The 55887-nt window shown below is 69.1% G+C and carries 54 protein-coding genes (1 of these 54 running past the window's edge); 33 read left to right on the forward strand and 21 right to left on the reverse strand.

Features of this window, described 5'->3' with window-relative positions:
• Positions 1–33: 33 nt before the first annotated feature.
• Complete coding sequence (locus tag ACYVOK_RS25730) at positions 34–1089, reverse strand: M23 family metallopeptidase (RefSeq protein ID WP_460665166.1); 1056 nt, start codon at positions 1087–1089, stop codon at positions 34–36.
• Between the two features lie 152 nt (positions 1090–1241).
• Between ACYVOK_RS25730 and rpsB the strand changes: the two genes are divergently transcribed.
• The 6 genes from rpsB (at position 1242) to ACYVOK_RS25760 (ending at position 6179) form a co-directional block, all read left to right on the forward strand.
• Positions 1242–2153, forward strand: coding sequence for a 30S ribosomal protein S2 (rpsB, locus tag ACYVOK_RS25735; protein WP_460665102.1), 912 nt, complete (start codon positions 1242–1244; stop codon positions 2151–2153).
• Positions 2154–2354: 201 nt separating this feature from the next.
• Entirely contained in the window at positions 2355–3173 is an 819-nt protein-coding gene (gene tsf / locus ACYVOK_RS25740; protein ID WP_460665103.1) for a translation elongation factor Ts, read from the forward strand.
• 47 nt (positions 3174–3220) lie between these two features.
• A complete protein-coding gene (gene pyrH / locus ACYVOK_RS25745) occupies positions 3221–3982 on the forward strand; it encodes a UMP kinase (protein WP_460665104.1) in 762 nt (253 codons plus the stop codon).
• A gap of 202 nt (positions 3983–4184) precedes the next feature.
• On the forward strand, positions 4185–4739 hold the full coding sequence (gene frr, locus ACYVOK_RS25750) for a ribosome recycling factor (protein ID WP_460665167.1): 555 nt from the start codon (positions 4185–4187) through the stop codon (positions 4737–4739).
• The gene (locus ACYVOK_RS25755; RefSeq protein ID WP_460665105.1) at positions 4739–5581 is read left to right on the forward strand and encodes a phosphatidate cytidylyltransferase; all 843 of its coding nucleotides are present in this window, start codon (positions 4739–4741) and stop codon (positions 5579–5581) included. The genes frr and ACYVOK_RS25755 overlap by 1 nt, the downstream gene beginning before the upstream one ends.
• 10 nt (positions 5582–5591) lie before the next feature.
• The gene (locus tag ACYVOK_RS25760) at positions 5592–6179 is read left to right on the forward strand and encodes a GNAT family N-acetyltransferase (protein ID WP_460665106.1); all 588 of its coding nucleotides are present in this window, start codon (positions 5592–5594) and stop codon (positions 6177–6179) included.
• On the opposite strand, the gene ACYVOK_RS25765 is transcribed toward ACYVOK_RS25760, so the two are convergent.
• Both ACYVOK_RS25765 and ACYVOK_RS25770 read right to left on the reverse strand, forming a co-directional pair.
• Positions 6172–7179, reverse strand: coding sequence for an LLM class flavin-dependent oxidoreductase (locus ACYVOK_RS25765; protein WP_460665107.1), 1008 nt, complete (start codon positions 7177–7179; stop codon positions 6172–6174). The two genes, ACYVOK_RS25760 and ACYVOK_RS25765, sit on opposite strands and share 8 nt — an antisense overlap.
• A gap of 28 nt (positions 7180–7207) precedes the next feature.
• The gene (locus ACYVOK_RS25770; protein WP_460665108.1) at positions 7208–7789 is read right to left on the reverse strand and encodes a TetR/AcrR family transcriptional regulator; all 582 of its coding nucleotides are present in this window, start codon (positions 7787–7789) and stop codon (positions 7208–7210) included.
• Positions 7790–7867: 78 nt separating this feature from the next.
• Between ACYVOK_RS25770 and ACYVOK_RS25775 the strand changes: the two genes are divergently transcribed.
• The 3 genes from ACYVOK_RS25775 to ACYVOK_RS25785 all read left to right on the forward strand — a co-directional run bounded on the left by ACYVOK_RS25775 (position 7868) and on the right by ACYVOK_RS25785 (position 10559).
• Complete coding sequence (locus ACYVOK_RS25775; protein ID WP_460665109.1) at positions 7868–8854, forward strand: saccharopine dehydrogenase; 987 nt, start codon at positions 7868–7870, stop codon at positions 8852–8854.
• A 78-nt stretch (positions 8855–8932) separates the two neighbouring features.
• Positions 8933–10054: a dual-specificity RNA methyltransferase RlmN gene (gene rlmN / locus ACYVOK_RS25780; protein WP_460665110.1), complete on the forward strand. Its 1122-nt coding sequence runs from the start codon at positions 8933–8935 to the stop codon at positions 10052–10054.
• A gap of 4 nt (positions 10055–10058) precedes the next feature.
• Positions 10059–10559, forward strand: a complete 501-nt coding sequence (locus ACYVOK_RS25785; RefSeq protein ID WP_460665111.1) for a DivIVA domain-containing protein — start codon at positions 10059–10061, stop codon at positions 10557–10559.
• A gap of 7 nt (positions 10560–10566) precedes the next feature.
• Here the strand turns inward: ACYVOK_RS25785 and ACYVOK_RS25790 are convergent, their stop codons facing one another.
• Positions 10567–11661, reverse strand: a complete 1095-nt coding sequence (locus ACYVOK_RS25790; protein WP_460665112.1) for an LOG family protein — start codon at positions 11659–11661, stop codon at positions 10567–10569.
• 109 nt (positions 11662–11770) lie between these two features.
• Here ACYVOK_RS25790 and ACYVOK_RS25795 point away from each other — a divergent pair, with 109 nt between their 5' ends.
• Positions 11771–13060 carry an aspartate aminotransferase family protein gene (locus ACYVOK_RS25795; RefSeq protein WP_460665113.1) on the forward strand — a complete coding sequence of 430 codons (1290 nt, stop codon included), beginning with the start codon at positions 11771–11773 and terminating at the stop codon, positions 13058–13060.
• A 42-nt stretch (positions 13061–13102) separates the two neighbouring features.
• Here ACYVOK_RS25795 and ACYVOK_RS25800 read toward each other — a convergent pair whose 3' ends face one another.
• The 5 genes from ACYVOK_RS25800 to ACYVOK_RS25820 form a co-directional block, all read right to left on the reverse strand.
• The gene (locus ACYVOK_RS25800) at positions 13103–13972 is read right to left on the reverse strand and encodes an amino acid ABC transporter permease (RefSeq protein WP_460665114.1); all 870 of its coding nucleotides are present in this window, start codon (positions 13970–13972) and stop codon (positions 13103–13105) included.
• Positions 13972–14619 carry an amino acid ABC transporter permease gene (locus ACYVOK_RS25805; RefSeq protein ID WP_460665115.1) on the reverse strand — a complete coding sequence of 216 codons (648 nt, stop codon included), beginning with the start codon at positions 14617–14619 and terminating at the stop codon, positions 13972–13974. Before ACYVOK_RS25805 ends, ACYVOK_RS25800 begins: the two co-directional genes overlap by 1 nt.
• Positions 14620–14724: 105 nt before the next feature.
• On the reverse strand, positions 14725–15651 hold the full coding sequence (locus ACYVOK_RS25810; RefSeq protein WP_460665116.1) for a glutamate ABC transporter substrate-binding protein: 927 nt from the start codon (positions 15649–15651) through the stop codon (positions 14725–14727).
• Between the two features lie 46 nt (positions 15652–15697).
• Positions 15698–16426, reverse strand: coding sequence for an amino acid ABC transporter ATP-binding protein (locus ACYVOK_RS25815; RefSeq protein WP_460665168.1), 729 nt, complete (start codon positions 16424–16426; stop codon positions 15698–15700).
• Between the two features lie 153 nt (positions 16427–16579).
• Positions 16580–18094 (reverse strand): amidohydrolase family protein, encoded by a 1515-nt coding sequence (locus ACYVOK_RS25820; RefSeq protein WP_460665117.1) that lies wholly within the window; start codon positions 18092–18094, stop codon positions 16580–16582.
• A 101-nt stretch (positions 18095–18195) separates the two neighbouring features.
• Here ACYVOK_RS25820 and miaB point away from each other — a divergent pair, with 101 nt between their 5' ends.
• Positions 18196–19674 carry a tRNA (N6-isopentenyl adenosine(37)-C2)-methylthiotransferase MiaB gene (gene miaB / locus ACYVOK_RS25825; protein WP_460665118.1) on the forward strand — a complete coding sequence of 493 codons (1479 nt, stop codon included), beginning with the start codon at positions 18196–18198 and terminating at the stop codon, positions 19672–19674.
• A gap of 7 nt (positions 19675–19681) precedes the next feature.
• Positions 19682–20455: a phosphotransferase gene (locus tag ACYVOK_RS25830; protein ID WP_460665119.1), complete on the forward strand. Its 774-nt coding sequence runs from the start codon at positions 19682–19684 to the stop codon at positions 20453–20455.
• A 13-nt stretch (positions 20456–20468) separates the two neighbouring features.
• On the opposite strand, the gene ACYVOK_RS25835 is transcribed toward ACYVOK_RS25830, so the two are convergent.
• The 3 genes from ACYVOK_RS25835 to ACYVOK_RS25845 form a co-directional block, all read right to left on the reverse strand.
• Positions 20469–20918: an NUDIX hydrolase gene (locus ACYVOK_RS25835; RefSeq protein ID WP_460665120.1), complete on the reverse strand. Its 450-nt coding sequence runs from the start codon at positions 20916–20918 to the stop codon at positions 20469–20471.
• A 446-nt stretch (positions 20919–21364) separates the two neighbouring features.
• Positions 21365–21607 carry an antitoxin gene (locus tag ACYVOK_RS25840; protein WP_460665121.1) on the reverse strand — a complete coding sequence of 81 codons (243 nt, stop codon included), beginning with the start codon at positions 21605–21607 and terminating at the stop codon, positions 21365–21367.
• Positions 21608–21707: 100 nt separating this feature from the next.
• Complete coding sequence (locus ACYVOK_RS25845; protein WP_460665122.1) at positions 21708–21929, reverse strand: hypothetical protein; 222 nt, start codon at positions 21927–21929, stop codon at positions 21708–21710.
• A 134-nt stretch (positions 21930–22063) separates the two neighbouring features.
• Between ACYVOK_RS25845 and miaA the strand changes: the two genes are divergently transcribed.
• The 4 genes from miaA (at position 22064) to ggt (ending at position 26163) form a co-directional block, all read left to right on the forward strand.
• Entirely contained in the window at positions 22064–23053 is a 990-nt protein-coding gene (gene miaA, locus ACYVOK_RS25850; protein ID WP_460665123.1) for a tRNA (adenosine(37)-N6)-dimethylallyltransferase MiaA, read from the forward strand.
• A complete protein-coding gene (locus ACYVOK_RS25855; RefSeq protein ID WP_460665124.1) occupies positions 23040–23558 on the forward strand; it encodes a SigE family RNA polymerase sigma factor in 519 nt (172 codons plus the stop codon). Before miaA ends, ACYVOK_RS25855 begins: the two co-directional genes overlap by 14 nt.
• On the forward strand, positions 23559–24254 hold the full coding sequence (locus tag ACYVOK_RS25860) for a hypothetical protein (protein WP_460665125.1): 696 nt from the start codon (positions 23559–23561) through the stop codon (positions 24252–24254). It abuts the gene before it with no gap.
• Between the two features lie 67 nt (positions 24255–24321).
• Positions 24322–26163 (forward strand): gamma-glutamyltransferase, encoded by a 1842-nt coding sequence (gene ggt / locus ACYVOK_RS25865; RefSeq protein ID WP_460665126.1) that lies wholly within the window; start codon positions 24322–24324, stop codon positions 26161–26163.
• 3 nt (positions 26164–26166) lie between these two features.
• On the opposite strand, the gene ACYVOK_RS25870 is transcribed toward ggt, so the two are convergent.
• Positions 26167–27261, reverse strand: coding sequence for a M20/M25/M40 family metallo-hydrolase (locus ACYVOK_RS25870; protein ID WP_460665127.1), 1095 nt, complete (start codon positions 27259–27261; stop codon positions 26167–26169).
• 106 nt (positions 27262–27367) lie between these two features.
• Here ACYVOK_RS25870 and ACYVOK_RS25875 point away from each other — a divergent pair, with 106 nt between their 5' ends.
• The 4 genes from ACYVOK_RS25875 to ACYVOK_RS25890 are packed head-to-tail and all read left to right on the forward strand — an operon-like array spanning position 27368 to position 31414.
• Positions 27368–28093, forward strand: coding sequence for a GNAT family N-acetyltransferase (locus tag ACYVOK_RS25875; protein WP_460665128.1), 726 nt, complete (start codon positions 27368–27370; stop codon positions 28091–28093).
• Positions 28080–28736, forward strand: coding sequence for a MurR/RpiR family transcriptional regulator (locus ACYVOK_RS25880; protein WP_460665129.1), 657 nt, complete (start codon positions 28080–28082; stop codon positions 28734–28736). Before ACYVOK_RS25875 ends, ACYVOK_RS25880 begins: the two co-directional genes overlap by 14 nt.
• Positions 28726–29847 (forward strand): o-succinylbenzoate synthase, encoded by a 1122-nt coding sequence (gene menC, locus ACYVOK_RS25885; RefSeq protein WP_460665130.1) that lies wholly within the window; start codon positions 28726–28728, stop codon positions 29845–29847. Before ACYVOK_RS25880 ends, menC begins: the two co-directional genes overlap by 11 nt.
• A 4-nt stretch (positions 29848–29851) precedes the next feature.
• Positions 29852–31414, forward strand: coding sequence for an N-acyl-D-amino-acid deacylase family protein (locus ACYVOK_RS25890; protein ID WP_460665131.1), 1563 nt, complete (start codon positions 29852–29854; stop codon positions 31412–31414).
• Here the strand turns inward: ACYVOK_RS25890 and ACYVOK_RS25895 are convergent.
• On the reverse strand, positions 31401–31667 hold the full coding sequence (locus ACYVOK_RS25895; RefSeq protein WP_460665132.1) for a hypothetical protein: 267 nt from the start codon (positions 31665–31667) through the stop codon (positions 31401–31403). The genes ACYVOK_RS25890 and ACYVOK_RS25895 overlap by 14 nt on opposite strands.
• Before the next feature lie 24 nt (positions 31668–31691).
• Between ACYVOK_RS25895 and dapF the strand changes: the two genes are divergently transcribed.
• Positions 31692–32534 (forward strand): diaminopimelate epimerase, encoded by an 843-nt coding sequence (gene dapF, locus ACYVOK_RS25900; RefSeq protein ID WP_460665133.1) that lies wholly within the window; start codon positions 31692–31694, stop codon positions 32532–32534.
• 84 nt (positions 32535–32618) lie between these two features.
• A complete protein-coding gene (hflX, locus tag ACYVOK_RS25905; protein ID WP_460665134.1) occupies positions 32619–34145 on the forward strand; it encodes a GTPase HflX in 1527 nt (508 codons plus the stop codon).
• 63 nt (positions 34146–34208) lie between these two features.
• Here the strand turns inward: hflX and ACYVOK_RS25910 are convergent, their stop codons facing one another.
• Positions 34209–36572 carry an immune inhibitor A domain-containing protein gene (locus ACYVOK_RS25910; RefSeq protein ID WP_460665135.1) on the reverse strand — a complete coding sequence of 788 codons (2364 nt, stop codon included), beginning with the start codon at positions 36570–36572 and terminating at the stop codon, positions 34209–34211.
• A gap of 208 nt (positions 36573–36780) precedes the next feature.
• Between ACYVOK_RS25910 and macS the strand changes: the two genes are divergently transcribed.
• Together macS and ACYVOK_RS25920 are read left to right on the forward strand one after the other, a co-directional pair.
• Positions 36781–37905: a MacS family sensor histidine kinase gene (gene macS / locus ACYVOK_RS25915; RefSeq protein ID WP_460665136.1), complete on the forward strand. Its 1125-nt coding sequence runs from the start codon at positions 36781–36783 to the stop codon at positions 37903–37905.
• The gene (locus tag ACYVOK_RS25920) at positions 37902–38549 is read left to right on the forward strand and encodes a response regulator (protein ID WP_460665137.1); all 648 of its coding nucleotides are present in this window, start codon (positions 37902–37904) and stop codon (positions 38547–38549) included. Before macS ends, ACYVOK_RS25920 begins: the two co-directional genes overlap by 4 nt.
• 24 nt (positions 38550–38573) lie before the next feature.
• On the opposite strand, the gene ACYVOK_RS25925 is transcribed toward ACYVOK_RS25920, so the two are convergent.
• Positions 38574–39758 (reverse strand): S8 family peptidase, encoded by a 1185-nt coding sequence (locus ACYVOK_RS25925; RefSeq protein WP_460665138.1) that lies wholly within the window; start codon positions 39756–39758, stop codon positions 38574–38576.
• Positions 39759–40032: 274 nt separating this feature from the next.
• Here ACYVOK_RS25925 and secD point away from each other — a divergent pair, with 274 nt between their 5' ends.
• The 3 genes from secD (at position 40033) to ligD (ending at position 45365) form a co-directional block, all read left to right on the forward strand.
• Positions 40033–42336 carry a protein translocase subunit SecD gene (secD, locus tag ACYVOK_RS25930; protein ID WP_460665139.1) on the forward strand — a complete coding sequence of 768 codons (2304 nt, stop codon included), beginning with the start codon at positions 40033–40035 and terminating at the stop codon, positions 42334–42336.
• 63 nt (positions 42337–42399) lie between these two features.
• Positions 42400–44397 carry an ATP-dependent DNA helicase gene (locus ACYVOK_RS25935; protein WP_460665140.1) on the forward strand — a complete coding sequence of 666 codons (1998 nt, stop codon included), beginning with the start codon at positions 42400–42402 and terminating at the stop codon, positions 44395–44397.
• Positions 44394–45365: a non-homologous end-joining DNA ligase gene (ligD, locus tag ACYVOK_RS25940; RefSeq protein WP_460665141.1), complete on the forward strand. Its 972-nt coding sequence runs from the start codon at positions 44394–44396 to the stop codon at positions 45363–45365. Before ACYVOK_RS25935 ends, ligD begins: the two co-directional genes overlap by 4 nt.
• Before the next feature lie 243 nt (positions 45366–45608).
• Here ligD and ACYVOK_RS25945 read toward each other — a convergent pair whose 3' ends face one another.
• Positions 45609–46118, reverse strand: a complete 510-nt coding sequence (locus ACYVOK_RS25945; RefSeq protein WP_460665142.1) for a glutathione peroxidase — start codon at positions 46116–46118, stop codon at positions 45609–45611.
• A gap of 48 nt (positions 46119–46166) precedes the next feature.
• The gene (gene lexA / locus ACYVOK_RS25950) at positions 46167–46967 is read right to left on the reverse strand and encodes a transcriptional repressor LexA (protein WP_460665143.1); all 801 of its coding nucleotides are present in this window, start codon (positions 46965–46967) and stop codon (positions 46167–46169) included.
• A gap of 399 nt (positions 46968–47366) precedes the next feature.
• On the opposite strand from lexA, the gene ACYVOK_RS25955 reads away from it, so the two are divergent.
• On the forward strand, positions 47367–47903 hold the full coding sequence (locus ACYVOK_RS25955; protein ID WP_460665144.1) for a LysM peptidoglycan-binding domain-containing protein: 537 nt from the start codon (positions 47367–47369) through the stop codon (positions 47901–47903).
• Positions 47904–47912: 9 nt separating this feature from the next.
• Here the strand turns inward: ACYVOK_RS25955 and ubiG are convergent, their stop codons facing one another.
• Together ubiG and ACYVOK_RS25965 are read right to left on the reverse strand one after the other, a co-directional pair.
• A complete protein-coding gene (gene ubiG / locus ACYVOK_RS25960) occupies positions 47913–48689 on the reverse strand; it encodes a bifunctional 2-polyprenyl-6-hydroxyphenol methylase/3-demethylubiquinol 3-O-methyltransferase UbiG (RefSeq protein WP_460665145.1) in 777 nt (258 codons plus the stop codon).
• Between the two features lie 31 nt (positions 48690–48720).
• Positions 48721–49323 carry a GNAT family N-acetyltransferase gene (locus ACYVOK_RS25965; RefSeq protein WP_460665146.1) on the reverse strand — a complete coding sequence of 201 codons (603 nt, stop codon included), beginning with the start codon at positions 49321–49323 and terminating at the stop codon, positions 48721–48723.
• A 47-nt stretch (positions 49324–49370) separates the two neighbouring features.
• On the opposite strand from ACYVOK_RS25965, the gene ACYVOK_RS25970 reads away from it, so the two are divergent.
• Positions 49371–49964, forward strand: a complete 594-nt coding sequence (locus ACYVOK_RS25970; RefSeq protein ID WP_460665147.1) for a TetR/AcrR family transcriptional regulator — start codon at positions 49371–49373, stop codon at positions 49962–49964.
• Here ACYVOK_RS25970 and ACYVOK_RS25975 read toward each other — a convergent pair.
• Positions 49957–50907, reverse strand: coding sequence for a nucleoside hydrolase (locus ACYVOK_RS25975; protein ID WP_460665148.1), 951 nt, complete (start codon positions 50905–50907; stop codon positions 49957–49959). The two genes, ACYVOK_RS25970 and ACYVOK_RS25975, sit on opposite strands and share 8 nt — an antisense overlap.
• Positions 50908–51005: 98 nt before the next feature.
• On the opposite strand from ACYVOK_RS25975, the gene ACYVOK_RS25980 reads away from it, so the two are divergent.
• The 4 genes from ACYVOK_RS25980 to ACYVOK_RS25995 all read left to right on the forward strand — a co-directional run.
• Positions 51006–52865 carry a glycerophosphodiester phosphodiesterase gene (locus ACYVOK_RS25980; RefSeq protein ID WP_460665149.1) on the forward strand — a complete coding sequence of 620 codons (1860 nt, stop codon included), beginning with the start codon at positions 51006–51008 and terminating at the stop codon, positions 52863–52865.
• Between the two features lie 74 nt (positions 52866–52939).
• Positions 52940–53836, forward strand: coding sequence for a dihydrodipicolinate synthase family protein (locus tag ACYVOK_RS25985; protein WP_460665150.1), 897 nt, complete (start codon positions 52940–52942; stop codon positions 53834–53836).
• 327 nt (positions 53837–54163) lie between these two features.
• Positions 54164–54658, forward strand: coding sequence for a transcriptional regulator NrdR (gene nrdR, locus ACYVOK_RS25990; RefSeq protein WP_460665151.1), 495 nt, complete (start codon positions 54164–54166; stop codon positions 54656–54658).
• Positions 54659–54765: 107 nt separating this feature from the next.
• Positions 54766–55887, forward strand: partial view of a vitamin B12-dependent ribonucleotide reductase gene (locus tag ACYVOK_RS25995; protein ID WP_460665152.1) — the start only. It continues 1752 nt past the right edge of the window; only the first 1122 of its 2874 coding nucleotides appear in the window; its start codon is at positions 54766–54768; the stop codon falls past the right edge of the window.

Genomic DNA, 55887 nt, shown 5'->3' on the forward strand with positions numbered 1-55887 from the left:
GAGTGGCGCCGTCGGCGAGGACGAGACGCGGCTCTAGCCCTGCGCCGGATGTGCCAGCGTCCGCAGGCGCCGCGTCGGATGCCGCCGCTCTCGACGTACGGCCGGAGGTCGCGTCGGCGGGCGCCGGCTCCGCGCCGGGTCGGACTGCGCCGGATTGGTCGGCCCTGGGTGGGTCAGTGCCGGGCATGCCTGTGCCGAGCTTGCCTGTGCCGGGCGAGTGAGTGCCGGGGCTGCCTGTGTCGTGCTGGTCTGTGGCGAGTGGGTCAGTGCCGGCGCTGCCTCTGCTGGGCTGGCTTGTGATGGGTGTGTCAGCGCCGGGGCTGCCTGTGTCGTGCTGGTCTGTGATGAGTGGGTCGGCGCCGGGGCTGCCTGGGCTGGGCTGGCTTGTGGTGGGTGGGGCCGTGACGGGCTGCTGTGGGAGGGGTGGTGCTGGGTGTGGGGGTGTGGGTCGGGGGCTGCCTGGGGTGGGGTTAGGGGGAGTAGGCGGATTGGGGGGTTGGGTAGGAGGGTTAGAGGGTTGAGGTATTGGGTGCCTTGGAGGAGGCCCCAGTGGAGGCAGGTGGCGGGGGCGCAGTGGGAGCCGGCGGCTGAGAGGTGGCCGATGACGGTTCCCGGGGTGACTGGGGTGCCGACGGGGAGGGCCGGGACGACTGGCTCGTAGGTGGTACGGCGGGGGCCGGTGGTCAGTACGACGACGCCGCGGCCCGCGAGTTGGCCGGCGTACGTGATCGTGCCGGAGGTTGCCGCGAGAACAGGCTGACCCGGCGAGCCGGCAAGGTCGACACCCCGGTGTCCCGGGAGCCACGGCTTGGCGGGCAACTCGAAGCCGCGGACGACGGCGGGTCGTGGTGTCAGTGGCCAGACGGCAGGCTCCGGCGCCGCCGCGGCTGGGGCAGCGGTGTTGAGGGCCAGGACGGCGAACAGAAATCGAGTCAGCTTCATACCTGGAACATGCACGCGATGCGGTCGCTCACGGACCGTGAGTTCGAGGGCTGTGGACGGGTGGTGGCCGGTTCGCTTCGGGGTGGGGTGGTCCCGTACACTTCCGGTGGCGTCCCATGCGAGTGGGACGACTTCGCACGCCCGCATACCTGTGCGTTCCCCTCGGTCCCGGTCCACGCCGGGATGGGTGCGCACACCGGGCGTCAGGCGCGGCGGGCCAACCGGTCCGGCGCGAAACAACCGAGACAGCGCCGCTCGGACCGGGGAGCCCGGCCACGGCGCGACAGGAGGAACACCTCATGGCCGTCGTGACCATGAAGCAGCTGCTCGAGAGCGGCGTGCACTTCGGGCACCAGACCCGGCGCTGGAACCCGAAGATGAAGCGCTACATCCTCACCGAGCGCAACGGCATCTACATCATCGACCTGCAGCAGTCGCTGTCGTACATCGACCGCGCCTACGAGTTCGTCCGGAGCACCGTCGCCTCCGGCGGGACGATCCTGTTCGTCGGCACCAAGAAGCAGGCTCAGGAAGCGATCGCCGAGCAGGCGACCCGGGTCGGCATGCCGTACGTGAACCAGCGCTGGCTGGGCGGCATGCTCACCAACTTCCAGACCGTGAACAAGCGGCTCCAGCGGCTCAAGGAGCTCGAGCTCATCGACTTCGACGACGTGGCCGGCTCCGGCGTCACCAAGAAGGAGCTGCTGCAGAAGCGGCGCGAGCACGACAAGCTGCTGAAGACCCTCGGCGGTATCCGCGACATGGCCCGGGTTCCGTCGGCCGTGTGGATCGTGGACACCAAGAAGGAGCACCTCGCCGTCGACGAGGCGCGGAAGCTGAAGCTGCCGATCATCGGCATCCTGGACACCAACTGCGACCCGGACGAGGTCGACTTCCCGATCCCGGGCAACGACGACGCGATCCGCTCGGTCGGCCTGCTGACCCGCGTGGTCGCCGACGCCGTCGCCGACGGCCTGATGGCCCGCTCGGGTCAGGGCGCCGCCGCGGCCGGTGAGGAGCTGGGCGCCGAGGAGCCGCTGGCCGCCTGGGAGCGTGAGCTGCTGGAGAGCCAGAGCGCGGCCGCCGCGACGGACGCCGTCGCCGAGCAGCCGCCGGTGGCCGAGTCCGGTGCGGCCGCCGAGACGATCGCGAAGGCCGACGACACCCCGGTGGTGCCGGCCGAGGGCCCGAAGAAGGAAGAGCAGGGCTGATCAGGCCCCGCGCCGCCCGGCCGGATCAGGCCGGGCGGCGCACCCGGACCGTACGGCGCGCCGCGGCGAGCCGGCCGGGATGGGTACCGGGCAGTGATCGGTACCCCGGCGAACCGGCCGGACCAGACCACGGCGCGGACGGGCCGGACCGTCCGCCGCATCCCAACCCGCTGACGCACCGAGTAGACGAGAGAACGAGGAATGGCGAACTACACCGCCGCTGACGTGAAGAAGCTCCGCGACGCCACCGGCGCGGGCATGATGGACGCGAAGAAGGCGCTCGAGGCGACCGACGGCGACTTCGACAAGGCGATCGAGGAGCTGCGCATCAAGGGTGCGGCCAAGGCCGCCAAGCGCGGCGCCGAGCGCTCCGCCACCAACGGCCTGGTGGCCGCGGCGGAGAACGCGCTGGTCCAGCTGAACTGCGAGACCGACTTCGTCGCCAAGAACGAGCAGTTCCAGCAGCTGGCCGCCGACATCGTCGCGCACGCCGCGGCGAGCAAGGTGGGCGACGTCGAGGGCCTGCTGAACGAGAAGCTGGCCGACGGCAAGAGCGTCGCCGAGAACATCGAGGCGCTGGCCGCGGTCATCGGCGAGAAGCTGGAGCTCGGCAGGGTGGCCGTGTTCGACGGCAAGGTCGCGGCGTACATGCACAAGCGTGCCGCGGACCTGCCGCCGCAGGTCGGCGTGCTGGTCGAGTTCGAGGGCGACAACGTCGAGGCCGCCCGCGGCGCCGCCATGCAGGCCGCCGCGATGCGCCCGCTCTACACCACTCGCGACGAGGTCCCGGCCGAGACGGTCGAGAACGAGAAGCGGATCGCCGAGGCGACCGCCCGCGAGGAGGGCAAGCCGGAGCAGGCTCTGCCGAAGATCGTCGAGGGCCGGGTGAACGGCTTCTTCAAGGACGTCGTGCTGCTCGAGCAGCCGTCGGTCCAGGAGAGCAAGAAGACCGTGAAGGCTGTGCTCGACGAGGCCGGCGTGACCGTGAAGCGGTTCGCCCGCTTCGAGGTCGGCGCCTGATCCGACGAAGGACCGAGCACACAGCGACGATCGAGGAGGCCGGAATCGTGACGGAAACCCTGGGTACCGAGACGAGTCCGGCCTCTTCGCCGTTCGCCCCGGCCTATCACCGGGTGCTGCTCAAGCTGTCGGGTGAGGTGTTCGGCGGCGGCAAGCTCGGCGTCGACCCCGACGTGGTGAACTCGATCGCCCAGCAGATCGCCGAGGTGGTCAAGGCCGGCGTCCAGGTCGCCGTGGTGGTGGGCGGCGGCAACTTCTTCCGCGGCGCCGAGTTGCAGCAGCGCGGGATGGAGCGCAACCGGGCCGACTACATGGGCATGCTGGGCACGGTGATGAACTGCCTGGCGCTGCAGGACTTCCTCGAGAAGATCGGCATCGAGACCCGGGTGCAGACCGCGATCACGATGGGCCAGGTCGCGGAGCCGTACATCCCGCGCAAGGCCGAGCGGCACCTGGAGAAGGGCCGAGTGGTCATCTTCGGCGCCGGCTCCGGGATGCCGTACTTCTCCACCGACACGGTCGCCGCCCAGCGCGCGCTGGAGATCGGCGCCGAGGCGCTGCTGATGGGCAAGCAGGGCGTGGACGGTGTCTACGACTCCGACCCGAAGAAGAACCCGGACGCGGTGAAGTTCGACCAGCTCTCGTACGACGACTTCCTGGCCCGCGGCCTGCGGGTGGCCGACGCCACCGCGATCAGCCTGGCCCGGGACAACGCGCTGCCGATCGTCATCTTCGGCCTCGAGGAGGGCAACATCGCCCGGGTCGTGCACGGCGACAAGATCGGCACCGTGGTCTCCCAGGGCCAGTAACCCCGGGTACGACCTACCCCGCGGGAGCCGGACCGGGCGCCGTACCCGAGGACCGGCATCGGCACGGCCGCAGACAAGCACTAGGATCGTTCGACACGGGCGGTCACGTCCGTGGTCTGGTAGACCTGCGTTCGCAGGGTTGCTGTTGGTTGGTTAGGCAGGCCGCGCCGAAGGCGGCCCTGAGGAAGCGAGGAATGTCGTGATCGACGAAGCTCTCCGCGAAGCCGAGCAGAAGATGGCGAAGGCCGTGGAGGTCGCGAAGGACGACTTCGCCGCGATCCGCACCGGCCGGGCCCACCCGCAGATGTTCGCGGGCATCCTGGCCGACTACTACGGTAGCCCGACGCCGCTGCAGCAGCTGGCCGGCTTCCAGGTGCCGGAACCCCGCACGGTGCTGATCTCGCCGTACGACAAGGGCGCGATGGCGGCGATCGAGAAGGCGATCCGCGACTCCGACCTGGGTGTGAACCCGGGCAACGACGGCTCGGTGATCCGCGTGGTGATGCCGCAGCTGACCGAGGAGCGGCGCCGCGAGTACATCAAGGTCGCCAAGGGCAAGGCCGAGGAGGCGCGGGTCTCGGTCCGCAACATCCGCCGGCACGCCATGGACCAGGTGCACAAGACCGTCAAGGACGGTGCAGCGGGTGAAGACGAGGGCAAGAGTGCTGAGAAGCGGCTCGACGGGTTGACGAAGAAGTACGTCGACTCGATCGACGAACTGCTCAAGCACAAGGAAGCCGAACTGCTCGAGGTGTGATGGGCGTCGAGAGCACGCCCGCGCCGAGTCCCAGCCCGAGCCGCGCCGGCCGCGATCTGCCGGCGGCGATCGGGGTGGGTGTCGGCCTCGGCGTGCTGATCCTCGGGTCGCTGTTCTGGCAGAAGGTCCTGTTCAGCTTCCTGGTGCTGGCCGTCGTCCTGGTGGCCGTCGACGAGATGATCAAGGCGCTGCGCACCGGCGGCGCGGTCATCCCGCGGGTGCCGCTGTTCGCCGGTACGACGGCGATGCTGATGGCGGCGTACTTCGGCGGACCGATGGCGCTGCTGGTGGCGCTGGGGATCACGGTGCTGGCGACGATCTTCTGGCGGATGCCGGGTGGCTCGGTCGGGTTCGTCCGCGACGCGAGCGCCGGGGTGTTCCTGATCGGGTACGTCCCGCTGCTGGCCGGGTTCGCGATCCTGCTGGTGCAGCCGGAGGCCGACGGTCCGCAGCGGGTGGTGACGTTCTTCCTGGTCGTGGTGGCCAGCGACGTCGGCGGCTACGCGGCCGGTGTGCTGTTCGGCAAGCACCCGATGGCGCCGGCGATCAGCCCGAAGAAGTCGTGGGAGGGCTTCGCCGGTTCGACCCTCGCCTGCATCGGTGCCGGGATCGGCGCGGTCGTCTGGCTGCTCGACGGGCAGTGGTGGACCGGTGCGATCGTCGGCGCGGTCGCCGTCTGTACCGCGACCCTGGGCGATCTCGGTGAGTCGATGATCAAGCGCGATCTCGGCATCAAGGACATGTCCAACCTGCTGCCGGGTCACGGCGGTGTGATGGACCGGTTGGACTCCTTGCTGGCAACGGCGCCGGCGGTCTGGTTGCTGTTGCACCTACTCGTCTGATGGGGATTCGATGACCTTTGCTCCTGACGGCCGGCCGCTGGTCGGCAACGTCGTACGCCTGGACCGGCTCGTTGCCGCCGACATCGAGCCGTTGTACGACGCGATCGCGAACGAGCAGGTGTACGCCGCCGGCTTCGGCGGTGGGGTCGCCGGGATGCCGGCCGATGCCGCCGAGATGGCCGAGCAGTGGCTCAAGTCTGCGGCGCAGCGGGTCGCGTACGTCGTACGGCTCGTCGCCGACGGCACTGTGGTCGGTACGACGAGCCTCGGGGACGTCGATCTTCCGAACGAGTCGGTGCACCTCGGCTGGACCGGGTACGCACCGGCCGTGTGGGGTACTGCGGTCAACCCCGAGTGCAAGCTCCTGTTGTTGCGGCACGCGTTCGAGGACTGCGGCTTCGGCAGGGTGAAGATCCAGACCGGCTCGGCGAACACGCGGTCCCAGGCGGCGATCGCCAAGCTGGGTGCCACGCGGGAAGGCGTACTGCGCCGGCACAAGCGCATGGGGGACGGGTCGTTCCGCGACACCGTGGTGTTCTCGATCCTGGCCGACGAGTGGCCGGACGTCCGCAAGCGACTCGAGGACCGGCTCAGCTGACCGTACTGCGGGTGCCCGCCAGTTCGGCCAGCGCGGCGTACGTGCTGATCAGGGCGGACCGGTCGTAGGTGCTTGTCGTGAGCAACACTTCGTCTGCGGCAGTACGACGTACGAGACCGCCGAGTGCGGCGTCGACCTCCTCCGGAGTGCCGTAGATCTGGCCGCGGAGGGCCTGCTCGAAGAACCCCCGCTCCTTGTCGGTCATCTCCCGCGGAGGCTCGGGCTCCAGGGGCGGGAAGACGCCACGCGTGCGGGAGTACGCGGTGGACCAAGCTTCGGGCAGCAGTAGCTCTCGAGCCTCCTCCGTGCTCGCGGCAACTGCTGCAGATGTTGCCAGTACGACGTAGGGCCTCGGAGCCCACGTGGACGGCCGGAACTCGTTGCGGTACCGGTCGAGGAGTTGTAGCAGGTCGGACTCGGCTCTCACGCCGGCAATGACCAGGGGGAGGCCTAGGGACGCCGCGAGGAGTGCGCCCTCTCCTACGGCCAGGATGAAGGGTGGAACTCGCAGACCCTCGCCGGGACGGGCGTGGACCTGTGGGTGGTTTCGCTGCGTTCCGTCGAAGTAGCCGAGCAACTCCCGGACCTGTTCCGCGAAGTCCTCTGCCGCGTCCTTCTCGACACCGAGTGCGCGGCGGATGCCGTTCGTGAAGCCCACCGAGCGGCCGAGTCCCATGTCGATGCGTCCCGGAAACAGTGACTCCAGCACACCGAACTGCTCAGCCACGACGAGCGGGCGGTGGTTCGGCAGCATCACGCCGCCCGTGCCGACGCGGATCCTGCTGGTGCGGGCCGCCACAGCCGCAGCGAGCACGGTCGGAGCTGAGCCGACGACTCCGGGGACGCTGTGGTGCTCGGACACCCAGAAACGCTTGTAACCGAGCTCTTCCACCTGCCGCGCCAGTTCGACCGTCTGCCGCAGAGTTTCGGCCTCCGACTCACCGACCCGGGTCCGCGACCTGTCGAGCACGGACAACGGAACACCGGACAGCGCTGACATACCGAGTCCAACCGCCGTACTCAGAGCCTCATTCCCGGGCCAGGTTGCCCACGATCAGGTCGGTCAGTGCGGTGACCGCGTCGGCGACGGTCGCCCGCCGAAGGTTCAGCTCGGCGGCGATCGCTTCGGCGGCACCGAGCAGACCGATGCAGCGCAGTTGAAGGGCTTCGGCCGAGAGACGGGAGTACGGCGCGAGCGCGTCAGCCATCAGCTTCGTGTAGCTGTCGAGCAGTTCGTGCTGCATCGCCTCGGCGTCCGGATTGCCTTTCAGCGCGGCGGAAATCGCAGCGAACTCGGGCATGTCGGTAACGCAGGCGAAGTACGCGGTGCTCATGACACCGGCGATCGCGTCGGCGGTCGGCTCGGCAACTTCCAGCGCCTCGGTCAGCGCAGTCCGGTGCCGCTCGTCGAGTTGCCGGTAGACCTCGAGCAGCAGGCCGGTGCGGGTGCCGAAGTGGTCGTAGACGATCGGCCGACTCACCCCGGCGGCTTCCGCGAGGGTGACCAGGGTCAGACCGTCGGTGCCGCGGGCGCGCACGATGCCGACGGCGGCGTCGAGCAACTGCTCCCGTCTGGCCTGCTTCGACAGGCGCGTCGGTGATGGCGACATGGGCCTCCTTGCGTTGTCCGCCCAGTCTAGGCTACAAAATGTAGGCTACAAAATGTAGCTAGACCGAAAGGGAGCACAGTGAAACCTGTACTGATCATGGGTGGTTCGGGCCAGGCCGGATCCGGAGCCGCGAGAGTCCTGCGCCGCTGGCATCCGGACCTGCCGCTGACGATCGCGGGCCGCGATCTCGGCCGCGCCGAACGGGTGGCAGGCGAACTCGGCGCCGCCACAGCGGTGACCGTCGATCTGAGCCGCGCAGACCTCGGCCTCCCGGCCGACCAGAGCTACTCCGCGGTCGTCGCGGCTGTGTGGGACGACCACCTGCACGGACTGCGGTACGCGCAGGATCGTGGGGTGCCGTATCTCAGCATCTCCAGCGGTCTGGTGGAAGTCGCGCCGGAGGTGGTTGCGAGTGCTCAGCGCGCGAGTGCCGCGCCGACCCTGCTGGCCAGCCACTTCTGCGCCGGCGTGCTTGTCCCCGCCGTCCTGCACCTCGCCCGGGAGTTCGGCGAACTCGAAACCATCCGGATCGGCGCGATGCTGGACGAATCGGATATCGGCGGTCCTGCCGGCCTCGCCGATCTGGAGCGCTGGTCCGCCGCCGCTACGGCAGGACTGGTACGTCGTGACGGCGTTTTCAACTGGGTCAGCGGCCCCGACGCCGAGGTTCCCGTGACCACGCTCGACGGCACCGTCGTACCCGGTCAGCGGATCGGCATCATCGACGTACCGAGTCTTGCTCTGGCCACCGGCGCGGCGAACGTCAGCTTCGACTTCGCGGTCGGTGAGTCCGCGGGACGGCGTCGCGGCGAAGGCACCTCCATCGAGGTCCGAATCGATCTGGAGGGCGTGGGTTCGGCGGGGGAACCGCTCAGCAGGACGCATCACCTCCTGCATCCGGAAGGACAGCGCCCATTGACGGCTGTCGGGATCGCCCTCGGTGCCGAGCGGCTGCTCGGCCTCCGCGGGGAGCCCGTGGCGCCGGGGATCCACACTCCCGAGGCGTTGCTGGACCCGGCGTACGTGGTCGAGCGGTTGACCGAAGTGGGTGCTGTCTTCAGCTAGCCGGCTGGCTGTGATCCTCGGCACGTGGGGGATGTGAATTTGTGAAGGAGGATCGCGGCGGGCGACAATGGGTCGGTTATGACTACCTCCCTTCCGCTCGTTTTCGATGAGCCGCGCCGGGCCAAGAAGCCGCCGCGGCATCTGGCCGACCTGTCGGGGGAGGAGCGTCGTACGGCGGTCGCCGCGCTGGGCGAGCCGGCGTTCCGGGCCAAGCAGTTGTCGAACCACTACTTCTCCCGGCTGGTCGCCGACCCGGCGGAGATGACCGATCTGCCGGCGGCCACGCGGGACAAACTGGTCGCGGAGCTGATGCCGCCGCTGCTCACCCGGGTGCGCGACCTGGAATGCGACAACGGGCAGACCCGCAAGACGCTGTGGAAACTGCTCGACGGCTCGCTGGTCGAGTCGGTCCTGATGCGGTATCCGGACCGCGCGACGATGTGTGTCTCGTCCCAGGCGGGTTGCGGGATGGCGTGCCCGTTCTGTGCGACCGGCCAGGCCGGGCTGACCCGCAACATGACCACGGCGGAGATCGTCGAGCAGGTCGTCGACGGCGCCCGCGCTCTCGCCCGTGGTGAGATCGCCGGCGGCCCCGGCCGGGTCAGCAACATCGTGTTCATGGGTATGGGCGAGCCGATGGCGAACTACAAGGCCGTCATCGGCGCCGTCCGGCGGTTCACCGACCCGTCGCCGGAGGGTCTCGGCATCTCGGCTCGCGGGGTCACCGTGTCGACCGTCGGCCTGGTGCCGCGGATCAACCAGCTCGCCACCGAGGGCATCCCGGTCACGCTCGCGCTGTCGCTGCACGCGCCGGACGACGAGCTGCGCGACGAACTGGTGCCGATCAACAACCGCTGGAAGGTCGACGAGGTGCTCGACGCGGCCTGGGCGTACGCGCAGCAGACCAGGCGCCGGGTGTCGATCGAGTACGCGATGATCCGCGACATCAACGACCACGCCTGGCGCGCGGACCTGCTGGCCGAGAAGCTGGCGGCGCGGGGCGACTGGGGCTGGGTGCACGTCAACCTGATCCCGCTCAACCCGACCCCGGGCTCCAAGTGGACCGCGTCGGACCCGGCCGACGAGCGCGAGTTCGTTCGCCGCCTTCAGGCCGGCGGCATCCCGACCACCGTCCGCGACACCCGCGGCCAGGAGATCGACGGCGCCTGCGGCCAACTCGCCGCCGCCGACAAGGCGTGACGCCGTGCTGAAGCCGGAGTTCACCGTCCGCCGGTTCGGGGAGCGGTACGACCGTGCCGAGGTCGATGCGTTCGTCGAGCGGATCGTCGCGACGGTGAACCGGACAGCCTCGCCGGCCCTGACGACTACGGAGCTGCGGACCGTCGCGTTCCGCACCCCGCTCCTCGGTGCCGGCTACTCGGCCGAGGAGGTCGACGACTTCCTCTCGGCTGCCGAGCAGTGGATGCCTGACCGCCCGGTTGCCGGACAGGCGCCGACCGGGCCGGAGCGATCGTCTCCGATGTTCACGCCGGTCCGCCTGCGTGAGGGGTACGACATGGAGGAGGTCGACGAGTTCGTCGACCGTGTGATGGCGACTGTCAACGGCCGGCCGGTCGAGCGCCCGGTCACCGCGCGCGAAATCCGGAAGGTGCAGTTCAGCCCGGTGCGGATGCGCGAGGGCTACGACGTGCTCGAAGTCGACCTGTTCCTCGAGCGCGCCGAGGAGTGGCTCACGCGACCGTAGGCCGGGCTCAGCTGACCAGGGCTGCGGCCTCGTCGATGGTGTCGACGAGGTGGATCGACTGTGCCATGGGGCGCTCGGTGGCCAGGGACTGGAGGAGGGGCCAGACCGGAAGGGTGACGGTCCAGTGCTCGATCCCGATGAGGATGAGGGGGACCTGCGTCGCCTGGTCGCCGTAGTAGTTCGGTGTGACCGCCTGGAAGATCTCCTGCACGGTGCCGGCCGCGCCTGGGAGGTAGAGGATGCCGCCACGGGCTCGACTCAGCAGGACGTCCTCACGCTGGGCGTTGGAGAAGTACTTCGCGATCGACGACGCGAACACGTTCGGCGGCTCGTGCCCGTAGAACCAGGTCGGGATCGACACTCCGCCGTCGCCGGGGTACTCATGCCGCACGGTGAGGCCGGCAGCCGCCCACTCGGCCACAGACGGACGGAACGACGGTACGGCGGCCAGCCTGGCCAGAGCCGTGTCGACGACGGAATCGTCGTACCGGGCCAGCGAGGCACCCAGATTGCCCGCCTCCATCGCGCCCGGACCGCCGCCCGTGACCACGGTGTGCCCCGCCCGGGCCAGCGTGCGACCGAGCAGCACAGCCGAGCGGTACGACGTACTGCCGCGAGCGACCCCGTGTCCGCCCATCACGCCGATCCACGGGCCATCGTCCGGGAGTTCGGTGAGGGCGTCGGCGATCGCGTGGTCGTGCAGGGCGGCGGCCAGCGTACGGCCCGTGTCACCCTTCTCGTCGTGCTGCCGGGACCAGGCGTAGATCTTCGCGTCCGGGGTGGCGTCGTATCCGTTCTCGAGGCCGGCGTAGAGCTCCTCGGCGTCGTACAGGGAGCCGCGGTAGGCGTCGAAGGGCAGGGCCGGGATCGTCGGGAAGACCAGCCCGCCGCCGTCGCGGATCCAGGCCTCGGCCTTGTCGTCCAGGACGCAGCCGAGGAACAGTGAGCCTCTCGGGTCCAGTTCGAGGAGTTCCGCCGTACGACCGGACAGGTCGACCGACTGGACCCGCCAGCCCTCCATCGTGGCGGCCCCGGCGGCCACGATGCGGTCGAAGTCTTTCAGCGACTCGATGTCGACGTGCGGAATGCTCGGCAGTGTCACGAACAGCACCCTAACGGGCCGGAACGAACCCGGAACGGAGCACGCATTCCTCCGGCATTTCATAGACCTCCGCTATGAGGACGGCGTTCGATCGGGTAATGCTTGGGGCATGACACATGCGGAGCTCTGGGAGCGTCACAAGGCCGTCATGCCGGACTGGCTCGCGTTGTACTACGAGGAGCCGATCGAGATCGTCGAGGGATCTGGCCGCCGGGTCACCGACGGTGAGGGGAACACCTACCTCGACTTCTTCGCCGGCATCCTGACCAACGCGATCGGCTACGACATCGCCGAGATCTCCGACGCGGTCCGCGAGCAGCTGTCCACCGGGATCGCGCACACCTCGACGGTCTACCTGATCCGCAAGCAGATCGAGCTGGCCGAGCAGATCGCCGAGCTGTCCGGCATTGCGGACGCCAAGGTCTTCTTCGCCAACTCCGGCACCGAGGCGAACGAGGCAGCCCTGCTGCTCGCGACCCAGCACCGCCGCTCCAACCAGGTCCTGGCGATGCGCAACTCCTACCACGGCCGCGCGTTCGGCACGGTCGCGATCACCGGCAACCGCGGCTGGTCCGCGAGCAGCCTGTCACCGGTCAACGTGCAGTACGTGCAGGGCGCGTACCGGTACCGCAGCCCCTTCCGCGACCTGCCCGACGCCGACTACATCAAGGTCTGCGTCGACGACCTGCGCAACGTCATCGAGACCACCACGGCCGGCGATGTCGCCTGCCTGATCGCAGAGCCGATCCAGGGCGTCGGCGGGTTCTCGTCCCCGCCGGACGGGTTGTACGGCGCGTTCAAGGAGGTCCTGGACGAGTACGGGATCCTCTTCATCTCCGACGAGGTGCAGACCGGCTGGGGCCGGACCGGTGAGAACTTCTGGGGCATCCAGGCGCACGGCGTCGTCCCCGACGCGATGACGTTCGCCAAGGGCCTCGGCAACGGGTTCGCGATCGGTGGCGTGGTGGCCAGGCCGGACCTGATGGACAGCCTCAGTGCGAACTCGCTGTCCACCTTCGGCGGCAACCCGATCTCGACCAGCGCGGCCAAGGCGACCATCGACTACCTGCTCGACCACGACCTGCAGGCGAACGCGGCCAAGCGCGGCGCCCAGCTGGCCGACGGGCTGCGCGGCATCTCCGAGGAGTTCCCCGAGCTCGGCGACGTCCGCGGCAAGGGCCTGATGCTGGCCGCCGAGATCGTCAAACCCGGGGACAACAGCCCCGATCCGGCGACCACCGCCAAACTCCAGCAGGAGACCAAGAACCGCGGCCTCCTGGTCGGCAAGGGCGGCCTCTACGGCAACGTCCTGCGGATGGCCCCGCCGATGACCCTGACCGAGGCGGAGACCACCGAAGCTCTCGAGATCATCCGGGACTCCTTCAACACCCTGCGCTGACCGAAGAACAGTGCCCCCGGTACGCGACCGGGGGCACTGGTGTCAGAGCGGAGCTTCCACGGAGGTGGCGGCTTCGGCGGCCGACGGTGGCGGAGTTCCACGCACCCTGCGCTGACGACGGGAGCGGCCTTCGAGGTAGCGGGCCAGGATCGACAGCAGCGAGCAGAGGCCGATGTAGATGATCGCGACGACGATGTACGTCGGGATGTAGGGGAAGCCGTACTGGAGCCGGCCGCCCATCTGCTTGGCCACGTAGAGCAGCTCGGCGTAGGTGATGATGAAGCCCAGCGCGGTGTCCTTCAGCAGGACGACGAGCTGGCTGACGATGGCCGGCAGCATCGACGTGATCGCCTGCGGCAGCAGGATCAGCCGGACCACCTGGTTCTTGCGCAGGCCGGTCGCGTACGCCGCCTCCCGCTGACCCTTCGGTACGGCGGCGATACCGGCCCGGAAGATCTCCGCCAGCACCGAGCCGTTGTACAGCGTGAGGCCGAAGACGACCGCCCAGAACGGGCTCAGGCCGAGGTCGAACTGCAGGTTGCCGTAGTAGAAAAAGAACATCAGGATCAGCAGCGGGATGGCCCGGAACAGCTCGACGACCAACGTCGCCGGTGCCCGGAACCACCAGTGGTCGCTGATCCGGGCCGCCGCGAACACGGCACCGAACACAAGAGCGAGCACTGCCGCCAGGCCGGCCGCCTTGAGCGTGTTCAGCAGGCCGCTGAGCAGCTCCCGCTGGATCGACTCGTAGGTGAACTGGATCCAGCGGCGCTCGGCGAACTGCCCACTCTGGTTCAGCCGGTAGATCACCCAGCCGACGACGGCCAGCAGGGCGACGATGACGACCGCGTTGAGGATCCGGTTGCGCGCCTTCGCCCGCGGGCCGGGTACGTCGTACAGCACCGCACTCATCAGGCCACCGCCGTCCGTCGCTCGGCCCACCGCTGCAGGGAGACCAGGGGGATGATCAGGATCAGGAAGCCGACGGTGATCCAGACCAGCGTGGCCACCTGGTTCTCACCGCGCTCGGCCATCACCGCCGGAATCGCGCCCGCCTCCGCGACGGAGAAACCGGCCGCGATCGTGGTGTTCTTCAGCAACGCGATCATCACGCTGGTCAGCGGCGGCACGATCGCCCGGAAGGCCTGCGGGAGGACGACGATGCCGAGCACCTGCATGAACGTCATGCCGACCGAGCGGGCGGCTTCGGCCTGGCCGGCCGGGATCGTGTTGATGCCGGAGCGGACGATCTCGCAGACGAACGCCGCCGTGTAGACGGTCAGCGCGACCACCGCGGACCAGAAGAAGTCCGGCAGCGAGATCTGCATCTTGGGGGCGCCGAACACGAGGAACGCGAACACCAGCGTGAGCGGGGTGTTCCGCAACGTGTTCACGTAACCGGTGCCGACGGCGCGCAGGGCCGGCACCGGGGAGACCCGGAAACCGGCCAGGAGGGTGCCGAGCACCAGGCTCAGCACCGCGGCGATGAGGAACAGCCGGAGCGTGGTCCAGAAACCGTCGACGAACAGTTCCCAGTTGTCGGTGAGAACCGAGAGCATCGCAACCTTCCAGAATTCAAGGGCGAACAGGCCCGCCGGCCGGCCGGCGGCGATCGCACGCGATCCGGCCGCGGCGCCGGAACGGTCGCCGCGGCCGGGATCGGATCAGTACTTCTCGAGCGGCGGCGGGGTCGAGTCCGAACCCGACTTGCCGAGCGTCTCGTCGTAGATTTCCTTCCAGGTGCCGTCGGACGCGGAGGTCTCCAGGATGGAGTTCACCTTGTCCCGCAGCGCCTTGTCGGCCAGCGGCAGGCCGATGCCGTACTTCTCGGTGCTGAACGGCTTGCCGACCACCCGCAGCTCGTCGGGTGCGGTCGCCGCGTAGCCCTTCAGGATCGCGTCGTCGGTGGTGACGGCGTCGACCTTGTTGTCCAGCAGCTGGGAGACGCACTCGGAGTACGTCTTGAACTCCGAGATGTTGCCCGGCTCGGTCAGCTGCTCGTCCTTGACCCGCTGGATCGGGGTGGACCCGGTGGCCGAGCAGACCTTCTTGCCCTTCAGCGCGGTCTTTCCGCCGTCCATCGAGGTGTCGTCCTTGCGGACCAGCAGGTCCTGGCCGGCCACGAAGTACGGGCCGGCGAAGCCGACCTGGGTCTTGCGCTTGTCGGTGATCGAGTAGGTGCCGACGTAGTAGTCGATCTCACCGCCGGCCAGCGCGGTCTCCCGGTTCGCCGACGGGATCTCCTTGTACTCGATCTTGTCGGGGTCGAAGCCCAGGTTGGCCGCCACCATCCGGGCGATCTCGATGTCGAAGCCGCAGCGCTTGCCGTCGGCATCCTTGTAGCCGAGGTTCGGCTGGTCGGCCTTGACCCCGACGACCGGGTTGCCGCGCGACTTGATCTTGGTGAAGGTCGGGCTGCCGGCCACCTCCACGCCGCTGGCGACGTCGAACTTGTGCAGGTCGCCGCAGGAGTCGGACGCCGCGTTGCCGCCGTCGCCACCGCCGGCCGCGGGCTCGTCGCCTCCGCAGGCGGTGACGGTCAGCGCGAGCGCCGCGACGCCGAGGGTGGCGACGAGGTTGCGCATTCTCATGGTCTGGTTCCCCTTCGTTGGTTGCTGGTACGGCCGCGGGCGGACGTCAGTGCTTCAGGATCTTGCCGAGGAAGTCCTGGGCACGCCGCGAGGTGGGGTTGGTGAAGAACTGCTCCGGGGTGGCCTCTTCGACGATCTCGCCGTCGGCCATGAACACCACCCGGTTCGCCGCGGTCCGGGCGAACCCCATCTCGTGCGTGACCACGACCATCGTCATTCCCTGCTTGGCCAGGTCGATCATCACCTCGAGGACCTCCTGGATCATCTCCGGGTCGAGCGCCGAGGTGGGCTCGTCGAAGAGGATGACCTTGGGGTCCATGGCCAGTGCCCGCGCAATGGCGACGCGCTGTTGCTGGCCGCCGGACAGCTGAGCCGGGTACTTCGAGGCCTGATTGGCCACCCCCACCCGCTCCAGCAGTTCCATCGCCCGTTTCTCGGCCGCCTTCGGGTCCGTCTTGCGAACCTTGCACGGACCGAGCGTGACGTTCTGCAGGATCGTCTTGTGCGCGAACAGGTTGAACGACTGGAACACCATGCCGACATCGGCGCGCAGCCTGGCCAGGGCCCGGCCCTCGCTCGGCAGCGGCTGTCCGTCCAGCGTGATGGTGCCCGAGTCGATCGGTTCCAGCCGGTTGATCGCGCGGCAGAGCGTCGACTTGCCGGACCCGGACGGGCCGATCACCACGACGACCTCGCCCTTGTCGATGGACAGGTTGATGTCCTTCAGGACGTGCAGGTCACCGAAATGTTTGTTGACGCCGGTCAGGGCGACCAGACCGGTTTTCGTCAAGGTTCCGGAATCGCTCATGGCCAGAACCTAGCGGAGCCGGGGGTGCCGTCGCAGCGCTGGTCGGTTCCACGGTGGTAACGATCTGCAATAACGCCGCGCAGCCTGTGACCACGTGGTCACAGGCTGCTCGAAGGACGCTCAGCAGCACCCGCCGGCCCGGATCGCGCCCGCCGTAGGAGGCTCCTTCACCGCGGTTTCCACCTCGTCGAGCATCCGCTGCCGGGCCGTGGGCGAGATCACTCGGCCGCGTGTCACGACGGTGTGGATCCGGCGCGTGTTCCGGATGTCCTTCAGCGGATCGGCGTCGAGTACGACGAGGTCCGCGATCTTCCGCGGTTCCACCGAGCCGAGGTCGGCCCCCATGCCGAGGAACCGGGCCGGCTCGACGGTGGCGGCGTACAGGGCCTGGCGGGGAGTGGCGCCGGCGTCGACGAGGTGCTCGAGTTCGTCGTGCAGGGCGAAGCCGGGGACCGAGTACGGCGTGCCCGTGTCGGTGCCGGCCAGGATCGGGAGGCCGTACGCGAACAACTCGCCGACGAATCGCTGCCGCCACGCCCACATCCGGTCCTGGCGGGAGATCTCCTCGGCGGTCCGGTTGGCCTTGTACAGGTGGTTGATGGCGTAGTCGTAGGTGAAGATCGCGTCGCTGCTCAGGTACTTCGCCAGCGCGGGATCGAGGCGCGCATGGTCGGGTCGGTCGAGCACGCTGTGCATGGTGAGCGTCGGCGTGACCCGGGTGCGATTGCGCCGCAGGGTGCCGAACACGTCCGCGGCGCGCGCCCGGCTGAAGGTGTTCGCCGCGATCCACTCGATCGGGTGCATCTGCCGGAACCAGGAGTTGTAGTCGCCCGGTTTCACACTGATGTCGAGGACCATCCGCCGTACCTCCGCCTCCCGGGTGGACACGGCGAGGCCGAGGGAGTGGATGTGCTCGATGGTGCGTTGCCCGGCGTTGCTGACCTGCTTCGTGGTGAGCTGGTCCGGCCCGTGGCCGTGGACGGTCAGACCGGTCTTGCGGGCCTCGTCGACGACCGCGGCCCATGACGCGGGGCTCAGGCGCGAGTAGACCTTCACGAAGTCGGCGCCCTCGGTCTTGACCCGTCGTACGGCGGCCCGCGCCGACGGCTCGTCGTCGACCACGATCACCTGGATCAGGTTCGGGTCCCACAGGGTCGGGTCCCCGTCGATGATGTTGCTCGCGACGATCATCCGGGGGCCGAGCAGGGTGCCGGCCTCGATCCGGTCGCGCCAGTCGTACAGCGCCGGGGTGATGCCGGCCATCTCGCGGACCGTGGTGACCCCGTTCGCCAGGTACAGCGGGGGAGAGATCCGCTCGTCGCCGAGGCTGTGGACGTGCATATCGGCCAGACCGGGGATGACGAACTTGCCGCTCAGGTCGAGTTCGACGGCCCCGCGGGGCACCGGGAGGTGGCGGCCGACGCCGATGATCCGGTCGCCGCTGATCAGCACGGTCCGGTGCCGGTCCCGGCGGCCGGTGGCGGCGTCGACGACGGTGACGCCGGTGAGCGCGGTGATGGGCGTCGCACCCACCGCCGCGAGCGGCCTGACCAGGCCGGTGCCGACGGATCCGCCGGCGATGACAGCGGCACCGGCGGCGGTACGGGCGAGGAACTGACGGCGAGAACTGTTCATGCCCTTCACTATTCTCGGTGCCGCCGCCCGGGTCAGGGGTTCCAGCCTGCCGGTCCCAGGTAGGGAAATGTCTACCCCGGCACGTACTCTTGGTGGCTGTCATGCGTACTTATGAGGTCCGCACCTACGGGTGCCAGATGAACGTCCACGACTCCGAGCGGCTGCGCGGGCTGCTGGAGGACGCGGGCTATGTCCGCGCGCCCGAGGGTGACCAGGCCGACGTGGTCGTCTTCAACACCTGCGCGGTCCGGGAGAACGCCGACAACAAGTTGTACGGCAACCTCGGCCACCTGGCGCCGGTGAAGGCTCGCAAACCCGACCTGCAGATCGCGGTCGGTGGTTGCCTGGCGCAGAAGGACAAGGCGTCGATCGTGCGCAAGGCGCCGTGGGTGGATGTAGTGTTCGGCACCCACAACATCGGGTCGCTGCCGGTGCTGCTGGAGCGGGCCCGGGTGCAGCAGGAGTCGCAGGTCGAGATCCTCGAGTCGCTCGAGGTCTTCCCGTCCACGCTGCCGACCCGCCGCGAATCGCCGTACTCGGCCTGGGTGTCGATCAGCGTCGGCTGCAACAACACCTGCACGTTCTGCATCGTCCCGGCGCTGCGAGGCCGCGAGAAGGACCGCCGTCCGGGTGACGTCCTCGCCGAAGTCGAGGCGCTGGTCGCCGAAGGCGTGCTCGAGGTGACGCTGCTCGGCCAGAACGTGAACTCGTACGGCGTCGAGTTCGGCGACCGGTACGCGTTCGGCAAGCTGCTCCGGGCCTGCGGCACGATCGACGGGCTGGAGCGGGTCCGGTTCACCTCGCCGCACCCGCGGGACTTCACGGCGGACGTGATCGAGGCGATGGCCGAGACGCCGAACGTGATGCCCTCGCTGCACATGCCGCTGCAGTCCGGTTCGGACCGGGTCCTGAAGGCGATGCGCCGCTCGTACCGGCGCGACCGGTACCTCAAGATCATCGAGGACGTCCGCGCGGCGATGCCGGACGCGGCGATCACCACCGACATCATCGTCGGCTTCCCGGGGGAGACCGAGGAGGACTTCCAGGGCACGCTCGACGTGGTCCGGCAGGCGCGCTTCTCGGGTGCGTTCACGTTCCAGTACTCCAAGCGTCCGGGTACGCCGGCCGAGTCGATGGAGGACCAGGTCCCGCGCGACGTCGTACAGGATCGGTACGAGCGTCTGGTCGCACTGCAGGACGAGATGGCCTGGGCGGAGAACAAGCTGCTCGTCGGGCGGTCGCTCGAGGTGCTCGTCGCCGAGGGGGAGGGGCGCAAGGACGCCACCACCCACCGCCTCAGCGGCCGCGCTCGCGACAACCGCCTCGTCCACTTCGCGCTGCCCGAGGGTGTCGAGCCGCCGCGACCGGGCGACGTGGCGACGGTCGAGGTCACGTACGGCGCCCCGCACCACCTGGTCGCGGACGTCTTCGGTTCGGTACGGCGGACCCGCGCAGGCGACGCGTGGGAGCGCATGCAGGAGACCCCGGCCGACACGACAAAGCCCGGTGTGCTCCTGGGCATGCCGACCATCGGCGCCAAGCCCCTCGAACCCGCCACCAGCGGCTGCCAACACGGCTGACACCCGAGTGACCAGCCCGCCCACCGCTGACTCCCCGGGTCCTCGGGCCGCTCGGTCCGCGGGTGATTCGTCGGGTTCTCGGGGCGATCGGTCTGTCTCGTCCGCTTCTCAGGCCGCGCCTCTTGTTCCGGTTGGCGCTGAGCCGTTTGCGGCTGGGCGAGACGCTGATGTGTACGCCCTGGACGAGGAGTGGGTGCTGCGGCGTTATCGCAATGGGCATCCGGTGCGGGACGAGGCCGACTTCATGCGCCACGTTGCGCAGTACGACTACCCCGTGCCTGCGGTGCGCGAGGTTTCCGGCGCGGACATGGTCATCCAGCGACTCGACGGTCCGACCCTCGCCGATGCTGCGATCGCCGGTGACCTGAGCGCAACCGAGGTCGGTGAGCTACATGCCGACCTGCACCGCCGCCTACAGGCAATCCCCGCGCCAAGCGGTACGCCGGGTCTGGTCGTCGTCCACGGCGATCTCCACCCGCAGAACGTGATCGCGACCGTCGACGGCCCGGTCGTCATCGACTGGCGCAACGCCGAGGAGGGCCCACCCGAGTTCGACATCGCGATGACCGCGATCATCTTCGCCCAGGTCGCCCTCGACCCGTCGTTCGAAGCCCTCAGCCCGCTCCTCCGCGAAGCCCTGGCCGCCTACCTCGCCAACTCCATCGACCCCACACCGGGCCTGCCCGCCGCCCTCGCCGTACGTGGACGCAACGTCACACTCACCCCCGAAGAGCGGGCCCTCCTCCCGGGCCAGGAAGAGCTCATTCGCTCCTACCTCTGATCCTTCGACGGGGTCAGAAGCCGTGGGTGATGACAGGTGGTACGCCGCCGCCGTACAGGCCGGCCAGGACGCGGGCCTCGTGGGGGACCACCGGGTCCGGAAGTTTGTCGAGGGAGAACCAGTCGAGTGCGTCCGCCTTGCCGGGCTCCATCAGCCGCGGCTCACCGGTCCACTTCGACGCCGTGAAGAAGAAGTCGACCCGCTCGTCGATCGGATCCCCGTTCCCACCGGTCCGGTGCATCGCGGTGACCGGCACCAGGTCGGCCGGCTCGATCTCCACTCCGACCTCCTCCCGCGCCTCCCGGATCGCCGCCTCGACCACCGACTCGTCCTTCTCCACATGTCCAGCCGGCACCGCCCAGTACCCGTCCATGTAGCCGGTGTTGGCCCGCAGCAACATCAACACCTCGTCCCCCCGCCGCAACACCACATAAGCCGCCGGCACCACCCGAAACCGATCCATGCCAGCACCCTAACCACCCCCACCGACACCACCCGACGCACCGAACTGACGCACCAAACGACACCGCCCCAAAGGACACCGCCTTCGGCGGCGGCAGTCCCTTCGGCGCCTCCGGCGCGGCGCGCACTCATGTCACGGGTCGGTGCGCTCGGCGGATGCACCGTGGATGCCGGCTGGGTGGAAAGGACACTGCGTCCGCCGGCGACAGTTCGTTCGGCGGGCGGATGAGGTGGGAAATAGGGCCGGCACGACGGTTCTTGGCGAAGTCCGGTTGCTTGGATGTGAGGTCGGCATTGGGCGGGTTGTTCGCGGTAGTGGGCAGACCGCTTCCGCAGTGTGCCACGCCGCCGGAGGCGGCCTGAGAGAACTGTCGCCGCCGGAGGCGATGGCCTTTGGACAGGGCGGAGGGCCGCAAGGGGGATCCTTGCGGCCCTCCAAGGTGGTGGTCAGGCGGGGCGGTTGGTGTCGGGGATGTCGTCGTTCTGGCCGTCGAGGTTGTCGAGGCCTTCCTTGGCCTTGTCGACGCCCTGGTCGATCTTGTCGCCGTACTTGCCGCCCGTCTTGTCGTCGACGAAGTCACCGGCCTTGTCCAGACCCTGGCCGACCTTGTCGCCGTGCTGGTCGACCAGGTCGCCCGCCTTGTCCTTCAGGTCCTCGGCCTTGCCCTTGAACTTGTCGAAGATGCCCATCTCGGGGGCTCCCATTCCTGCGTAGTTGAATGCTTACAGACAGCCAACGGTGATCTTCGCACTTCGTACGCCGGAACCGTGGGATCTCCGCTGTGTTGACCTAGACGCCGGAGCCGGGCTCGGTCTCCACGTCGCCGCCGGACTCGACATCGCCGCCGGACTCCACGTCGCCACCGGATTCGACGTCACCGCCGGATTCGACGTCCCCACCGCTGCGCTCGACATCGCCGCCGCTGCGCTTCGCGGCGTCGAACTCCTCGTTCTCCCCCAGGCCCAGGTTGTCCTTGGCCGCGTCGGAGCCTTCCTCGAACGGATTCGTCACTTCGTCATCCTCCCGTAGGTGTATTGCGATCTGCAGCGTTCCTATCCAACATCGCGGGTCATCCACAAGCCCGCGGCTCCGGTTCGGCCCGGGGCGTGGGGCGGGGAGGCCATCGGCGCTGTCACACTGGAGCGATGGCCGAACCACTCGTCGTCGCGGTCGTCGGTCCCACCGCGGCCGGCAAGTCCGACCTGTCCGTTGCCCTGTGCAAACGCCTGCGCGGTGAGGTGGTCAACGCCGACGCGATGCAGGTCTACCGCGGCATGGACATCGGTACGGCGAAGATCAGTACGGCGGAGCGCGACGGCGTACCGCATCATCTGCTGGACATTCTCGACGTGACCGAGACCGCGACCGTGGCCGAGTTCCAGCAGCTGGCGCGAAAAGCCATCGACGACTGCATCGGTCGCCAGGTGGTCCCGGTGCTGGCCGGCGGTTCGGCGCTGTACGTACGGGCGATCCTCGACGACTTCGTCTTCCCGGGCACCGACGCAGAGGTACGCCGCCGGCTGGAGACCGAGCTCGAGGAGGTCGGCCCCGGCGCGATGCACCACCAGCTCGCTCAGAAGGATCCGGCCGCGGCGGCGCAGATCCTGCCGAGCAACGGGCGGCGGATCGTACGGGCGCTGGAGGTCATCGAGATCACCGGCGGGTCGTACGTCGCGACCCTGCCCGAGCATCGCTATGTCTACCCGGGTGCGGTCCAGCTCGGCCTCGACGTACCCCGGCCGGAGCTGGACGAGCGGATCGGCCGCCGGGTGGACCGGATGTTCGACGCGGGTTTCGTCGACGAGGTGCGCGAGCTGCTGAACAGGGGTTTGCTGGAAGGCAAGACGGCCAACCGTGCCCTCGGCTACTCGCAGGTGATCGCGTTGCTCGCCGGTGAGATCAGTGAGCAGGAGGCCCGGGAGCGGACCGCGCAGGCCACCCGCCGGTTCGCGCGGCGGCAGGACTCGTGGTTCCGTAAGGACCAACGGATCACTTGGCTGCGGTACGACGACCCCGACCTGGTGGAGAAGGCGTTGGAAGTGATAGCCGGAGGCAACCGACGGGGGATCGGCGGCGTAGACGGGGTGGAAGAAGGCGATGGCCTGTCCGATGGGGCCGTTGATGCGAGGGGGTGACCGTGAGGCCGAGTTCCGTGAGTACCTGCTCGCGGACCGAACCCGGCTGATGAGGACCGCACTGCTGCTGACCGCGGGTGACGTGCACACCGCGGAGGACCTGGTGCAGACCGCGTGCACCAGGGTGTACGTGCACTGGCACCGGATCCGGCACGAGGGCGCCGGGCCGTACGCGCACCGCATCCTGGTCAACGCGTTCCTGGACGAGCGCCGGCGGGCCGGCCGCCACCCGGAGGTGGTGACCGCGGAGACGTTCGAGCCGAGGCTCACCGACGAGGCGGACCCGGTGGACACCCTCGCGGTCCGGAGGGCGCTGCTGGACCTCGCGCCGCGGCAGCGCGCGGTCCTGGTACTGCGGTACTTCCAGGATCTCGACGTGGCGAGCTGCGCACGGATCCTGGACTGCACCGAGGGCACCGTGAAGAGCCAGACCGCGAAGGCCTTGAAACGACTGAAGGATCTGATGAGCGAGGAAGAAGCGGATCCTGCGACGGGGAGTACCTGAGTGGATGACGTGAAGAAGTTGCTGGAGGGGTTCGCCGACCGCGCGGCCGACGGACTCCCGCCCGCGGACATCGAGGCCGATGTCGCCCGCGGCCGGCGTGCGCTGCGCCGGATCAAGCGGCGCCGCCGGGTGACCGGCGTGCTGTGCGTCGCCGCGGTGTCGGCCGCCGTCCTCGCGGTCGGTAACCAGGTGAAGTGGTGGAACAACGGCAGCAGCACGCAGGTGGCCACCGGAGACGGTGAGAAGACCGCGGCGACCACCTCCTCGGCGTCCGCGTCGCCCACGCCGATGATCGCGGAGGGCAGCGAGTCGATTTCGACGTACGCCGGTTCGTCGGTCGAGCTGATCGCGAACCGGCAGCCGTGGAACACCATCGGCTGCACGCTCGCCCCGAGGGGGTGGACCCCGGAGACCCCGATCCCGGCCGACCGTGTGGTGCTGTCCGCGCCGACCGTGCGGACCGCGGACGTGGACAGCAAGGTCGTGCTGCAGGCGGCGCCGGTGGCGAAGAGCCTGACATCGGTCCGGGTCGTGGATTCGGGCGGGAAGGTGTTCCACATCGGGACGGCGAACGGCCGCCTCGCCGGTCAGGTGAAACTCGCCGAGAAGTGGCTTCTGGTCGAGTTCCCGGCGAACAACCCGGAGTGGAACGACGCTCTCCTCCAGCGCTTCATGGCCTCCTGCAACGTCAACTAGCCGCGCCACGACTGGCGCTGACGCCGACTTCGGGATAGGCAAGGGCTTGTCCCTTGTCCGTCGACGCATGCGGGAGTATCCGGTGACACCGAAGAAGCTGGTCGCATCCCTGTCTGCTGGTGCGCTTGTCCTGTCCGCCCTGACCGCCGGTACCGCGGCCGCTCGTCCACCGCAGGCGCCGGTGAAGACACCGACCTCGATCGGGTTCGGTGGGGCCGTCTCGTCGGTCGACCCGGAGGCGACGAAGGTCGGGCTGGGCGTGCTGCGCCGTGGCGGCAACGCCGTCGACGCCGCCGTGGCCACCGCCGCCGCGCTCGGTGTGACCGAGCCGTACTCGGCCGGCATCGGCGGTGGCGGTTACTTCGTCTACTACGACGCCAAGAAGCGCAAGGTGTACACGCTCGACGGTCGTGAGACCGCGCCCGCGGGGATGAAGATCGACTCGTTCGTGAACCCCCAGACCAAGCAGCCGTATCCCTTCGCGCAGCTGGTCACGTCCGGGCTGTCGGTCGGCGTACCGGGGACGCCGGCGACGTGGGACGCCGCGCTGCGGCAGTGGGGTTCGCTGTCACTCCGCAAGGCGCTCCAGCCGGCCGCGGATCTGGCCGATCGCGGCTTCGTCGTGGACCAGACGTTCCGCAGCCAGACGCTGGACAACAAGGCCCGGTTCGCGCAGATCCGGCCCACCGCGGAGCTTTTCCTGCCCAACGGTGACGCACCGCAGGTCGGCTCGGTGTTCAGGAACCCCGACCTGGCCGACACGTATGAGCTGATCGGGAAGAAGGGCGTGTCGGCGTTCTACGGCGGGAAGCTCGCCGCGGAGATGGCAGCCACGGCGCAGAACCCGCCGAAGGCCGCGAACGCCACCCTGCCGGTGTTCCCCGGCCACCTCTCCACCAGCGATCTGGCGGCGTACAAGGTGATCAACCGGGAGCCGACGAAGGTCCGGTACGACGGTCTCGACGTCTACGGCATGGCTCCGTCGTCCTCCGGCGGCACCACGGTCGGGGAGGCGCTGAACATCCTCACGCCGCACCACCTGAGGCAGATGTCGACCCCGCAGGCGCTGCACACCTACCTGGAGGCGTCGGCACTGGCCTTCGCCGACCGCGGTGCGTACGTCGGTGACCCGGCGTTCGTCGACGTGCCGACGAAGGAACTGCTGTCGCGCGGGTTCGGCGCGGAGCGGTCCTGCCTGATCAACCCCACCACCGCGATGACCAAGCCGGTCGCGGCGGGATCGCCCGACGGCTCGTACCAGCCGTGCGCGCCGGGCGTCGCGACCACGGACCGGCCCGACCTGGAGGGTCTGTCGACGACCCACCTGGTCGCCGCCGACAAATGGGGCAACGTCGTGTCGTACACGCTGACGATCGAGCAGACCGGCGGCAGCGGGATCACGGTCCCCGGTCGCGGGTTCCTGCTGAACAACGAGCTGACCGACTTCTCCGCCGTACCGAACGTCAACGACCCGAACCGGATCGAGGCGGGCAAGCGGCCGCGGTCGTCGATGTCGCCGACGATCGTGCTGCGCGGCGGCAAGCCGTTCCTGGCGCTCGGTTCGCCGGGAGGTTCGACCATCATCACCACCGTGCTGCAGACGCTCACGAACCGGCTCGACCGTGGGATGACTCTGCCCGAGGCGATCGCGGCGCCGCGCGCGTCCCAGCGCAACACGGCGAACGTGACGGCGGAGCCGCCGTTCATCACCGCTTACGAGGCCGCGCTCAAGCCGTACGGCCATGTCCTGGTCCCGTCCGGTGACGCCTTCACCTCGGCCGCCGAGATCGGCGCGGTCGCGGCGCTGGAGTTCCTGCCCGGGGGAGCGATCCTGGCGGCCGCCGAGCCGACCCGCCGCGGCGGCGGATCCGCCGGCACGGTCCATCAGCTCTACCCGTGGTCCAGGTAGGACCTAGACAGTCCTGATGATCGCGGCGACCAGGGTCGCTCGTTCGGCCAGGGTCGCCGCGATCACCTGCTCGTGTACGGCGTGCGCGCCCTTGCCCAGCGGTCCGAGACCGTCAAGCGTGGGGATCCCCAGCCACCCGGTCAGATTGGTGTCCGCGGCGCCGGATGCCGCCGCCCCGCCCACTTCCTGACCCACTGACCGGCCGGCTTCGCCGACTTTGGCCAGCAACTCGTCAACGGCTCCGGACGCCTGCCAGGCCGGCCGGTTCGACATCACGGACACGGTCAGTACGGCGTCCCGTCGTACCGGCTGAAGTCCGGTCACCGCGTCGAGGACGGCTCGCTCGGTCTCCGGATCGACGAACCGGAACCCGAGCTCGGCCGACGCGTTCCCCGGTACGACGTTCGTCCGGCCGCCACCCGTGATCGTGCCGACGTTGCACAGCACGTCGTCGTACTCCGAAACCAGCGCGCGGACCGCGACCAGTTGGTCGACGAGTTCGTCGATCGCGGACACCCCGCGGCCCGGGTCGAGCGCGGCGTGTGCCTCGCGACCGGTGACCTCGATCCGGACCCGGCTGCTGCCGCGGCGGGAGGTTTTCAGATCGCCGTTCGGATGCGGTGGTTCCAGCCCGAACGCGGCGACCACGCCGGCCGACTCGGCGGTGACCAGGTCGCGGGCCGAGGGTGAACCGACTTCCTCGTCGGCGGTCACGATCACCCGCACAGGTCGATGATCGTCCCCGGCCACCTGCTCGAGAGCCGTCTCCAGAACGACCAGGCCGCCCTTCATGTCGAACACGCCGGGGCCGTGAATCACCCCGTCCTGCTCACGCCAGGGCATCTGTGCCAGTTGCCCGATCGGCCAGACGGTGTCATGGTGCCCGAGGAAGAGCAGTGGTTTCTCATCGGCGCGCGGGCCGCGGCCCGGGAAGTCGGCGACGACATGGTCGCCGGTCGGCGCGGAGACGCGTCGGGCGGTGCCGCCGAGTTCGCCGTACCGGAGCACGAGGCGGTCCGCGAACGCGTTGAGCTCGGCCACCGCCCCGGTGGGCGTCTCGTGCTCGACGTACTGCCGGAGCCGATCGATCATCTCCATGGATAGTCAACGTATCATCATCCGGTCATCGATTGACTCCCTCTTTCCACGAGGGATTTACTCAAGTCAGCGCCAAGATCCGTTTCGTATCTTTGAGGAGACTGCCGTGGGGTTCCGCCCTGTCACGCTCACCACCGCGGAGCGGTTCGCGGAGGCGGCCGTGCTCTACCGCCAGGTCTTCGGCTACCAGGACCCGGACTACGCGCTGAACCCACGGCTGCTCGGGGCGCTGGTCAGCAACGGTGGCTCGGTCGTCGGCGTGCTGGACGACGACGACCGGCTCGTCGCGTTCGCGTACGGCTTCTGCGGCACCGACCGGCGCGGCTTCTACCACTACTCGCAGTCGGCGGTGGTCGCCGCGGATCAGCAGGGGCAGGGGCTCGGCCGGCTGCTCAAGCACGCCCAGCGTGAGGTCGCGCTCAGTCACGGCATGACGCGGATGCGCTGGACCTACGATCCGTTCCAGATCCGCAACGGGCACTTCAACCTCGACGTCCTCGGCGCGCGCGGCCGGTGGTACGCCCCGGACATGTACGGACCGGGCGGCGACCGCTTGATCGTCGAATGGGACCTGCGCACCGAGCCGCCTGAGCTGGAAGACGTCGCGCTGGACCTGACCGAGGCGGACTGGGGAGTGCTGGGCGGTGCGGGAGATCGCCCGTGGCTGGCCCTGCCGTCCGATCCGGCCGCGGTGACGCCCGAGATCGCCGAGCGGGTGCGCCAGGGATTCACGGACCTGCTCGGCAAGGGACTGGCGGCGGAGTCGTGCCGCCGGCTGCCGAACGGGACGGGGGTCTATCTCTTCGGGACGGTGGACGATGTCCGGCAGTGAGGACCTGAAGGCCCGCAACCGCGAGCTGGTCAGCCCGCACGAGCGGTACGACGCCCGCCTGCAACGCCGGTCGTCGACGCAGTTGCAACGCCGTGTGGTGGAGCAGGAGCGAGCCTCGATCGAGGAGGCGCTCGACCAGATCCTGGCCGACGACTCGATCGCCCGGGCGGCGGCCCGGATCGTCGCCGCCCGGCGGCGGTTCATCGCCGGGTCGGCGAAGTCGTTCTCGTACGCGTCCCTGCTCGCCTTCGACCTCAGCGCCGCCCTGTCGCAGGTGACCCTGATCGACGGCACGGTGGTGCGCGGTATCGACGTCCTGTCCGACGTCCGGTCGAACGACCTGATGGTGGCGTTCTCGCTGCGCCGGTACCGCCGCGACACGGTGGAGCTCGCCCGCCGGTTCTCCGAAGCCGGTGGTGAGCTCGTCGCGGTCACGGATTTCGAGGACGCGCCGCTGGCGAAGATCGCGGACCAGTGCATCTACGTCGCGACCGGCAGTGCGTCGTACGTCGACTCGCCGACCGTCGTGGCGTCGGTGCTGCATGTGCTCGCGACGCTCACCACGGCAAGCGCGAAGGGAGCCCGCCGGCGACTCGGCGAGCGCGACCGGCTGAACTCGGAGTTGGGACTGTATGTCAACTGAGCTGAAGGTCACCGCCGCGCGGCTGCACCGAGTCCGGTTGCCGCTGGTGCACGCGTTCCGCACCAGCTCGCACCGCAAGACTCTGCTGGACCACATCCTCGTGGAGCTGGAGGACGCGTCGGGTGCGGTCGGCTGGGGTGAGATCGCGTCGCCGTCCGATCCGTATTACGCGGCGGAGACCGTCGAGACCTGCTGGCACATCGCCGAGCACTACCTTCTCCCTGCCGTGCTCGGTCAGTCGTGGGAACGGCCCGAGCAGGTGCCGCAGCTGTGGGCGAAGGTTCGCGGCCACCAGTTCGCCAAGGCCGGTGTGGACGTTGCGGCCTGGGTGCTGTGGGCTTCGGCGCAAGGTGTCCCGCTCGCACAGGCGCTCGGCGGGACCAGGTCCGAGGTGGTCGCCGGGGTGTCGCTGGGGATCGAGCCGACGATCGACGACCTCCTCGCCGAGGTCGACCGTCAGGTGGCGGCCGGCTATCCGCGGGTGAAGCTGAAGATCGCGCCCGGCTGGGACGTCGAGCCGGTCCGGGCGGTGCGGGCCGCGCATCCCGGCCTCGACCTCCATGTCGATGCCAACGGCATCTATTCCGAGGCGGGCGAGCATCTGACCGCACTGCGGGCGCTGGACGAGTTCGGCCTGACCATGATCGAACAGCCGTTCGCGCCGCGGAACCTGCTCGCCCACGCCCGCTTGCAACAGGTGCTGCGGACCCCCGTCTGCCTGGACGAGAGCATCGAGACCCTCGACGACCTGGAGACCGCGATCGCGCTCGAAGCCGTGCGGGTGCTCAACATCAAGGTGTCGCGGATGGGCGGGCTCACTGCCGCTCGGGCCGCGCACGACCGGGCGCAGCAGGCCGGCATCCCGGTCTGGTGCGGCGGTATGCACGAGTTCGGCATCGGCCGTGCCGCCAACGTGGCGATCTCCAGCCTGCCCGGTTTCTCGTTGCCCTCAGACGTCTCCGCCTCGGAGAAGTACTACGCCCGCGACGTGATCACACCTCCGGTCACCGCCGACAATGGCGTCGTACGGGTGCCGACGGCAACTGGTCTCGGTCACACCGTCGACACGGGTCTCATCGCCGCGCACACCGTGGCCACGCTCACCCTCTGACGCCATGATCGCGATCACTGGTGGCCGGGTCCTGGACGGCCTCGGCGCGGATCCGGTCGAGGCCACGGTGTTGGTGGACCGCGGCCGGATCGCGGACGTCGTACCGCCGGACGCGCCGGTTGCAGACGTCGAGGTGATCGATGCCACCGGCAACATCGTGGCGCCGGGCTTCATCGACCTGCACTCGCATGCGGACTTCACCGCGCAGACGTCACCGGACGCGACGACGCAGCTGTACCAAGGCGTCACGACGCTGGTCACCGGGAACTGCGGCTGGTCGCCGTTCCCGATCACCGACCTCGAGCAGTTGAAGGCCGGTACGGCGTTCCTCGAGCCGCGGCACGACTGGTCCTGGCGGGAGACGGGCGGCTTCGCCGACGCGGTCGAGCGCGACGGGCTCGCCGTGAACGTCGCCCTGCAGGTCGGCCACTCGTCGCTCAGGCTCGCGGTGATGGGCGGTGCCGAACGGGCGCCGTCCCGCGGCGAACTGCGGCGGATGCAGGACCTGCTCCGCGAAGCCGCGCGGCAAGGCGCCGTCGGGTTCTCGACCGGGCTGATCTACGCGCCGGGGACGTATGCCACTGAAGCCGAGGTCGCTGCGTTGGTGGCGACCGCGGGCAGGTGCGGCCTGCTGTATTCGACCCACATCCGCAACGAAGGAGCTCGGCTACTGGAGGCGCTCGACGAGGCGATCGCGGCCGCCCGGGCGGGGGAAGCCAGGCTGGAGGTCTCACACCTGAAGGCGGTCGGTCGCGCCAACCACGGTCTGGTCACCGCCGCGCTCGAACGTCTCGACCAGGCGCGCGCCGACGGCATCGACGTCGCCTGGGACGTGTATCCGTACACGGCATCCAGTACGACGCTCACGGCACGGCTTCCCACCTGGGCGATGGCCGGCGGCGCGCAGGCGATGCTGGCCCGCCTCGCGAACCCGGTCGAACGCGGACGAATCCTCTCGGCGTTGCGGACCGCCGACCTCTCGGACCCGCGCGCCGTCGTGATCGCCTCCCTCCCACCCGGACGGTACGAGGATTGCCGCGGTCTCAGCCTCGCCGAGATCGCCCTGAGCGACGACGTCGATGCCGCCGAGGCGATGCTCCGAATCCTCGAGCACCATGACGCCGCGGTCAGCGTGGTCAACCACGCGATGAGCGAGGACGACGTCGTGACGGTACTGCGGCATCCGTGCACGAGTGTCGCCAGCGACGGGTGGATCCTCAGCGCCACCGGATCCGGTCACCCGCACCCACGCAACTTCGGCACCTTCCCACGCGTCCTCGGCCGTTACACCCGCGACCAGGGCGTGCTCACGTTGCCCGAGGCGATCCGCCGGATGACGTCGCTCCCGGCGTCCCGTCTGGGTTTCACGGACCGTGGCGTGGTGCGACCCGGTGCGGTCGCGGACGTCGTCGTACTCGATCCGGAGAAGGTCGCGGACAGGTCGACGTACGACGATCCGTGGCAGCTGTCGGCCGGGATCGAGCACGTCTTGGTCGCGGGCGATTCGGTGCTGGCGAACGGCGTACCGACGGGTCGTCGGCCTGGTCGCGTGCTCAGGTCCGCTTGAACCGCTTCGGACCGGTCGGCAGCGGCGGAGGTGCCGGCGCCGCCTCGTCCGCGATGGTTTCGAGCCACCCGTCGTACTCGGTCAGGAGTTCGTCCAGTACGGCGTGATCCACGTCCTCGGGGAGTACGACGACCCACGGGTGGTCCTCGTCGTCGTCCTCGCCCTGGAAGCGCCCGCGCCGCACGTCACCGTCCAGCCGGGCCGCGACCGTTTCGGCGTCCTCCTGCTCCCAGAAGTAGGCGATCTGCTCCATGGGAGACACCGTACGATCTACCGCATGAGCACCTTTCCCTGGCTGAAGGGGCACGGCACGGAGAACGACTTCGTGTTGCTGCCCGACCCCGACGGATCGATCCACGGGGATCTCGACGCCGGACTGGTGCGGTTCCTGTGCGACCGGCACGCCGGGATCGGGGCGGACGGCGTCCTGCGGGTGATCGAGGGCGGCAAGCAGACGTACGTCGAGGACGGCGGCGACTGGTTCATGGACTACCGGAACTCGGACGGCTCTGTCGCGGAGATGTGCGGCAACGGGATCCGGGTCTTCGTCCGGTACCTGGTGGACGCCGGGCTGGCCGGGGACAAGCCGGTCCGGGTCGGTACACGGGCCGGGATCAAAGAGGTCGTGCTGAACGACGACGGCACGCTGACCGTGGACATGGGCGAGCCCGTGCTGCCCGGTCCGGCGGGCATCGTGGTCGAGGCCAACGGTCACCAGTGGCCGGCCGTGCACGTGGACATGGGCAATCCGCATGCGGTGGCCTTCGTCGACGATCTGAGCGAGCCCGGTCACCTGGTCGACCAGCCGGGGTGGTCGCCGCAGGAGGCGTTCCCGGCCGGTGTGAATGTCGAGTTCGTCGTACGCAAGGGACCCCACGAGGTCGCGATGCGGGTGCACGAGCGGGGTGCAGGGGAGACGCGGTCCTGCGGGACGGGAACCTGCGCCGTCACGGTGGCCGCGGCCCGGCAGGCCCGGCAGCAGCGTCCGGTGACTTACCGTGTCGGCGTACCGGGTGGTTCGGTGACCGTGACGTGGCGTGCGGACAACCATCTGGAGATGACCGGGCCGGCTGTCGTGCACGCCCGCGGCGAGTTCGATCGGGCCTGGCTTCCCGCCTGAACGGGGAATTCCGGCCGGGCGTGGGGCGTTGACGTCTGAAATCGGGTCGCCTGTACTGGTGGCCCGTGCCACGATGGAAGGTATATGACGACCCATTCGAACTTTTACGACGAGACCACCGCCGACCGGGGCGGTGGGGCGGGGGAGTTGGACGCAGTCGAACTCGACCTCGTTGAGGGCGATGACTCGGGCGATTCGTTGACGGGTCACGACTCGGAGCTGGGCCCGGAATCGAGCACCGAGGGCCTGGACCTCGAGGAGCGCCAGGCGCTGCGCCGCGTCGTCGGCATGTCGACCGAGCTGACCGACATCAGCGAGGTCGAGTACCGCAAGCTGCTGCTGGAGCGGGTGCTGCTGGTCGGCGTCTGGACCGAGGGCAGCGCCGAGGACGCGGAGAACTCGCTGGCCGAGCTGAAGCTGCTCGCCGAGACCGCCGGTTCCGAGGTGCTGGACGGTGTCATCCAGCGGCGGAAGAAACCCGACCCCGCGACCTTCATCGGTTCCGGCAAGGTGGCCGACCTGCGTGACCTGGTCGCCTCGCTCGGCGCCGACACCGTGATCGCCGACGGCGAGCTGGCCCCCGCGCAGCTGCGCAACCTGGAGGACCGGCTCAAGGTCAAGGTCGTCGACCGGACCGCGCTGATCCTGGACATCTTCGCCCAGCACGCGAAGAGCAAGGAAGGTAAGGCCCAGGTCGAGCTGGCCCAGCTGCAGTACATGAAGCAGCGGCTGCGTGGCTGGGGTGGCAACCTGTCCCGCCAGGCCGGTGGACGCGTCGGCGCGGCCGGCGGCGGTATCGGCGGCCGTGGTCCCGGTGAGACCAAGATCGAGACCGACCGGCGCCGGATCAACACCAAGATCGCTAAGCTGCGGCGTGAGCTGAACTCGATGAAGGGCACCCGCTCGACGCTGCGCCAGGAGCGCCGCCGGAACTCCGTCCCGTCGGTCGCGATCGCGGGATACACCAACGCGGGCAAGTCCTCGCTGCTGAACAGGATCACCGGCGCGGGGGTGCTGGTCGAGAATGCGCTGTTCGCGACCCTGGACCCGACCACCCGCAGGACGACCACGTCGGACGGCCGCGTGTTCACGCTGACCGACACCGTCGGGTTCGTCCGGCACCTGCCGCACGACATCGTCGAGGCGTTCCGGTCCACGCTGGAGGAGGTCGCGGACGCGGACCTGCTGCTGCACGTGGTGGACGGTTCGCACGCCGACCCGCTGGCCCAGATCCAGGCGGTGCGTGAGGTGCTGAGCGAGATCGGTGCGTCCGACGTCCCGGAGATCATCGTGATCAACAAGGGTGACATCGCCGACCCGATGGCGCTGGCGCCGATCCTGCACCGGGAATCGCGCGCCCTGGTGGTGTCGGCACACACCGGCGAGGGCATCGACAAGCTGCGCACCCTGGTGGAGGCCTCACTGCCGCAGCCGGACGTGGCCGTCGACCTGCTGCTGCCGTACGACCGGGGCGACCTGGTCTCCCGGATCCACTCCGAGGGTTCCGTCGACCAGATCGAGCACACGGCCGAGGGCACCCGGGTCACCGCGCGGGTCCACCCCTCGCTGGCCGGCGAGCTCACGCCGTACCAGGTGGCGGCAGCCCAGTAGTAGTCAGGCACAGAGAACGGCCCCGGGATCGCTCCCGGGGCCGTTTCGTTTGCTGCTCGGGTGTCAGCCGCGCTTGGAGACGCGGACCGTCATCGTGGTGCCCTCACGGTCGAGGACCTTGATGTTGACGCCGTTGTTCGGCACCTTCACACCGGCACTCGGCTGCTCCGGGTACCAGTAGGTCTTGCTGTCGTTGAAGGTGGGCACACCGTTCTGGCCGCGGATGTAACTCGGCTGCCCGTTGATGTGCAGGGTGAACGAGTCCGCCTTCTCCAGGCCGAACGGAGCGTCGTACCCGCCGACCCGCGGGCGCCACAGCTGGCCGTCGATCCGGTTGATCGGGACCGGGTGCGAGTCGATCGGCAGGACCAGGCCACCACCGGGGTGCTCGCTGGTGTTGTTGTCCTCGAACGAGGTGTCCCAGTACCAGATCAGCAGACCGTCCTGGTACGGGAAGTGCTCGACCCAGTCCGGCTTGGTGTTGAGGAAGCCGAAGTTGTACGGCCCGGTCTTGAGGTGCTGGTCGTACGACACGTAGTTGATGTGCGACGCCAGGTAGTAGTTGTCGTGCAGGCTGGTGAAGCTCTCGCCCATCGCGCTGAAGCCGTTCAGGGTCCAGCCCTCCGGGGAGGCCTCCGCACCGGACGACACCAGCGTGGTCGCGCCCGAAGTGACCTTGATCTCGTCGGCGAAGAAGCCCTTGCCGCCGGCCGCCGGGTCGGTGGTGTAGCGGAACTGCAGGCCGATCGTCTTACCGGCGTACGCCGACAGGTCGAACGTCGCGTCCACCCAGCCGTTGCTCTTGCCGTCGATGCCGTTGCCCTCGGCCGGGTTGGTGATGTTGCCGGCGATCGGCTTGTAGCCGGTGCCGTCGTTCACCTCGACGTAGGCGTAGTCGCAGGCCGTCGTACCGCAGTCCTCGATGTCCCAGTTGGCCTTGAACGCCAGGGTCGTGGTGCCCGCCGGGATCGCGACCTGCCGGTTCATCGTGTGGGTGAACATGTTGCCCGCGCCACTCCACCAGGACTTGCTGCCCGCCGCCGGTGGGACGAGCACGTTGACCCGTTCCTTCTTCGGCAGTGTCACGACCAGGCCCTGGGCCTTCTTCGAGTTGTACTCGTGCGGGCCGAGTTCGACGGTCCGGTTCTGGCCGGCCGCGACGATCTCGTAGTCCAGCCAGCCGAGCTGCAGCTTGTCCCAGGCCCCGAGGTCGGCCGCCTGCTCGCCGATACCGCCGTCGGAGGGCTTGCCGACCCGGCTCTGCGCCATCAGCGTCCACCAGTTGACGCCGTTCTCGACCGGCGGGCCGGAGGTGTCGTAGTGGTCCGGCAGGCCGAGGTCGTGACCGTACTCGTGCACGAAGACGCTGATCCCGCCGTTCTCCGGCTGGATCGTGTAGTCGCCGACCCACAGCCCGGTGTCGCCGAGCTGGGCGCCGCCGGCCGGGTTGTTCGCCGGGCCGCCGGCCAGGCCGACGTACCAGCGGTGCGACCAGATCGCGTCCTCGCCCTGCCACGGGTCGCCGTCGGCCTGGTCGCCGCCGGCGTGCACGATCTGGAAGTGGTCGATGTAGCCGTCGGCCTCGTTGAAGTTGCCGTCACCGTCGAAGTCGTAGCGGTCCCACTGGTCGAACGTCTTCAGCTCGGCGGTGATCTGCGCGGTGGTCCGGCCGGCCGCCTTCTGGTCGGCGACCCACTGGTTCACCGCGTCCCGGACCAGGGCCCAGGTGTTGTTGCAGACGTTGCCGCCGCACGGGTAGCCGTTCGACCGGCCGTAGCGGGCCTCGTTGTACCGGACCTTGACCCAGTCGGTGACCGTGCCCTCGACGCTGTACCGGCCGGACGACTGCCTCTCGTAGTACTTCTTCACCGAGTTCCCGGTGCCGAAGTACAGGTCCTGGAAGTGCTGCCGGCCGTAGTTCGGCTGCCAGACCGTCGAGTTGTCGACCGAGCGGTCCGGCTCCGGGATCGCGTTGTGCAGCGGTCCCTCGAAGGTCGCCGGGCCGGGGAAGTTCGGCGAAGTGTCCTGATCGGGATAGTTCGGGTGCCGTTCGTTGCCGAACTCGGCGAGCACGACGAAGATCCGGTCGGTCTTCTCCCGGGCCAGTTCGACGTACTGGTCGACCCGTCCCCTGGCGTTCTTGACGCCCTTCGCGCCCTGCGCCTTGGGGCCGAGGTTGACGACGGTGCTGGCACCGCGCTTCTCCGGCTTGGCCTCGCCGTTCAGCACCTTGGTCAGGGCCTCCTGGCGCAGCTCGCGACGCTTGTCCTCGAGCGGACTGGGCAGTTCGTCCGGCGCGGACGCCTCGCCCGCGACCTGCGCGGCATCCACCTCCCGGGGCGGTGCGGCGTTGCCGGCCGAGGCGAGACCCACCCCTGCCGTCGCCGCCAGTGCCAGGCTGAACAGCCCGGCGGGTAGCTTGCGCACGATTCCCCTCCGTACTCTCGTCGATACCCACCCGCGCGTGGTGACGCGGTGTGATCAGAGCTCCCCCGAGCGTGTTTGCGCGACAGTACGTCCAAAATCGCGATTCCTGAAGTGGATGCGGCAGAATCCGGAAAGGTCCGGGGAAATCCTGCGGGATCGGTGGAACTACTCAGGCGGGCGGACCGCCGGGGTTGGCAGACTGTCGCCCGTGGAGCGTGATCAGGTCGACCTGCTGCAGCCGCTGTGGCGCGCCCTGGTCGTGTTCCGGCTGATGACCTGGGCGTTCGCCTGCTTCGGGGTCTGGACCCGGTGGGACGGGATCGTCCGGCCGTCCGGCGCGGTCGCGCAGATGGCGATCATGGGCGTCTGGACGCTGATCTCCTCGATCGGCTACAGCCGGCGCTGGGGACGGCGGAACACCCGGCTCGCGTTCGCCGACCTGGTCGTCACGGTGGGCTGCATGTACGCGACCCTGCTCGCCCAGCCGCTGCTCGACATCCGCGCCGGCGCCTCCGTGCTGACCTCGGTGTGGGCGGCCGGACCGGTGATCGCGCTGGCGATCTCCCGCGGCCGGGACGGCGGGCTGCTCGGTGCCGCCACGGTCAGCCTGGCGTTGCTGTCGCTGCGTGGCGTCGACAACGCCTCGAAGATCCTCAGCAACGTGCAGCTGCTGCTCGTCGCGGGTCTGGTCGTCGGGTACGCCGCGTCCACCATGCGCCAGGCGGGAGCCCGGCTCCGAGAGGCCATCGCCACCGAGAGCGCCACCGCCGAGCGGCTCAGGCTCAGCCGGTCGATCCACGACGGCGTCCTGCAGGTGCTGGCCCAGGTCCAGCGGCGCGGTACGGCGATCGGCGGCGAGGCGGTCGAGCTGGCCAAGCTGGCTGCCGAGCAGGAAGTTGCCCTGCGCACCTTGATGTCGTCACGGCCGACCGTTGCCGAGGGGGACCGGGTCGACCTGTGCGGCCTGTTGTTGCCGCTGGCCACCACACGGGTGGACGTCGTCGTCCCCGCGGGTCAGGTCCTGCTGCCGGAACCTGTGGCCGGTGAACTGGTTGCGGCGGTCAAGGAGGCGCTGAGCAACGTGAAGAAGCACGCGGGCCCGGACGCACGCTCGTGGGTGGTGGTCGAGGACCTTGGCGACGAGGTGCTGGTGTCGGTCCGCGACGACGGAGCCGGTACGACGCCGGCCCGGCTGGAACAGGCTCGGGTCGACGGTCACCTGGGAGTCAGCCAGTCGATCCGCGGCCGCATCACCGATCTGGGCGGATCAGCCGCGGTCCGGACCGCCCCAGGCGAGGGAACCGAGTGGGAGCTGAAGGTGAGCACTGCATGATCCGGGTGATGATCGTCGACGACCATCCGATGTGGCGTGAGGGTGTTGCCCGGGACCTGGGCACCCGTGGGTACGACGTCTGTGCGACGGCCTCGGATGTGTCGAGTGCGGTGAAGATCGCGCTGGCCACCCGGCCGGACGTGGTGGTGATGGACCTGCAACTCGGCGACGGCTCGGGTGTCGACGCGACCCGTGAGATCACCACCGCACTGCCGGACACGCGAGTGCTGGTGTTGTCGGCCAGCGCCGAGCAGGACGACGTACTGGCCGCGGTGAAGAACGGCGCGTCCGGGTATCTGGTGAAGTCGGCGTCGCTGGACGAGTTCGACGACGCAGTACGGCGTACTGCGGAAGGCGACGCCGTGTTCAGCGCCGGACTGGCCGGACTGCTGCTGGGGGAGTACCGGCGACTCGGCTCGGGCTCCTCCGGGCCTGAGGTGCCGAAGCTGACCGAGCGGGAGACAGAGGTGCTCCGGCTGGTCGCACGGGGGCTGACGGCCCGGCAGATCGCCACGCGGCTGGTGCTGTCGCACCGGACAGTGGAGAACCACGTGCAGAACACATTGCGGAAGCTGCAACTGCACAACCGGGCCGAGCTGGTCCGGTACGCGATCGAGCACGGCATAGACGACGCCCCCGAGTAGGACCCGGGGGCGCTGTCCGACGAGTTACAGGCCGTTCGAGAAGAGCAGGCGGTTCACGGTGCCGCCGGTCGAGCCACCACTGACCACGTTGGGCGTGGCGTTGGACTCGATGTACGACTTCACCGTGGCCGGGCTGGCCGACGGGCTCGTCTGCAGGTAGAGCGCCGCGACACCTGCCACGTGCGGCGTGGCCATCGAGGTGCCGTTGTAGGACCCGGTGGTGTTACCGGGCAGGGTGGAGACGATCGCCGAGCCGGGAGCGTAGATGTCCACGCAGGCCCCGGTGCTCGAGTACGACGCCCGTGCATCGGTGCTCGTGGACGCGGCGACGACCAGAGCGGTCGAGATCTTGCGCGGCAGCCGGTCACACGAGTTGGCGCCGGTGTTGCCCGCCGACGCGGCCAGGAACACGCCGGAGTTGATCATCGCGCGCAGCGAGTTCTCCAGCGTCGTGTTCGCGCTGAAGTTCCACGACGCGTTCGCCACGGCGGGCTTGATCGCGTTGCGGGTGACCCAGTCGACGGCCGCGATCGCGGAGGACGCCGTACCGCCGCCACTGCAGTTCAGCCACTTCACACCGTGCAGCCGGACGCTCTTGGCCACGCCGTACGACGTCGAGCCGATGGTGCCGGCCACGTGCGTGCCGTGCCCGTTGCAGTCGGTGTTGTTCGAGTCGATGCCGTTGAAGTCGAAGGTGGCCCGGCCGCCGAAGTTCGGGTGGGTCGGGTCGACACCGGAGTCGATGATGTACGCGTGCACGCCGGAGCCGGTCCGGTTGTAGGTGAACGAGTTCGACAGCGGCAGGTTCCGCTGGTCGATCCGGTCGATCCCCCACGACGGGGGGTTGGTCTGGGTCGCGTCCAGCACGTTCTGCACGTACACGTCCTGCGAGATCGCGACCACGTCCGGGTTCTTCTGCAGGTCGGCGAGCTGGGCCGGGCTGAGCTTGGCGCTGAATCCGTTGACCGCCGTACTGAACTGCCGCTGCGGCGCGATGCCCAGGCCGCTCTTCAGCCGGACGCCCTTCTTCAACTCGACGATGTAGGTGTCCTCGACCGCGGTCACACCGGCTTCGGCCTTGGCGAGCTGGACCGGGACGATCCGCTGCGGCTCGGGCACGGGAGCTGCGCCGGCACTGCCGGCGGTGGACAAGGCGATGGCCGGCACCAGAGCGGCGGCGGCGAGGGACAGGCTGATGCGATGACGCACGGTTCCTCCTCAGGGAACTCATCACCCACCGGGGCGGAGGGGTGATCACCGTCGGTCCGCAGGCGACTACGGATCGAGGGTGGTGAGAAATTAGGGGTTCCTCACCTGACGCGTCAATCAGTTCGGGTGCGACCTGATGCCATGGCACTGCACTGCCGTCCGGATGCGTTTGAATGTCTTCGTACACTGTGCGTTCGCACCTCGGGCGTGCGTGCTCTTCGCCATGACATCCCGGGACACCCCACTGGCGGGTGCCCAGCTCCGGAGGCTGTTTGTGAACCGGTCGTCCATCGTCCGCGCGCTGCTCGCGGCCGTCGTTCTGGCCCTGTCGACGTACGTCGTCCTGACGGCCAAGCCGCAGCTCGGGCTCGACCTGCGCGGCGGGACGCAGATCATGCTGCAGGCGAAGGACTCGCCGACGGTGAAGGCCGACAGGGCCAACACCGACAGGGCGATCCAGGTGCTGCACCGCCGGATCGACGCCCTCGGTGTCAGCGAGCCGAGCGTGACGCGGCAGGGCGAGAACCGGATCATCGTCGAGCTTCCCGGCGTGCAGGACCCGCGCGAGGCCGCCGCGGTGATCGGCAAGACCGCGCAGCTCACCTTCCACGAGGTGCTCGACCAGGTCGCGACCAAGCCGGCCAAGCCGGCCGCCGGGGAGACCTACCTGCCACCTGAGCCCGGTGGCCAGGGCTTCCTGCGACTGGCCAAGCCGGCGATGACCGGTGAGCTGGTCAGTGGTGCCGAAGGCCGGCTCGACCCGCAGCAGGCCGCCCAGGGCTGGTTCGTCGAGATGAACTTCAAGGGCGACGGCGGCAAGATCTGGGCGGACATCACCGGCAAGGCCGCCTGCCAGCCGATCAACACGCCCCAGCGGCTGATCGCGATCGTCCTCGACAACGAGGTGATCAGCGCACCGCAGGTCGATCCGAACGGCGGCAACCAGCTCTGCAACGTCGGGATCGGCGGCGGTACCACCACGATCACCGGCTCCTTCACCGAGGAGGAGGCCAAGGATCTGGCCGCGCTGATCTCCGGTGGCGCGCTGCCGCTGCCGGTCGAGGTGATCGACCAGCGCACCGTCGGCCCGTCGCTGGGCAAGGACGCCATCGAGGCCAGCGCGACGGCCGCGATCATCGGGCTGGCGCTGACCGCGCTGTTCATCATCCTGGTCTACCGCCTGGTCGGCCTGATGGCCGTCTTCGGCCTGATCGCCTACTCCGGGATGTCGTACGCCGCCCTGACCGCACTCGGCGCGACGCTCACGCTGCCCGGCCTGGCCGGTTTCGTACTGGCCATCGGTATGGCGGTCGACGCCAACGTGCTCGTCTTCGAACGGGCCCGGGAGGACTTCATCGCCGGCCGCACCGACGGGTTGCGCCGGTCCCTGCGCAGCGGTTTCCAGAACGCGCTGTCCGCGATCGCCGACTCGAACATCACCACGCTGCTCGCCGCCGGTCTGCTGTTCTTCCTGGCCGCCGGCCCGGTCCGCGGGTTCGGTGTGACGCTGAGCATCGGTGTCATCGCGTCGATGCTGTCCGCGCTGGTGCTGGTCCGCGTCCTGGCAGAGTTCTTCGTCTCCCGCAAGTTCGTCCAGAACCGTCCCGGGCTCAGCGGTATCGCCGGTCACGGCCGGGTCCGGACCTGGCTGGAGGCGAAGCGGCCGTCGCTGATGAAGCACAGCCGGCGCTGGCTGATGGTCTCAGCGGTGGTCATCGTGGTGGCCCTCGCAGGTATCGCGGTCCGCGGGCTGAACCTCGGCATCGAGTTCACCGGCGGCCGGCTGCTCGAGGTGAGCACCGCGCAGCCGATCACGCCGGACCAGGCCCGGGCCGCCGTCGCCGAGGCCGGCTACCCGAACGCGGTGGTCCAGGCCTCAGGCACCGACGACATCACCGTGCGAACCCAGTCGATCAGCGACGACGAGACGGAGAAGATCCGCGAGTCGCTGTCCCGGATCGCCGGCGGGACCGAACTGATCCGGAACGAGAGCATCGGTCCGTCGCTGGGCAGCGAGTTGCGCAACAAGGGCCTGATCGCGCTCGGGATCGCCTTGCTGGCGCAGTTGCTCTACCTGGCCGCGCGATTCCGCTGGACGTTCGGTGCGGGCGCCGTACTGGCCCTGCTGCAGAACGTCGCGATCGTGGTCGGGGTGTTCGCCTGGACCGGCAAACCGATCGACGGCATCTTCCTGGCCGCGATCCTGACCATCATCGGCTACACGGTGAACGACGCGGTGGTCGTGTTCGACCGGATCCGGGAGACCCGCAACGCGCGGTCCACCGAGAACCTGGGCCCGGTGATCGACACCGCGATCGTCAACGTGCTGCCGCGAACCGTCAACACCGGTATCTCGACGCTGTTCATCCTGAGCGCGTTGCTGTTCCTGGGTGGTGACTCGCTGGCCGACTTCGCGCTCGCGTTGCTGCTGGGCATCCTGGTCGGCACGTACTCGTCCAACCTGACCGCCGCGCCGCTGCTGCTGGAGTTGGAGCGGCGCTACCCGGCCCCGCCGCCGCGGCCGAAGCGCCCGCAGGTGGACCGGGACGCGCAGCCGGACCGCGGCGCCGTCGTCTGATCGGAGCGGTTGTCCACAGCCTGCCTGCCGGACCGGAAAACTGTCCTCCGCGCGGGCTAGGGTGTGGCGGTGGGAGTCGACGTACGCGAACTGCTGGAAGCCGCTGTCTCCGGGATCAACGGTCAGACCCGGCCTGGTCAGGTGCAGATGGCCGAGGCCGTCAACACCTCGATGCACGACGGCTCCCACCTCCTCGTCCAGGCCGGCACCGGGACCGGTAAGTCCCTCGGCTACCTCGTTCCCGCGCTCCTGCACGCGATCGAGGACCGGCGCGTCGTCGTCTCCACCGCGACTCTGGCGCTCCAGGCCCAGCTCGTCGACCGCGACGTGCCGGCGTTGCTGGACGCGACGGAGAAGCTGCTGCCGCGCCGGCCGACGTACGCGATCCAGAAGGGCCGCAACAACTACGCCTGCCTGCACCGGATCCGGGAAGGCGCACCGGACGACGACGGGATGCTCGTCGACGTGCCGCCGCCCGGCCCGATCGGCCAGCAGGTCCTGGAGTTGCGCGAATGGGCCGAGCAGCAGTTGCTCGACGGCGAGGCCGGTGACCGTGACCACGCGCCCTCGCATCAGTACCAGGCCTGGCAGCAGGTCGCCATCGCGGCCCGCGAGTGTCTCGGCGCGCAGAAGTGCCCGTACGGCGAGGAGTGCTTCGCCGAGAAGGCCAAGGAAGAGGCGCGCAAGTCCGACATCGTCATCACCAACCACGCCCTGCTCTCGATCGACGCCTTCGAGAACCGGACCGTCCTGCCGGAGCACGACGTCGTCATCGTCGACGAGGCCCACGAGTTGCCGGCCCGGGTCACCGGAGCGGCGGGAGACGAGCTGTCACCGCAGATGGTCGAGCGGGCGGCGAAGCGGGCCCGCAGGTTCGTCGATGACGACAAGGCCGACGACCTGATCGACGCCTCGGACGCCTTGCGGGCTGCTCTCGACGGCACGCGCGAGGGCCGGATCGAGGCCTCGAACGGTCCGGTGCTCGAGGCGGCGGCGCTGGTCCGGGACGCGGCTCGCGCGCTGTACTCCGACCTCAACAAGAAGACCGACGACAAGGACGACGACCCGGACGGAGCCAAGCGGCAGTCGAAGGGCGCGGTGAAGGAGATCTTCGACGTCTCCGAGCGGGTTGCCGCGTTGAGCGACGCCGATGTGGTCTGGATGGTCGACCGCGAGCGGTTCGGTCGCGAGCTCCGGATCGCACCGCTGACGGTGGCCGGCCTGCTGCGCGAACTCGTGCTGAAGGATCGCACCGTCGTGCTGACGTCGGCCACGCTCACGCTCGGCGGTGACTTCGATGCGATCGCCCGGCAGGTGGGGTTGCGGCCGTCGGACAGGCTGGCCGACGACGAGGAGATGCCCGACCTGGGGGAGACGTCCGAGACCGGGCCGCTGCCGTGGCGGGGCCTGGACGTCGGTTCGCCGTTCGAGTACGAGAAGCAGGCGATCCTGTACGTCGCCAAGCACCTGCCGCCACCGCATCGCGACGGGCTGGGGCAGAAGCAGTTCACCGAGATCATCGACCTGGTGACTGCGGCCGGCGGCCGGACCCTCGGGCTGTTCTCGTCCCGCCGGGCCGCGGAAGCCGCGACGGCCGCGGTGCGCGAAGCCACCGACCTCAAGGTGCTGTGCCAGGGCGATGCCCAGCTGGGGGAGCTGGCTCGCGAGTTCGTCGACGATCCGGAGACGTCGCTGTTCGGCACGCTCTCGCTCTGGCAGGGGATCGACGTACCGGGTTCGACCTGCAACCTGGTGATCATCGACCGGGTGCCGTTCCCGCGGCCGGACGAGCCGTTGATGGCCGCTCGCCAGCGCGCCGTCGACGAGGCCGGTGGCAACGGGTTCATGGCGGTCGCCGCGACGCATGCCGCGCTGCTGCTCGCGCAGGGGACCGGACGGCTGATCCGGCGCAGCTCGGACCGGGGCGTGGTCGCGATCCTGGACCCCCGCATCGTCACCCAGCGGTACGGCGCCTTCCTGCGCGCCTCCTTGCCACCGATGTGGCCGACCGCCGATCGTGACAAGGTGCTCGCTGCGTTGAAGCGGTTGCAGTCGTCATGAGCCCGGTGACCGGCCCACCGGTGCTGCCGATGATGGCGGCGGTAGGGGAGATGCCGTCCGGTGCCGGCTGGTCGTACGAGATGAAGTGGGACGGCATCCGGGTCATCGCCGAGGTGGACGACGGCGTCTGCCGGCTGTGGTCGCGCAACAGCCGCGACGTGTCCGGCGGATACCCCGAGCTGGTCGGTCTGGCCGAGGCGCCGGGGTTGCGGCTGCCCGCCGTACTGGACGGGGAGATCGTCACGCTCGACGAGAACGGCGCGCCGTCGTTCGGTCTGCTGCAGCGGCGGATGCACGTCCGGGACCCGCGTCAGTTGCGGCACCTGATCACCGAGGTGCCGGTGTCCGTCCGGCTTTTCGACGTGCTCCGCCTCGACGGCAAATGGTTGCTGGAAGCACCGTACGACGACCGTCGCGGACTGCTGGATTCGCTGGAGATCGGCGATCCGTTCTGGGAGACGCCGCCGGCGTACGACGACGGGGACGCGGCGCTGGAGTTGTCCGCGTCGACCGGGCTCGAAGGGGTGGTCGCGAAACGCCGGAAGTCGCGGTACCTGCCGGGACGCCGGAGCGCGGACTGGATCAAGGTCAAACCGGTGCGGACCCGCGAGGTGATCCTGTGCGGCTGGCATCCGGGTGAAGGCAACCGCGCCGGGAAGATCGGCTCGTTCTACTGCGGGGCCTATGCGGAGCCCGGTGGCGAACTGGTCCTGATCGGCAAGGTCGGCTCCGGCCTCGACTTCGCCACTCTCGACCTGCTCAGCGCCGAACTGACCGGCTTGGAGATCGGCCGCCCTGCCTTCGACCCGGCCGGCATCCCGAACTCGGATCGCCGCCGGGCGCACTGGCTCGACCCCGCCCTGGTCGCCGAGGTGACCTACTCCGGATGGGCCGCCGACGGCCGCCTCCGCCACCCGGTCTGGCGAGGCCTGCGGCTGGACATCGACCCCGAGTCGGTCGTCGTGTGACGCGCTGATCAATCAACGACTGTGCCAATGCGCGGGAATGTTCACGTGCATCCTGGAAAAGGCACCGGAATCGCCGAGTGGCCCCGGAAAACGAGAAACGTTCGGAATGCGGCAACAGCTCTGTGGCGCTGCGACGGATGGTGTTCAGGTGTCTCAGAAAGGCCGGAAAACCCGGCAACGACGAGATGACCTCTGGTGCTTTGTGCGGCGGCAACTGGGGGCGCGGAAACCGCGCTCAGTCGTTCAGTCGTTCGATTCCCTCGACGGCGCCGGAACCGCCAGCGCGGCCTCGATCTTGTCGGCCAGTTTCTCCGGCGAGTGGGTCGGCGCGTAGCGGCCGATCACCTGCCCGTCCCGCCCGATCAGGAACTTGGTGAAGTTCCACTTGATCCGTCCGCCCAGCAGGCCGCCCTGCTCACGCTTCAGCCAGTTGTACAGCGGAAGCGCCTTCGACCCATTGACGTCGATCTTGGCGAACATCGGGAACGTGACGTGATAGATCGTCGAACAGAAGTTCGCGATCTCGTTCTCGTCACCCGGCTCCTGGTGGCCGAACTGGTCGCAGGGGAAGCCAAGCACCGAGAAGCCCTGACGGCGATACGTCTTGTAGAGCTTCTGCAAACCGGTGTACTGCGGAGTTTGGCTGCACTGCGAGGCCGTGTTGACCACCAGGAGCACCTGGTCGCGGAAATCGGCAAGAGACTGTTCATTGCCTTCGATCCGCCTGGCGCTGAAGTCATAGACAGTCGTCATGATTCAATGCTGACACGACACGCCCGACTTCGCGCGTCGTCTGACATGTCAGACTCGGCGCAGAACTGTTACGACCTTTCCGAGAATGATCGCGTCCTTGCCGTCGATCGGCTCGAATGCCGGGTTGTGTGGTAGCAGCAGGATCTCTGTCTTGGTCTTCTTGAACGTCTTGACCGTCGCCTCGCCGTCGATCATCGCAGCGACGATGTCCCCGTTCTCCGCGGTCGGCTGCTGGCGCACCACGACCCAGTCGCCGTCGCAGATCGCCGCGTCGATCATCGACTCGCCCTTGACCCGGAGCATGAACAGCGTGCCCTCGCCGACCATTGCCTTCGGCAATGGGAAGACCTCCTCGATCTCCTGCTCGGCGAGGATCGGCCCACCGGCGGCGATCCGGCCGACCACCGGCACGTAGGCCGCGTCCGGATGCGCGTCGCCGGCACCGGTCTCGTCGTACGTCGTCTGCCGCACCGCGCCGAGCGCGGTCCTACGGGCCGCGGCGTCGACCTCGCCCGGATAGCGCACCTCGATCGCGCGCGGCCGGTTCGGGTCGCGGCGGAGCAGGCCCTTCTGCTCCAGCACGCGGAGCTGGTGCGACACCGACGAGGAGCTGGTCAGGCCGACCCGCTCACCGATCTCGCGCATCGACGGCGGGTAACCGCGGCGGTCCACCGAATCGCGGATGACGTCCAGCACCCGGCGCTGGCGCGGCGTCAGGCCGGTCGCGTCGGCCGGCCCGTCGGGCAGCTCGGTCACGGTCTGGTCGGCGGACTCGTGCGCGCCGGCCTGGCCGCCGGCGCCCACCGCACTGCGCTCGTCCTTGCTGGAACCGCTCGGCGTCCTGGCCATCGGTGCTTGCTCCTCGGGTCGGGCCGGGCGCTCGCACACCGGCCTTGCTGTGGTGCCAACCTGTCGACTGCCTGTCGCCTCAGCCGACAGACACGACCGTAGACCGAATCCTGAGATTCTTCAAACATCTGTTCGAAGGCGTGTCGGTTCGCACGTCTGTTCGCGTGTCCGGTTATAAGACGCGCGCGAGGCTCCGGGTCCGGCGGGGAATTTCCCGGGCGTGTCCCGGTTGGAGATGGTTGCGCGACGGGCGCCGGCCGGTTAATGATTCGTACAGGCGTTCGATCGAACAGGTGTTCGGGTCGGTCGGACAGGTCGCCGGACGAAAACTGTCGGAGGCGGCCGGTAGACAGAGATCGACACCGCAGAACGAGGTCTGAACGAGGTCTGGAGGATCCGATGAGCACAGCGGCTCTCGCGGCAGACGCACCGGCGGCACGCCAGGCGCCAGGGGTGGTGCCGGACGCCCGTCCGCGCCGCCGGCCCAGGATCGCCGGGACGACGACCGAGCGTCTTCCGGTCCGGGCCTGCTCCGGTGCCGACCTCGGCCGCGTGGCGGACCAGCCCCGGCAACGAGTGCGCCGCCCGGCGGACCGCCCGCGCCTCGATGGCCGCCCGGCGGTGACTGAAGCGCCGGCGCTGCGGTTGACCCGGCGCGGGCGCATGCTGCTCACCGCGCTGTCGGTGATCGTGTTCGGTTCGGCCGTGGTGGTGCTGGGGCTGCGTGTCACCGGCGTCCTCGAGCCCGGTCCGAACTTCACACACACGGTCCCGGTCCAGGTGACCCCCGGTCAGAGCCTCTGGTCGATCGCCCAGGAGACCAACCCGGGTCAGGACCCCGCGATCGTCGTCGAGAAGATCGCCGATCTGAACAAGCTCGCCACGCCGGCCGACGTCGTCCCCGGTCAGACCCTGCAGGTCCCGATCGCCCGCTGAGCTCGCCGGTCAGGCGGCCTTGCCGGCGTAGCCCATGTAGGAAACGGCGGTGCTCTTCACCTGGCCGACGTCCATCAGGCGGCTGAGCCGGCCGAAGGTGATCCGGCCGCGCCGGGCCCGGGCGAAGTTCCAGAGCAGGGAGGCCCTGTTCGCGCGCGGTCCGAGACCGGTGATCTCGCCGAGCCGCAGACCGTTCCGGCGCAACGTCTCCTCGAGTTCGGTCGGCTTGATGAACATCTCCCACGCATGCAGTTGGGTGTCGACGACCCGGGTGAGACGCCAGTCCTGCATCACCTTGATCGCCAGCAGCTTCGACGCGGCGGTCCGGTTGATGGTGTCGAACAGATAGAGCCCGCCGGGCTTGAGGACCCGGGAAGTCTCCGCGATCACCCGATCCAGGTCGGAGACGTGTTCGAGGACGTCACAGCAGTAGACGAGATCGAACGATTCGCCGGCCAGCGGCAGCCGCTCACCGGTGGCGACCAGGTACCCGATCCCGAGTCCGGCCGAGTCGGCGTGCCGGTGGGCGGTCCCGACCGAGACCGCCGACGGGTCGACGCCGACCACCTCACACCCGAGCCGCGCGAACTCCTCGGCCATGAACCCGCCGCCGCACCCGACGTCCAGCGCCCGCAGGCCGGCCGGATTCACCCCGCAGCGGTCCAGTACGGCGCGGAAGTACGCGAACCGACCCGGAGTGAAACTCCCGTGCAGCATGTTCAGCGGGTTGGCCTCGTCCCACCAGCTGTGGCCGATCCGGTTGTAGATCTGGTTGTCGATCCCCATCGCGCCCCTCCCAGACCCCAGTAAACAGCGGTCAGGTCAGGCCGGCGCGCCATTCGTCCTCGCGAAGGGCGTAGATGTACTCGTTCGCCCACTCGCCCTTGAAGAAGGCGCACTCGATCAGGTGACCCTCGCGCCGCATGCCGAGGCGTTCGAGCAGGAGTGCCGACGGCGTGTTGCGGTCGTCCAGGATCGCGCAGATGCGATGCAGGCCGAGCTCCTCGAAACCGAGCCGGAGCAGCTCGCGAGCGGCCTCGGACGCGTAGCCCTTGCCCTGGTAGTCGGTGTGGAGCGCGTACCCGATCTCGCCTTGCCGGTCAGCCTCGCTGGCCCACTTCAGCAGCACCTCGCCGATCACGGTCCCGGTCTCCCTCAGCTCGATCGCGAGGACGAGCCACTGGCCCGGCTGGGTCAGCGTGTCCTGGGTGAGCTTGGCCTCGAGCGCGACCCGGGTCTGTTCGCGATCCCGCACCGGCCACGGCGTGTACCGCACCACCTCGGGTCGTGAGTGGAACGCGAAGAGGTCGTCGAGGTCGTCCATCCGGTGCGGTCGCAGGTCGAGCCGCTCGGTTCGCAACGGATAGTTCGGGCGCAGTCCAGGCACGGTGCCGTCCTCGGGTAGGCTGTCTAATGTCATTAGACAGGAACTTAGCCGCACCGGACCAGGCCGACAACGAGGTTTCCATGACCGCCCAGCGCGATCCGTCGTCCCATGCCGCGGCCGGGATCTCGGTCAGCGCTATTGCCGACGCCGCGCTCGCGGTCATCCGTGCCGATGGCGTCGGCGGCCTGACCATGCGGTCGGTGGCCGAGCGCCTGCGGGTCCGCGCGCCGTCGCTCTACCACCACGTCCGCAACAAGGACGAGCTGCTCGACCTAGTGGCGCGCAACGCGTTCGACCAGTTCGCCGCGGACCTGACGGCGTACGACGAGATCCGCAGTGTCGACGACTGGATCGCGGTCACCACCGCCGGTGCGCTCGAGTTGCGCGCGTTCTACGTCGACCACCCCGGCCTGGCCGGCCTGATCCAGGCGAAGGCGACACCGGATCGCGACCAGGGCGAGGGGTCGCGCGCGGAACTGGTCCGCGTACAGCTCCGCTCGCTCGTGGACCTCGGCGTACCCGAACCGCAGGCAAGGGCCATCTTCGAGACCAGCGCGCACTGGACACTGGCCGCCGTGGTGGCCGAGCCGACCGAGCCCGACCGCTTCAGCGACGGGCTCGAACTGTTCATGTCCGGCGTCCGCGCCCGGCTGAACGAGTTGCTGGCTACTTGACGGTGCTCAGCCAGAGGTCGGCGTACCGCGTGCCGTCCACAGCGGTTGCCACCTGTACGACGGTCGGCGACGGCCCATGCGGATCGCTGGTGAGATCGGCCGACCAGTCCCGGGTGTCGACGATCGTCCGGCCACGCGACCAGCTGCCGGACAGCTCGACCCGCAGCGGGAACGGCTGCGTCGTCAGGCCGTCCGGATCGATCACCGCACACACCGCGCCGCCGTCCCCGATGCTCGCGCCGTCCGACCTGTAGAGCTCGCTCCGCTTCTGGATCAGCTTCCCCGCCAGTTCGGCCGACGGCGAACCACCCAGCGACCGCGCCTGATCCAGCGAGATCACCACGTCGTAGAACACGTCCAGCCCGTACATCGTCACCGGTACGCCGAGCTCTCCGGCGGCACTCAGTACGATCGCCGCCGCCTCCGGATCGGTCCAGATGTTGAACTCGGCGGACGCGGTCGCGTTCCCGATGCCGGCCGCACCGCCCATGAACACGATCTCCCGCAGCCCGGCCGCGGCATCCGGGTAGGTGCGCAGCAGCAGTGTGATGTTCGTCATCGGGGCCAGCGGGATCAGCGTCACCAGGTCACCAGTTGCGGCCGCAGCGCGCAGTACGTCTCGCAGTAGCTCGACCGCGTGCCCGGCACCCGCCGTACGCGTGGAGCGCGGCCAGTCGAGGTTGCCGAGTCCGTCGACGCCGTGCACATGCGTGGCGGGTCGGACTGGTTGCAGCAGCGGTACGGCGGCGCCGGCCGCAACTGGCACGTCAGGCCGACCAGCAGCCTCCAGGACCGTCAGTGTGTTGACCACGACGTCGTCCAGCCCGACGTTGCCACCCACACACGTCACAGCCTTCAGGTCGAGCTCGGGGTGGCGGGCGGCGAGCAGCAGCGCACAGGCGTCGTCGAGCCCAGTGTCGACATCCAGAATCACCGGCTTCATTCCGCCATCCTCACGCATCGGCGGATCCACCCGCCGTTGGGAGTCAATTCATCACAAGCTCTGGTGCTGTTGGTGTCGCTTTCCTACGGTCGGTGGCCATGATGCTCATGTCACGCCGCCCCCGTGCAGTTCTGGCCGCTCTCGCCACCGGAGCCACCATTACCGCCTTCCTGACCACGCCCGCCGCGGTCGCGGAGCCGATTGCCGCGCCGGCCGTCGCGCCCACGGTCAACGAGACCTTCGACGGTACGGCGTTGCCCGCCGGCTGGACGCCCGTCGAGGGGACCTGGAAAGTGCAGGGCGGCCGGCTGGTCGGTACGTCGGCCAGTTCCGGCCAGCAGAGCCGCATCACCTTCGGCAGCCCACTGACCGACTTCCGGATCGAGAGTCATCTGCGCTTCGAGTCCGCGCTCGACGGTGCCCGATGGGTCGCGTTCGGGCTCGACCTCGCCCCGAGCGGCGCCGTCCCGTGGTCGATCGCGACCCTGCGCAACGGCTCGACCGCCGCCAACGGACTCGAGTTCGCCCAGCGCACGGCCGCCAACACCTGGAACGTCACCGACACCGGCGCCGCACCCGTCCAGGTCGGTGTCGGCAAGGAGGTCGCCGTCGCGGTCGAGGTCCGTGGCACCCGGGCGACCTGGTACGTCGACGGCCGCGAGTCACTGCGCACCACGATGGTCAACCGCAGTACGACGGGCGTTCAGGGGCTGCTCGTCAACGGCGCGACCGTCTCGTTCGACGACCTGACCGTTACGCCGCTGGAGAAGGAGTCGTTCATCCGCAAGCCGGGTGCGCCGCTCCGAGTGTGGGCGCACCGCGGCGCGTCCTCGTCCGCGCCGGAGAACACGGCCGCGTCGGACGAGGTCGCCCGTCGTGCCCGGGCCGAGTGGATCGAGAACGACGTACAGCCGACGAAGGACGGCGTACCGGTGATCCTGCACGACACCACCGTCGACCGCACCACCGACGGCACCGGCGCGATCCGGTCGCTGACCGCGGCCGAGGTGGCCGGGCTCGACGCCGGGTCGTGGTTCGCGCCCGCGTTCGCCGGCCAGCGTGTGCCGACGCTGGGGTCTCAGCTAGACGGACTCAGGACGCGCGGTGGCAACCTGCTGCTCGAGGTCAAGGGCGCCCACACCCGCGAGTCGGTCGCTCGGATCGTGCAGGAGATCCACGGGCGCGGGATGAGTAGCCGCGTGTTCGTGCAGAGCTTCGAGCCGCAGCACCTGCGGTGGGTCCGCGAACTCGCGCCGGAACTCCCGCTCGGCCTGTTGCGGTCGACGCTCGACCCCGATCCGGTCGCGATCGCCAAGGATCTGGAGCTCTCGGCGTACAACCCGTCGGACGGCGCGTTCCAGACCCGTCCGGGGATCGTCGCCGAGCTGCACGCCATCGGCGTCGCGGTGAACGTGTGGACGGTGGACGACGCGAACCGCTGGAACGCTCTGGAGAAGGCCGGCGTCGACGGCATCATCACCAACCGGCCGGCCGAGCTGGCGGGCTGGAACGCCGCCTTCACCCAGCGGATCAAGCCGGCCGCGACCATCCTCAGCCCGGGGCCGGGGGAGCGGATCGACCGGGCGCAGCTCCTGCGTGTTGCCGTCGGCAACAACTCCGCCGAGCCGGTCGCGATCACGCTCGACGGAGTGCCGATTGTCAACGGGTCGATTGTCGACACCACCGCGTTGACCGCCGGCAAGCACGTCCTGACGGCGACCGTCGCGGGCTCGAGGGTGGAGAGCAGCTTCGAGGTGATCGCGACGTCGACCGGGTTGGCCCACCTCGTCCTGACCTCGGGCGCGACCCCGTCGACCGTCTCGACGATGACCACCCTGCTCGGCCAGAAGCAGTACGCCGTCCTCGCGTCGTACGCGAACACCCCGGCGGCTCGCGGCCTGACCGCCGTACGCCGCCAGCAGATCGTCGCCGAGGCCACCGCACTCGCAGTGCGCTGACGGTCGCCGCACTCGTCGGGAGCGGGCATGATCGGGAGCAACGTGGCCGCCGCGGTCATGCCGAGAGGAGCTCCATGACGTTGGATCCCGGAGTGTGGGGTGTGCTGGCGACTCCGCTGACTTCGGACGGCTCGGCCGTCGACACGGAGTCGCTGGCACGGCAGGTCAGGCACTACGAATCGATCGGCGCGACCGGGCTGACCGTGCTCGGCGTCTTCGGCGAAGCGGCCCGGCTGACGCCGGAGGAACGCCGTAGCGTCGTCGAAACGGTGGTTGCCTCGTCGTCCGAGTTGCCTCTCGTGATCGGCGTCAGCGCCCTCGGGATCGACGAGGTCTGCGCCGAGGCGTCCAACGTGCTGCCAGTCGTCGGCGATCGCCTCGCCGGACTCATGGTTCAGGTGAACTCCGGCGATCCGGATGCCTTGTGCAACCACCTGAACGACGTCGCGGACCGCACCGGACGACCGCTCGTCGTCCAGGACTACCCGGCGATCAGCGGCATCTCGATCGCCACCGCCGACCTTGTCACCGCCGTACGCAACGTCCCGTCCGTGGTCGCGCTGAAGTCCGAGTCGTCGCCGAGCCCGCCGGCCGTCGCCCAGTTGGCGGCCGGACTCGACGTACCGGTCTTCGGCGGCCTCGGCGGCACCTGCCTGCTCGACGAACTGGCCGTCGGCGCGGCCGGCGCGATGACCGGCTTCTCGGTTCCCGAGGGGCTGCTCGCGTGTGTCCAGGCTTTCCGGGACGGCGGGTTCGGGGCAGCCCGCGAGGTCTGGCGGGACTACCTCCCGCTGGTCAACTTCGAGTTCCAGGCCGGTATCGCGCTGGCGTTGCGGAAGCGAAGCCTGGTGTTGCGCGGGTTGATCTCGTCCGACGCGGTCCGCCCGCCCGCCGCAGTACCGCCGGAGAGCATGCTGCGGCTGCTCGCCGAGCATCTCCGCCGTACGCCGGGTGCCTCCCCGACTCGGTGAGGCCCGCCCGGCGTGGCCCGATTCCGGCTTGTGCCGGCCTGATCTCCTGAACCTTTGGCGGCGCACAGTCTGCGCCTCCTCCGGCCGGTCATCGTGGCGCCACGCGGGACTTTACGAGGCCGCGCGAGCGTTGGAACAGACAGGGGAGCGTGGGACGCGCCCGACATTTCGGCGTTCTTGCAAACTGTCGGAGCAGCGATCTAGGATCCCTAGATGTAGTGGTTACACGGGTGTAATTTTCCACAGGTAGTGGTCGGTTACGCACAAGTTGTCCCCAGGCTGATCCACAGGGCGCCCTCGCGGCGGCCTCACGGGAGGAGATTCGTCGTGCACTGTCCGTATTGCCGGCACGCCGATTCCCGGGTGGTCGACAGCCGGGTGGCCGAGGACGGCGGAGCGATCCGCCGGCGCCGGCAGTGCCCGGTCTGCGAGAAGCGGTTCACCACCGTCGAGCAGATGCAGCTCACGGTCGTGAAGCGCTCCGGCGCGACCGAGCCGTTCAGCCGGGAGAAGGTCATCAGCGGGGTCGGCAAGGCCTGCAAGGGCCGGCCGGTGGACGTCGACGCACTGGCCCGGCTGGGCCAGCAGGTCGAGGACGCGCTCAAGGCGAGCGGCTCGCCGGAGGTGCCCGCGCACGAGGTCGGGCTCGCGATCCTCGGGCCGCTGCGGGAGCTCGACGAGGTCGCCTACCTGCGGTTCGCGAGCGTGTACCGGCAGTTCGAGTCCGCCGACGACTTCGAGACGGAGATCGCGCTGCTTCGGGCGGAGAAGGAGCCGGAAGGCACCGAGCCGCGCCCGCTGAAGCCGACCCAGAAGACGTAAATCGGGGAACCAGTAGTCAGGCGGTAGGAGCGGTTGAGCAGTCACGCAGTACTCACGGGGCGGTCCCGACAGACCGCGGCAGTACAGACACAGGGCGAGGAGCAACCATGACAGAGACGGTGACCGGCCACTCGGGGTCGACCAAGAGGTCGGCGGCCGGGTTCCGCGGGCGGAAGAACGCGCCCGCGGGACTCACCATCGAGCGCATCTTCACGACCGAGGGAGTACATCCGTACGACGAGGTGACGTGGGAGCGCCGCGACGTCGTCCAGCAGAACTGGAAGACCGGTGAGACCGTCTTCGAGCAGCGCGGGGTCGAGTTCCCCGACTTCTGGAGCGTGAACGCGTCCACTATCGTCACCACGAAGTACTTCCGCGGCGCGGTCGGGCACGACAACCGCGAGTGGAGCCTCAAGCAACTGCTCGACCGGGTGGTCAAGACCTACCGCAAGGCCGGCGAGGACTACGGGTACTTCGCCACGCCGACGGACGCGGAGGTGTTCGAGCACGAGATCACCTGGATGCTGCTGCACCAGTACTTCAGCTTCAACTCACCGGTCTGGTTCAACGTCGGGACGTCCTCGCCGCAGCAGGTGTCGGCCTGCTTCATCCTCGCCGTCGACGACTCGATGGACTCGATCCTGAACTGGTACAAGGAAGAGGGGCTGATCTTCAAGGGCGGCTCCGGCGCCGGCCTGAACCTGTCCCGGATCCGCTCCTCCAAGGAGCTGCTGCAGTCCAGCGGCGGGACGGCGTCCGGCCCGGTCTCCTTCATGCGCGGTGCGGACGCGAGCGCCGGCACGATCAAGTCCGGCGGCGCCACCCGGCGCGCGGCCAAGATGGTCGTGCTCGACGTCGACCACCCCGACATCGAGGAGTTCGTCGAGACCAAGATGCGCGAGGAGGAGAAGATCCGCGTCCTCCGCGACGCCGGGTTCGACATGGACCTCGGCGGCCGCGACATCACCTCGGTGCAGTACCAGAACGCGAACAACTCGGTCCGGGTCAGCGACGAGTTCATGCGCGCGGTCGAGGAGAAGGGCACCTTCGGCCTGCGGGCACGGCTGGACAACTCGGTGATCGAGACCGTCGAGGCGCGTGAGCTGTTCGACAAGATCGCGCACGCCGCGTGGGCCTGCGCCGACCCGGGGCTGCAGTACGACGACACCATCAACGACTGGCACACCACGCCGGAGACGGGCCGGATCACCGCGTCCAACCCGTGCTCG

The sequence above is a fragment of the Kribbella swartbergensis genome (assembly GCF_054784135.1).

What these genes read in the sequence shown, in the direction of transcription:
- ggt (WP_460665126.1), top strand. Translation starts at nt 24,322, where the DNA reads ATGCGGGAGTATCCGGTGACACCGAAGAAGCTGGTCGCATCCCTGTCT.
- ACYVOK_RS25855 (WP_460665124.1), top strand. Translation starts at nt 23,040, where the DNA reads ATGCGAGGGGGTGACCGTGAGGCCGAGTTCCGTGAGTACCTGCTCGCG.
- ACYVOK_RS25945 (WP_460665142.1), bottom strand. Translation starts at nt 46,118, where the DNA reads ATGACGACTGTCTATGACTTCAGCGCCAGGCGGATCGAAGGCAATGAA.
- ACYVOK_RS25955 (WP_460665144.1), top strand. Translation starts at nt 47,367, where the DNA reads ATGAGCACAGCGGCTCTCGCGGCAGACGCACCGGCGGCACGCCAGGCG.
- ACYVOK_RS25835 (WP_460665120.1), bottom strand. Translation starts at nt 20,918, where the DNA reads ATGGATCGGTTTCGGGTGGTGCCGGCGGCTTATGTGGTGTTGCGGCGG.
- hflX (WP_460665134.1), top strand. Translation starts at nt 32,619, where the DNA reads ATGACGACCCATTCGAACTTTTACGACGAGACCACCGCCGACCGGGGC.
- rlmN (WP_460665110.1), top strand. Translation starts at nt 8,933, where the DNA reads ATGACTACCTCCCTTCCGCTCGTTTTCGATGAGCCGCGCCGGGCCAAG.
- ACYVOK_RS25795 (WP_460665113.1), top strand. Translation starts at nt 11,771, where the DNA reads ATGACACATGCGGAGCTCTGGGAGCGTCACAAGGCCGTCATGCCGGAC.
- ACYVOK_RS25820 (WP_460665117.1), bottom strand. Translation starts at nt 18,094, where the DNA reads ATGAACAGTTCTCGCCGTCAGTTCCTCGCCCGTACCGCCGCCGGTGCC.
- rpsB (WP_460665102.1), top strand. Translation starts at nt 1,242, where the DNA reads ATGGCCGTCGTGACCATGAAGCAGCTGCTCGAGAGCGGCGTGCACTTC.
- ACYVOK_RS25755 (WP_460665105.1), top strand. Translation starts at nt 4,739, where the DNA reads ATGGGCGTCGAGAGCACGCCCGCGCCGAGTCCCAGCCCGAGCCGCGCC.
- ACYVOK_RS25760 (WP_460665106.1), top strand. Translation starts at nt 5,592, where the DNA reads ATGACCTTTGCTCCTGACGGCCGGCCGCTGGTCGGCAACGTCGTACGC.
- ACYVOK_RS25765 (WP_460665107.1), bottom strand. Translation starts at nt 7,179, where the DNA reads ATGTCAGCGCTGTCCGGTGTTCCGTTGTCCGTGCTCGACAGGTCGCGG.
- ACYVOK_RS25770 (WP_460665108.1), bottom strand. Translation starts at nt 7,789, where the DNA reads ATGTCGCCATCACCGACGCGCCTGTCGAAGCAGGCCAGACGGGAGCAG.
- ACYVOK_RS25980 (WP_460665149.1), top strand. Translation starts at nt 51,006, where the DNA reads ATGATGCTCATGTCACGCCGCCCCCGTGCAGTTCTGGCCGCTCTCGCC.
- lexA (WP_460665143.1), bottom strand. Translation starts at nt 46,967, where the DNA reads ATGGCCAGGACGCCGAGCGGTTCCAGCAAGGACGAGCGCAGTGCGGTG.
- ACYVOK_RS25810 (WP_460665116.1), bottom strand. Translation starts at nt 15,651, where the DNA reads ATGAGAATGCGCAACCTCGTCGCCACCCTCGGCGTCGCGGCGCTCGCG.
- ACYVOK_RS25880 (WP_460665129.1), top strand. Translation starts at nt 28,080, where the DNA reads ATGTCCGGCAGTGAGGACCTGAAGGCCCGCAACCGCGAGCTGGTCAGC.
- ACYVOK_RS25895 (WP_460665132.1), bottom strand. Translation starts at nt 31,667, where the DNA reads ATGGAGCAGATCGCCTACTTCTGGGAGCAGGAGGACGCCGAAACGGTC.
- ACYVOK_RS25870 (WP_460665127.1), bottom strand. Translation starts at nt 27,261, where the DNA reads ATGGAGATGATCGATCGGCTCCGGCAGTACGTCGAGCACGAGACGCCC.
- ACYVOK_RS25970 (WP_460665147.1), top strand. Translation starts at nt 49,371, where the DNA reads ATGACCGCCCAGCGCGATCCGTCGTCCCATGCCGCGGCCGGGATCTCG.
- ACYVOK_RS25965 (WP_460665146.1), bottom strand. Translation starts at nt 49,323, where the DNA reads ATGACATTAGACAGCCTACCCGAGGACGGCACCGTGCCTGGACTGCGC.
- ACYVOK_RS25730 (WP_460665166.1), bottom strand. Translation starts at nt 1,089, where the DNA reads ATGCGGGCGTGCGAAGTCGTCCCACTCGCATGGGACGCCACCGGAAGT.
- ligD (WP_460665141.1), top strand. Translation starts at nt 44,394, where the DNA reads ATGAGCCCGGTGACCGGCCCACCGGTGCTGCCGATGATGGCGGCGGTA.
- ACYVOK_RS25985 (WP_460665150.1), top strand. Translation starts at nt 52,940, where the DNA reads ATGACGTTGGATCCCGGAGTGTGGGGTGTGCTGGCGACTCCGCTGACT.
- ACYVOK_RS25840 (WP_460665121.1), bottom strand. Translation starts at nt 21,607, where the DNA reads ATGGGCATCTTCGACAAGTTCAAGGGCAAGGCCGAGGACCTGAAGGAC.
- miaB (WP_460665118.1), top strand. Translation starts at nt 18,196, where the DNA reads ATGCGTACTTATGAGGTCCGCACCTACGGGTGCCAGATGAACGTCCAC.
- ACYVOK_RS25800 (WP_460665114.1), bottom strand. Translation starts at nt 13,972, where the DNA reads ATGAGTGCGGTGCTGTACGACGTACCCGGCCCGCGGGCGAAGGCGCGC.
- dapF (WP_460665133.1), top strand. Translation starts at nt 31,692, where the DNA reads ATGAGCACCTTTCCCTGGCTGAAGGGGCACGGCACGGAGAACGACTTC.
- ACYVOK_RS25975 (WP_460665148.1), bottom strand. Translation starts at nt 50,907, where the DNA reads ATGAAGCCGGTGATTCTGGATGTCGACACTGGGCTCGACGACGCCTGT.
- ACYVOK_RS25890 (WP_460665131.1), top strand. Translation starts at nt 29,852, where the DNA reads ATGATCGCGATCACTGGTGGCCGGGTCCTGGACGGCCTCGGCGCGGAT.
- ACYVOK_RS25805 (WP_460665115.1), bottom strand. Translation starts at nt 14,619, where the DNA reads ATGCTCTCGGTTCTCACCGACAACTGGGAACTGTTCGTCGACGGTTTC.
- menC (WP_460665130.1), top strand. Translation starts at nt 28,726, where the DNA reads ATGTCAACTGAGCTGAAGGTCACCGCCGCGCGGCTGCACCGAGTCCGG.
- ACYVOK_RS25920 (WP_460665137.1), top strand. Translation starts at nt 37,902, where the DNA reads ATGATCCGGGTGATGATCGTCGACGACCATCCGATGTGGCGTGAGGGT.
- tsf (WP_460665103.1), top strand. Translation starts at nt 2,355, where the DNA reads ATGGCGAACTACACCGCCGCTGACGTGAAGAAGCTCCGCGACGCCACC.
- ubiG (WP_460665145.1), bottom strand. Translation starts at nt 48,689, where the DNA reads ATGGGGATCGACAACCAGATCTACAACCGGATCGGCCACAGCTGGTGG.
- miaA (WP_460665123.1), top strand. Translation starts at nt 22,064, where the DNA reads ATGGCCGAACCACTCGTCGTCGCGGTCGTCGGTCCCACCGCGGCCGGC.